The following is a 56150-nucleotide window of genomic DNA, read 5'->3' on the forward strand; positions in this document are numbered from 1 at the left end:
TTACGCAGAATAATTCGGTACTATTGAACATTAGGACTAGAGTTGTGAGTTTTGTGTGGTAACTCAACTGATGGCTCTAGTCCTCTTATTTTCAAGTTTATTTCTTATCCGCGATTCGGGTTAACTATATAATAGAATTAGCTTATCTTCCTTTGTAGCTTCAGTGAAAATAATATGCTGATCTATATTTATTATTTATGACTTGTCGTAAGTATTTGCTGTTTTGAAATAATTTGTAATTAGTTGGCTTGGTGAATTATGTAAAATAGATCTACTGTGTTTTAATTCAATAAATTTATGATTTATAATGTAATTAGTTAAATTTGGAATTTCATTGATTAGAATTGCATTGGAGCCGATACCATCTTGTCTTTCTGTGTGGTCTCTTAAAATAATTGTTGGATGTCCAAAAAATGCGAGTTCTTCTTGATTCGAACCGCCATCAGTAATAACGACATCACTATCTAATGCTAATGTTAGAAAGTTCTGATAAGTCATTCTTGGTAGTAGGTTGATTCTTTTATTGTGATCTAAGTCATTAAATAATTTAAATTTTTTCAATTTTTTTTCAGTTGCAGGATGTAGTACAAAATTTAAAATATACTTTTCTGAAAGTGTATTGAGCATTTTTGAAATTTCACTCAAGCGCTCTTTATTATAAATATTTTGAAATCGATGTATTGAAACAACAATGGATTCTTGTGATTCACTTGTATTAGATTTATTGATATTCAAAAGGTTTATGCTGTCGACTATCGTGTTGCCAAATGTATTTAATGCTGTGGTCTTGGGATAGTGTTTTTGTATATGATCAAAGTCTTTTCGTGTTGGGCAACAGGCGATATTGGTTGTTCTAAAAACAATTCTACGAATCATTTCTTCTGGGAAAGGGCTAAGAAGTTGTTTTGATGTTAGTCCGCTTTCTAGGTGAATGACTTTGTTGTTGGTGAGTTTTGCTGATACAGCGCTTGCTAAGGTTGTAAGAGTATCTCCATGAACGAACACATTTGCATTTTTGTATTTTCCTAGAAAATTAATAAGAAGCTTAAAAATTTTGGGTAACCAGCTTAGAAGAGCTAGTATGTTTGAATGTTCTTTGTTGTTGGGAATTAAATGTATTGGATGGGTTTGGATTTGAAATTCATCAATGAGATCCTGCATGGTATCTCTATGTTGCCCTGTCAGTATAAAAGTAACAGGAAGTTGCTCTTTTTCAAAAAAGTATATTACAGGAGCAACTTTTATTAATTGAGCTCTTGTGCCGACAATAAAAATATTGCTCATGATTGCTTTTCCTTTTTTATAAATGTTTAATTCTAATAAATTTATTTTCATTTTCAATAGATTTTCATAAATAAGAAATAATGCAATTTATTTGTGGATGGACGATAATTGACAAAAAATGTCATTTAATTCGTAATTTGATTGGTTTGTTATAAATAAATTAATAAAAAACAATATGTTATTTTTTGGCATACTTTTTGTATTGTCTAGTTGTAATTGTTTTTGGGGGAATTAAAATGCAAAAAGGCTTTACATTAATTGAGCTGATGATTGTCGTGGCAATTATTGGAATTCTGGCAGCTATTGCAATTCCTGCGTATCAAAACTATACAACCCGTTCTCAAGTGTCTGAGGCTTTGAGTATGGCGAGTGCTTATAAGAGTGATTTAATTACCGTTTATGGTGATACAGGTGCGTGCCCAGCATCTTTGGTGGAAATGGGTATTGCATCTACAGGACTTATTAATTCCAAGTACGTGCATGGCATAGGTCTTAATACAACATATCCTAGTGCTGTATGTACCTTTGAGTTTACCTTTAGTAGTTCAGGTATGAATGCTGGTGTTGCTGGTAAAAAGCTGATATTTGCTATGATGGATTATGCTGGCAATGGCTCTGCTCGCTGGGAATGCGCTTCTACGGAAATTAGACAATTATATTTACCCACAGCCTGTAAAGGAATTTGATTAAAAAACCCGCATTCGCGGGTTTTTTATTAAATCAGCTTTTACATCTGACTCTGAATATAATTCTCAATCCCAACAGCTTCAGTCAAATCAAGCTGAGTCGTTGCCCAATCCAGATATTCTTCTTCTTTCTCTAAAATTTCCTGTACCAAATCACGGGTCACATAGTCCAGTTGCGCTTCAGCGAGCGCTACTGCTTTTTGAATGGCTTCAATGTTCTCTTTGACTTTGCGTACATCACAGTTCAACACTTCAACTGTATGCTGGCCGATATAGAGCTTGCCGAGATGCTGCAGATTTGGCAGGCCTTCTAGAAACAGAATACGTTCAATAATTTTATCCGCATGCTTCATTTGGCGGATCGATTCTTTATATTCCGCAGAACCAAGCTGTTCGATTCCCCAATCGTTAAACATGCGGGAATGCAGGAAATATTGGTTGATTGCAGTTAAATGATGATAAAGCACCTGATTTAACTGATTAATTACATCACGATTGCCTTTCATTGCACTTGCTCCATCAAACAAACAGCCATCCAAACAGCAGGCTTAGAAATTATAGTCTATGCAACATCTTAAACAAGATACCGGCAGATGGCGAGTAATTTATTGAACAGCAAATGAAAATCGCAATCAAAAACTCTTCATGCAAATAAAAGGTGTATTTCGATAATAAAAAAAGCTTAGAGTCCAAGCGGGGAGGGGGGATGGCCGTTAAACCATTGGTTTTATCATTAGGATTATTGGTGCAGTTTTAAATATTTGCGCGCTATAGCAAAAAAGCGTACTAAGCTGCGATGGCGAGGCGCGCGGCAATTTGTGAAATTTCATCACTGATGATTGCGCGCGCTTCAGGAGCGCATCGGCCGCAACAGGTGCCTAGGTCAAGCATATCGCGGACTTCACGGTAGCTTTCAGCACCATTGGCAATGGCGTCTTTGATGTCTTGATCAGTAATACCGCGGCACAAGCAAACGTACATGGATTTACAGCCCAAGTGTTTAAATAGGATAAGTAATATTATTGATAATTGTTATCGTTTGTCAATAAAGATCATTTTGAAAAGCAATGATTGTGATTGGAATATTGAATAAAAAAACACCGCCTGAGCGGAAATTCAAGTATTGTTCGAATTTTCACTCAGGCGGTTGATAGTTTAGAGCTGAAAAATAAAGCTTAAAACTTTATTTTCTTATCTAACTTATTGATTAATAATGACGATACCGTCCATTTCAACCAGTGCGTCTTTTGGCAGGCTGGCAACGCCTAAGGCTGCCCGGGCAGGATAAGGCTGCGCAAAATACTCGCCCATAATCTGGTTGACGAGCTGGAAGTTAGATAAATCTGTCAGGAAGATATTGAGTTTTGCGATATCCGCCAATGTGCCGCCCGCCGCTTCACAAACTGCTTTTAAATTGTCAAAAACGCGGCGGATTTGAGCTTCAATGCCTTCAACCAATTCCATGCTGTATGGATCTAAGCCAATTTGGCCTGAAAGATACAGTGTGTCGCCCACCAGAATAGCTTGGGAATATGTGCCGATAGCAGCAGGGGCATTTTCAGTATGGATAACTTGGCGAGGCATTGATTTCTCCTTAATCTTATTTGGACATCATACCTGATCTAAACGCGTCAGGAATGTTTAATCGAAATAATTGGCTGGCGATAGGTTTTTTAACTGGCTATGGATGTTTCTGCCGTATTGACCGGCTGCGCCAAACGGGTAATTCGCGGAAATCCGAAATGCATGCGCAGATTCCGGATCACTTCTGCAATTTGCTTGCGGTTATGCACCACAATATTGACATAGGTTTTGCCGTCTAGATTGCGCACTGATTCGACCCCAACTTTTTCCTTGCGGCATTGATAAATCAGCTCAGAAATTTGCTCATCATTCAGGCTGAGATTCAAAGCGAGGAAGGCGTTGAAACTGATTTCTTCAGTGTCTTCCGTATTCCACTGCAAAGGCATGATATTTTCAGGGTGCTGATGCTGTTCATGCAGTAAATTATGGCAGCGTGAACGGTGAACGATCAGCCCGCGGCGTGACAAATGCCCTTGAATCGCATCGCCTAAAACAGGGTTGCAGCAGTGCGCATATTTGACATCAATGCCTTCTGTGCCTTGAATCAGCCGTTCAGATGCAATGATTTCATGCGCTGCGTCTTGAGCGAAGAGGTGGTTGGCCACCAGCTGCGGCAGCAAGTCGCCGACAGCGATCTGTTCGTATAGCTGATCCGGAGTGCTGACATGGCGCCATTCCAGCACATTTTCCCAATCGGCTTGGATAAGGTCTTTCACTGAGCGGTTAAACAGTTTCAAGGCGCGGTTTAAGGCTTGATGGCCGACTAAGCGCTGTTCATCAGTATCCTGTTCACGCAGAATATTTTGCAGGGCGCGGCGGGCTTTTTGCGTATTGATGAAACTGAGCCAGTCTGGATTCGGTGTAGCCAGCACATCCGTGATGATTTCAATCACTTGACCGCTTTGCAACGGCGTAGAAAGCGGTTTGGTTTCACCGTTGACTTTGGCGCCTACCGCATGGTTGCCGAGAAATAAGCTGGCGGAATAGGCAAAATCAACCGCTGTTGCGCCTTGCGGCAATTCATGCAAATGGCCGTGCGGGGTATAGACCCAGATTTTTTCTTGATGCAGATAATCCAGCAGTTCGTTGAACGTGGTTTTCGCGCATTCGCCATCAATCAGCACGTTCAAATTCTGCATAGAAGCTTGAATGGCCGAACGGCAGGCTTGCGGCGCATTTTCGCCTAAGACTACCCCAAAGCGCGCCGCTTTACGCATCAGCTCGGTCTGAATGGTCAGCGACAAGGTGGTTTTTTCGCCTTTTAGGCGCATCATCAGGGATTGGTTGCCGCCAGGCAGCGGTCGGCGGATGTGATCTTCATAATGCAGTACTTGAAAACTGCTGCGCAGAATGTCAGCAAGGCGGTCACAGTCGGCAATGCTTTGCAGAATGATTTCAAACGCATGGCTGTGCGTCAGCTCCTGCAGATCAATGTCATTTTTCACAAAGTGGCGAAGCAGTTCGATATTGTTGTTTTTCTTTTTAATGCGGCCGCTGATCTTGTTGTCTTGCAGCAGGGTGGTGAGGTTGTTTTCCCATCGGGTCTGATATTCACAGCGTTTGGGCTTGGTCTGCAGCAGAGCATCCTGAACATTGTTATACATATCTAAATCGAGATTTTGATAGCACAGATGTTCCAGATTGTCCGCCATTTCATTCATGCCGACCAGACGCGCCATGGGAACAAAAATTTCAAAGGTTTCTTGCGCAATGCGGGCGCGTTTGTCGGGACGCAGCGCGCCCAGTGTGGTCATGTTGTGATAGCGGTCGGCCAGCTTGATAATAATGACACGCGGGTCCTGCAAGGTGGCTTGCAGAATTTTCCGGAAGGATGCGGCTTTATTGTATTCTTTATCGCTGGAATGGCTGAGTTTGGTGACGCCATCGACCAGTTCGGCAACGGTCTTGCCAAATTTATCAGTAATATCTTCTTTGCTGAATTCAGTGTCTTCAATCACATCATGCAGCAAGGCCGCCATCAGCGTTTCTGGATCCAGACGCATATGCGCCAGAATGCTGCTGACTGCAATCGGATGCAGGATATAAGGTTCACCGCTTTTGCGGGTAATGCCGTCATGCGCCGCATCAGCATAGTCACAAGCATTAAGCACACGTTCGACGTCGCTTTCCGGAAGATAAGCGTCGATAATAATTTTGAGCTGCTGCTTGGCTTGACTGACCTCTGGGCCTGGCATAGAACACCTTTTACTGCTGGAATTACAAATTAAACAGGGAATCCTCTAATGAAAAGCATATTGCATGACTTGTCAATTTTTTCAGCTAAAAAAGTGAAAAAAATTAGAAAGAAACTCGAACATAGAATTACTTTATAACTGTTCTGGAGCAAATATAAAAGCAGGGGCAATAAAAAAGCCTAGTTTTAAACTAGGCTTTTTTATTGCGGAAGATCTTATTGGAAAGAAAAACCGTCTAAATTCAAATTGTTTGCAGAAAGTGCAAGGTCTAAGCTAGAAGCTTGATAGTCTTGATCACGCTGTTTCAAAATGTCTTTTGATACGTGGCCTTCAGCAATTTCACGAAGCGCAACAACAGTCGGCTTATCGTTATCCCATTCTACTGTTGGCTCAATGCCTTGACGTGCCAATTGACGCGCGCGTTTGCTTGCCACTAGTACAAGCTCAAAGCGGTTGTCTACATGGTCTAAACAATCTTCAACGGTTACGCGTGCCATAATAATTCTCGTTTGAATATTAAATTTTAACAGACTGTGCAGTATAAAAGGCTTTGCTTATAGACTCAAGTTTTAATCACAAAACATTGGTTGGTGTAATCAATTTTTGGATCAATTCCTGATGACGCTCTGACTGCTGTTTCAGGACTAAGCGGTTGGCGATAATGACTGCTTCAAGATCATGCAGGGCTTTATTGAAGTCGTCATTGATGATGACGAAATCAAAATTCACATACTGCTGCATGTCTTCAACGGCGCAGCTGAGACGGTGTTCAATGACTTCGACGCTGTCTGTGCCGCGGTTGGATAGGCGCTGGCGCAAATCAAACTGGCTGGGCGGCAAAATAAAAATCTGTTTGGATTCAGGAAAAAGCTTGCGCACTTGCTGGGCGCCTTGCCAGTCAATTTCCAGCAGCACATCGTGGCCTTTTGCCAGCTGCTCTTTCACTGTGCGCTGCGCGGTGCCGTAATAGTTGCCGAAAACCTCAGCGTATTCAATAAAACCGCCTTCTTGGACGAGCGCCAGAAAGTCTTCTTTAGGTGAAAAGTGGTAATGAACGCCGTCAAGTTCGCCAGGGCGCTGGCCGCGGGTCGTATGAGAAACAGAAACATGTAAATTGTTAACACGTTCAAGTAGGGCTTTAACAAGTGATGTTTTGCCTGTTCCTGATGCAGCAGAAACGACAAACAAGAGACCCGACATGATATTTTTCCTGATATGATAAAATATCTTCTCTATTTTAGAGCAGACGACCCGCAAACAAAATAGCCCCGCGGCTATTTGTCGCATTTATTTTAAACCGTCTGCTTCATTCCATGAACAATTGAGGGCGCTATGGAAATTGTATTGGCCAATCCACGTGGTTTTTGTGCAGGTGTAGACCGTGCAATTGCGATTGTTAATCGCGCTCTTGAGTGTTTTAACCCGCCGATTTATGTGCGCCATGAAGTGGTGCACAATAAATTTGTTGTTGATGACCTGCGCCAGCGCGGCGCGATCTTTGTTGATGAGCTGGATGAAGTACCAGACGATAATATTGTTATCTTCAGCGCGCACGGCGTATCTAAGGCGGTGCAGCAGGAAGCGGAACGCCGCGGCTTGAAAGTTTTTGATGCCACTTGCCCGCTGGTGACTAAAGTGCATATAGAGGTCACCAAATATGCCCGCGAAGGGGTTGAAGCGATTTTGATCGGGCATGAAGGCCACCCAGAAGTGGAAGGCACTATGGGGCAATATGACACCAAAAATGGCGGTTCAATTTATTTGGTAGAAGATGAGGACGATGTCGCAGGACTCACGGTCCGTCATCCTGAGCATTTAGCTTTCGTTACTCAGACCACGCTGTCTATTGATGATACGGCCAAAGTGATTGATGCGCTGCGTCAGAAATTTCCATTGATCCAAGGCCCGCGCAAAGACGATATTTGCTATGCAACGCAAAACCGCCAAGATGCGGTGCGCGATTTAGCCAATCAATGCGATGTGGTGCTGGTGGTGGGGTCGCCAAATTCTTCAAATTCGAACCGGCTGCGTGAATTGGCGGAGCGCATGGGCAAACACGCTTATTTGGTGGATAATGCGGATCAGCTGCAGCAGCAGTGGTTTGCAGAAAATACTAAAATTGGCGTGACTGCCGGCGCATCTGCACCGGAAATTTTAATTAAGCAGGTGATTCAGCGTTTGCAGGACTGGGGGGCAGCAGCGCCGCAAGAGCTGTCCGGCCGCGAAGAAAATATTACCTTTAGCTTGCCGAAAGAGTTACGTATTCCTGTAACGCAGGCATAAAGTGTCTAGTATTTAACATTCTGATATTTTTAATAATTTGACAGATCATTGTTTTTTGACAATGATCTGTTTTTTTATACCTTTTATCTCTATTTGTGTGGGTTTTGTAAAATTAATAGATATTATTTTAAATAGGGAAAGGTTTTGTTTTTTTGGGGGGCGCATGCGGAAAAATCATGGATTCACATTAATTGAGTTACTGGTAACGATTGCTGTCTTAGCAATTGTTGCAAGCTTTGCAGTGCCTTCATTTAAGTCTATTATCGAAAATCAAAAATTAACAAAAAGTACAAATTCGTTAGTGCAAGAAATAAAAGCGGCAAGAATAAAAGCAATTTTAGATAAAAAGGAAATAACGCTGAAACTGAATTCATCCGCTGCTGATGCTGGGTATATTTTCAATTGGAAGCCAGAAGGTGAGGTGAGTTTGAAAGTAGCTTCTGATAACGAGCTTAAATTTAATGGTAATGGGATTTTAACCAGTGCTTTTTCGGTTATTGAATTGTGCAAGGTTTCGGTTTTTACGCCTGCTAAGCCTACGAACTCTAAAAAAATAACATTAACTAAATTTGGCCAAGTTGAAAAAATTGAAGACGGGAGCTGCCCATGAGCAAAAAATCATTTCAGAAGGGTGTTGGCATGATCGAGGTTTTGGTTGCACTCGTTGTTTTGGCTATTGGTGTACTCGGCTACATTATGCTGCAAGTCCGTGCAATGGAGGCAACCGTTGAAGGAACGCAGCGAATACAGGCTATCAATATAGCGCGTGATTTAGCTGAGCGGGTAAGGGTCAATCGAGGTGGCTGGACATTTACAGCTACACCTAAATCCTATTTTACAGAATTTGCAACGACAGCGCTTCAGGCCAACACAGCGAAAGATTGTGCGGCGGCAGCGTGTACTGCTTCTGAGTTGGCTGATTATGATGTCAATGAGCTTTATAACTATTCATTGCAATATGGCATGAATTTGGGTATGGCTGAATGTCCAGGAAATACTGCAGCAAACAATAAGCGTTATTGCATATTTGTTGCTTGGGGAAATACGGTAGCTTCCAATAGCTCAACAAATGCAAATTCTTGTGTCGATGGTAATGTTTATAGAGCAAGCTCCACATGCGTAATGATGGAGGTTTACTGATATGAAAAAGCAAGCCGGATTTACACTTATCGAGCTGATGATTTCGATTGGCTTGGGTTTAATTATTGTGGCTGCGGCATTGCTTTTATTTTTAAGCGGCCAGCGGAATGCTGCGATGCAAAAAAGTACAGTAGATTTACAGGATGATCAAAATTTTGGTTTAGCTTATATCGCTAAAAATATCCGGCAGGCAAATTTAAATAGCCCAACAGCGAGTTTAAGTTCTGGGTCAAATCTAGCAGGCATTGTTTTTACGACAGCCAATATCAGCAATAAGATTACAGGGGTTGAGTCAAAATTTTTAACCATGACTCCAACAAGTGGTGATGCTGGAAAAAGCAATATGAATCTTAAAGGTGGTGCAACTTATTATAATGATCAGTTGGTGATTCAGTACCGGCCAACTGAAACTGGCGGCTATGACTGTGCAGGCAATTTGATTAATAGAACGGATATTTATATTTTAGAGCGTTATTTTGTCCGTACAGATAGTAATGGCGGCGGTACTGATGCAGCGCGCTCCGCCTTGGCTTGTGCATCTAGCCGATATTTGGCTAACTTAACGGCAGCAACAGATTTAGAGTCATCAACAACTGCTGGTTTGTATGGGAATGGTGAAATAATCATGAAGCGCGTTGATTTATTTCGTGTGCGTTTTTTGGTGCAAATTGGTGCAAATAAAAGATATGTAACGATTACTCAATATAAAGCGATTACACCTGCACCTAGGATTTTGGCAGTACAGCTGGGGATTATTGCACGTGCGCCAGACGGCACTACGGAGCGTTCTGTGTCTGCTTCTCAAGAGTTTTCAATTTTTAATCAGACAGTAACGCCAAAAACAGATTTCTCTGGCCGTTATATTAGAACGCCAATTATGCAGACAGTTGCCTTAAGAAATGCTTTGGGAGACCGTTCATGAGAAAAAGTCAAATTGGTCAGACTTTAATTATAGTTTTGCTTCTGCTTGTGGCGATTACATTGATAGGCAGCTTAGCAATTCGTTCGAGTGTGCTGTCTCTAAAAGTTTCAACTTTAAGCCAAGCGCAGCAATTGCTGTTGCAAAACTCGGATGCTGCGCTATTTAAGGTTGAAGATCCTGATCAGTTATTAAAAAATATGGCGCTCAATGGCATGTTTGGCTATATCAAAGGCGAAGATAACGTCGGTAAAGAATTGGTTTTTTGCTTTAAGTCAGGCAATGCTAATTTTTTTAGCCTTGCAAATGCGAGTTTGATTAGCTGGAATGGTTCAACGATTCAAAATGATGGGCTGGGCAATACCGGCTTTTGCAAAATGGAAAGCGGATTTTTTACTTCGGGACGTGGCGTTGTCATTACTCAAATTGCAGTAAAAGCAATGGATGCGAAGGATTCTGTAGCTTTTCAGCATATGCAGAAAGGTACGGATCCTGAATCTTCTAAAAAAGATCCAGCGCAAATGTATACCATTTATGCAACTTCAATTTTCCCTACCCTAAGCTCAAGTACATTAAGTGATAGCGATTTGAAAACTGCAGTAAATAAGTGCTTTAACTCACGGTTTAATAGCATTCCTACTGAAAAGCAGAGTGAGCTGGATGTCGATATTGCGGCACAAAATGGCAAAATTAATGACCCAACGACATCTGCAGGGGATAAGGCAGCTAGCGAAGAAACGAAAGCAAAATTGGAGCTGGCTAAAGTGACAGTTTCCGCATGTTTGTCGAACTTGGGTGTACCTGCGCATACTCAAGTTGCCAATTATGCTTTGACGCAGACATTAAGCAAGCCAACCCCTTAAGGAGATACAGAAATGAATACTAAAAAATATAAACAGGGTTTGGTAACTAGCTTAACAGCCCTCTCAACTGCAATGTTGTGTCAAACAGCAACAACGTATGCCAGTGATATTGAGATTTATAAAGCGCCGACGACGGGCGGTGCATCAATTATGTTTGTTCTGGATCTTTCTGGTTCTATGTCACAAGATCATTACGATGCAGTCAACCGCGATTTTTTTAATAATGCAAGTTGTGAGAAGGAGGGCTACTCTGTCTCTGCAAATTTAGGGACAGTTCCTTATAGCTTTAATGGTCAATACTGTTTTATAAAAGAAACTCAAACATCTAGAGTTCAAACAAGTACTACTACTGAATATAAATTGGTTCAAAGACGTGATGGTTGGGGAGGTTGGTATAATGAGTCATATCTTCCAACATCTACTCCTGCAACAACATCAACCGAAAATCTCTCACCAATCAACAATGCGCAGTTTAGTACACTTTCGAGTGCAAATCAGAATAAAATTAGAGCCTCATGTCTTATTGGCAGTGTAAATAATATTTCTGATAGTTCGCCAACTGAGACATTAAAAGAGAAGGGTTCGGTATTTGATGAAACGAGTACAGGTAGTGGATGGAATCAAATTCGTAGAAGATCTCAACTTTATACGGTTGTAACTTCTACAACTAGAAGCACTGAAGCTGGAAATAAATATAGTTGTCCAGACCGCGTTACAATGCTAAAGCGTAGCCTTTTTGACTTAATAGCAGGAAATTCAACTGTAGACGGGCAGACCGCAACAACACAGAGGTTAGCAGATACGGCATCTATAGGTCTTACAACGTTTTATAACTCATCCCCTTCTGTGATTACGAATCCTCTAGTTCTTAATGCTGCAAATAGGGCTACTCTGCTAAATTATATTAAACAATGGTCAGCTGTTGGCGGAACGCCAATTTCTTGGGCGTATGCGAAAGCCGCAGAAGGATTAATTAATCATATTGGAGGCGTTGGTGCATCTGAAAAAGCATGTGCAGGATATGGCTTATATTATTTAACTGATGGTGAGCCATCAGTCGATAAAATGACTTCAACGAGAACAATTATCAACGCTAAGTTGGTATCAGGATCACGTATTTCAGATACTCAGTGTGATGGAGACACGGGTGGTAATGGTGCGACTAATAACGAAAAAGTTTGGAGTTGTGTTAAGCCTATAGCTCAATTATTGCAAAATAAAAAAAGTACAAGTGGGGTTGAAATTAAAACCGCAATTGTAGGTTTTGGTAGTGATTTTAGTTTTAAAAATTCTTCTGGTGAGGCTGTTGTTTACAATAAAAACTTAACTGCAGATCAAGCAGCTGCATTATTTACGAGCGTATATCAAAAAGAGGCTGCTAGGACTGCTGTATTAGGTCAGGGGGGGTGGTTTAGTGCTGATAATACTAGTGATATTAGGGATAGTGTTACAAACTTTGTAGACTCAGTTAAGGTGCCTATTCCTGCGATTACCACAGGCACCTCTGCTATTCCACAAGATGTATTAAATACGTCAGTTATTCAGCCTTATGCCTATTTCCCACAATTTCAGCCAAAACCTTCTGAAGAATTTCGTGCTTGGACTGGCAACCTAAAAAAATACAATGTTGCTGATGGTTTATTGAAAGATAAAACTAACACTGCTTTGTTTAGTAGTGCAGGTGTTTTAAATACAGCCAATGAGGACTTATGGACACCAAACTATTCAGCTTCAACCACACTCACAGATGATCAACAGCGCATTAAGTTGTTGGGTGGACTGCTGAGTCGTTTAAATTTGAAAAAAACTGACGCAACTTTAAATCGCAAAGTTTTTACAAGTGATGGCACAACATTAACTGCTATTAATGAAGACTATATTAAAGCGGATCCAACTAACCGTGGCTATTATTTAGGTTTGCTTGGTTATGACATTACGGCTACTCAAGTACAAAGGTTAACTTCTAGCTTTGATTTAAGTCAACTGCCTCAAACAACGAGTGAACTACGTCAAATTGGTGCTGTAATGCATTCAACACCTGTATTACTCACTCAGGCTGGTAAAGTTTCTTATGTGGCAGCCCAAGCGGCTCAAGCAGCAACGACGACGACTGCTGCTGTGGCTGCACGAGATGCATATATGGATACAACCAATAGAGATGACTATATCTTATTTGGTACAACGCAGGGTGTGTTGCATGTTGTAAAAGCAGGAAAGTCAGATGAGATAACGACTGTTGGAAACACAGCAGGACAGGAAGTGTTTGCATTTGTGCCGCAAGAAATGCTAGCTGCACAAGGGAACGCATTTTTAGATCCGCCTCAAACCGTGAGTACAACAGAGACAAGTACTAATGGTATGAATAATTTGTACTATGGTGTTGATGGCGCTTGGACAGCACATACAGAATATGTTTATAACAGCACTGCAGATCAGTTCAAAGTCTATGACACCTCGTCTAAATACGGCAAGCAATGGGTGTATGGCGGTTTGCGTATGGGCGGGCGCAGTTATTATGCTTTAGATTTAACAAAAATGGCTGAGGCAACAGATAATCAGCCTAGAATTAAATTCCGTATTAACCCCGTAACAAGTAGTGTGGATGGTTTTGCAACTCCGTTGAGTACAGCTGAATCAGCACGTTATGCGAACTTAGCAAAAATGGGCCAAAGCTGGTCAAAACCTACCATTGCCAATGTTCAGTGGAAAGGAAAGCGCCGTTTAGTCATGCTTGTGGGTGGCGGTTATGACCCAGGCTATGAAACATTTAATTATGACCAGGATGCTGTTACGCAAAATACAGGTACTGGGCGCGGTCAGGGAATTGGTGCTGGTGTCTATATGTTTGATGCCAATACAGGGGAGCTGCTTTGGTCGACTTATGATGCTGTGGATTCTACCAAACCGTCTACAGCGCCATATATTGGTGATGGCAATGAATTAAAGTACAGTGTCGTGAGTCAAATTAAAGGTGTAGACCGTGATGGCGATGGTGATGTCGACCATCTATATTTTGGTGATCTAGGCGGCCAAGTATTCCGTATCGATTTGAACAGTGCGCATAATGCATCAACAGGTACAGCAGCCAATTATGCCAAACAAATTACTCGCATTTATAATGGTCATGTGGCTGGTGGTGTTAGCCCGCGATTCTATGAAATGCCAGCCTTTACTGTATATGCAGGCACGGGCGGCACATTTGCAGTGATCAGTATAGGTTCAGGAAACCGCAGTACACCTTTATTGGGTAAAAAAGTAAATACGGCTTATATTGTAAATGGTGAAACCGATGCATTAAATGCGACTTTTATAAATGACGGAATTTATAATATTTATGATAAGGGGGTTGTAGCAAGTACACCGCCAGAGCCAGGAACCAGCCCGACTATCGATGCTTTACACCAACTGACTGATACAAATCGTATATCGGCGGCAACATTGGCAACATGGAGAGAGGTAGCAACAGTAGTGGGAACAGGATCAACAGCTGTGAATCATGCTGCTAAAAGCGGTTGGTATTATCCATTTACTTCTAGTGAAAACGTAGGTGGCCGTAAAGCAGTTGAAAAGGTTCAAGGTGATTTGATTGCAATTGATAATGATTTATATGTCAGTACCTTTGATGCCGAAGGTGTTGGATCTACAGAAGCATGTGGCGCAGGGATCTATGGAAACAGCCGCGCGCACCGTTTCTGTATGCCATATGGTCAATGTGCCGGTACGGATACTGTTGCAAACAATACGCTGGTATTAGGCAAGGGGTTGCTGGGTATTACGATTGGGCCAGGCACATCGGGTGCTGACCGCCGTATTATTGCGCCACTAGGGAGTTTGACGAGCGGGAATAAAATTACTGATATAGTTTATGGCGCAACAAATAAGCTGATCCCGCAAAGCTGGTATGAGAAAAACTAAGGACGGAGTGTAGATGAACAGCAAAATGAAAGGCTTTACACTTCTTGAATTAATGGTTGTGATGATGGTGGTGGGCATTCTCACCGCTATCGCATTGCCGAGCTACCAAGCATATGTGCGTAAATCGATGGAAAATAGCGCTCAGCAAGAGATTCAGAAAATTGTGAAAGACTTGGAGCATCAGAAATCTAGGCAGTTTAACTATTTGGGCTATGCATTGTCTCCTGATCCTATGTATTTACCGTCTGGTGCAACAGCAACAACGGCAAAATATAAAATTGAAGTGATGGATGGCGATTCTCCAGATGCTGCTCCTATAAAGTTAGATGCAAGTCCTGCACCGCTTGGTCGGAATTGGGTAATTCGAGCCTTGTCTGCGGATGATAGAATGTACAGCTATTTGATCAATAGCAAGGGTACCAGCTGTAAGAACAAAACGTATGCCAATGTATTATTTACAACATGCGGTACAGGGAGTGAAGCATGGAAACTGCCATAAACAGAAAGGGTTTTACCTTGGTTGAACTGCTGGTTGTTATTGCCATTTTAGGGATTATTGCGGCGATCGCCTTTCCATCTTATAAAAGCTATGTGCAAAAAACCAAACGGACAGAAGTGCAAGCTGAAATGGCTGAAATTGCAAGTAAGTTACAACGCTTTAAGCTTGCAAATTTTCATTATGAGCAATCTAGAACTACTGCTATACCACCTGTGATTACAGCAATTAATTTAACACGAGTTGGTTACACGACAGGAACTCCAGTTTCGGAAAATGGTTTATATAACTATAGTTTGGCATTTAATCCAGCCGCAACAAGCTGGACTCTAACAGCATCACCAATTTCTTCCGGTATGCAAAAAGGAAATGGCGGCTTAACTTTGACTTCTGCTGGACAGCAATGCTGGTATAAAGGAAAAGATAGCTTTGATGCATCTGCTGATACATGTTTTGGCTGGAATGAAAAATAAATTCAAAACTGCGGATAAGTGAATATTAATCTTTCCCTTTGAGGGAATTTAACGTAAAATATTGCCCTCTATGAAAGGGGTTTGAAGTGTATCGATGGTCGGTACAGGGATAATCCGTAAAAACTATAAGGTTGTATCATGGTAGTTATTCGTCTAGCACGCGGTGGTGCTAAAAAACGTCCGTTCTATCAAATCATTGTGACTGATAGCCGCAATGCGCGTGACGGTCGTTTCATCGAACGTATTGGCTTCTTCAACCCAACAGCTCAAGGTAAAGCAGAAAAACTTCGTTTAGATGCTGACCGTTTTGCACACTGGGTTGCTCAAGGCGCTCAACCTTCAGAACGCGTTGCTTCTTTAGCTGCTGAAGCTAAAAAAGCTGCAGCTGCTGCATAATTTTTTAAATTAGATAGCAGGCAAGCCCATGACACCAACACAGAATGTGCCCGAAGATCGAATTCAGATTGGACAGCTGCGTTCAGCATATGGATTAAATGGGTGGCTCTGGGTCTATTCCAATACAGAACCCATGAGCAACATCTTTGACTACCTCCCTTGGTACATTGAGACCAAAGCAGGTTGGCAAACAGCAGATGTAAAACGCTGGAAACCGCATGGCAAAGGCTTGGTTGTCGCGCTGAAGGGAGTCCTTGACCGCACTGCAGCAGATCAATTGGTTGGCGCCAATGTATGGATATCAAAATCGCAGCTGCCTCAACCGGGCGTGGACGAGTATTACTGGACTGATTTGAAAGGCTTAACTGTGTTGGGCCTTGGCGATGAAGAACAGGAAGTCAATCTCGGTCAAATCCATGAACTGTTTGAAACAGGCGCCAACGACGTGATGGTGGTCCGCGCTACTGCTGATAGCGTCGATGGCGAAGAGCGCATGATTCCATGGCATAAAGATGTGGTGCAGCGAGTTGATCTGGAAGCTGGTCGTATCTACGTGAATTGGGGCGTAGACTACTAATCATTTTTGGAAATACGGGAGTCTGCGATGTTTTTTGCAGTCATTACGCTTTTTCCTGAAATGTTTGAAGCGATTACAGCCAACGGAATTAGCGGGCGCGCGGCAAAGCGTGATTTGATACAAGTGCATTGTATTAACCCACGCGAATTTGCTGAGGGCAACTACAAAAGAGTGGATGAACGTCCATTCGGTGGTGGCCCAGGCATGGTGATGATGGCAGAGCCTTTGGCAAAAGCCATCCACCGTGCCAAAGAACTTGCGCATGAAGCGGGTGCAGTTCATGTTCCTGTGGTGTATATGTCCCCGCAGGGAAAAACCTTAAATGAACCTGCAGTACAAGACTTCGTTGAATATGACGGATTGATTGTATTGTGTGGACGTTATGAAGGTGTCGATGAGCGTTTGATCCAGAAGTATGTTGATCAGGAATGGTCAATTGGGGATTACGTATTATCGGGCGGTGAACTTCCTGCGATGGTTTTATTAGACAGCATTATCCGGAGGCTTCCGGGTGCCATGTCTGATGAGCAATCCCATGTTCAAGATTCATTTGTGGATGGTCTGCTAGATTGCCCGCAATATACCAAGCCAGATCATTTTGAAGGTTTGGATGTGCCTGAGGTTTTAAAATCCGGGCATCATGCAAATATTGAAAAATGGCGGTTTTTGCAGCGATATCAGCGCACACTTGAGCGTCGGCCAGAATTGGTTGAACAAGTGGAATTGAGCAAGCAGCAAAAAAAATGGCTAAAAGATTCGCAAGTTCAGAAGTAGTCTCTATTTCTGAATGTGCAAAATCAGAAGCATTGCTTCAAACAGATACTTAGAAATGATTTTAAGTATTTTAATAGGCTCTTGATACATTGAAGTGGTCAAGTATCGAGAGAAAGTTAAACGGGTAACATGCGCCTTAGCCTCTATGCCCTGCGATGATCAGACCTCTTCTGACTCGCTTAATCGGAGATACCCCATGAGCGGTAAACATCCTTTAGTTCAAGCTGTTGAAAATGCACAGTTAAAACAAGATATCCCTGCTTTTGCACCAGGTGACACAGTAGTTGTTCAAGTAAAAGTAAAAGAAGGTGACCGCGAGCGTCTTCAAGCATTTGAAGGTGTTGTAATTGCGAAGAAAAACCGTGGCTTGAACTCTGCGTTCACAGTACGTAAAATTTCTAGCGGCATTGGTGTTGAGCGTGTTTTCCAAACTCACTCTCCAATCGTTGCTAAAATCGAAGTGAAACGTCGTGGTGACGTTCGCCGTGCTAAACTTTACTACCTGCGTGAATTGTCTGGTAAAGCTGCACGTATTCGTGAAAAATTGCCAGCTCGTAAACAAGGTTAATTTTGACTTTGCTTTACAGCTAAAAAATGCGCCAATCGGCGCATTTTTTTATGCCTGAATCACAGGATTGATGGTCCGGCTGCAGCAGGCTGTTATGATCTGAATGAAGCCTACATCGGCTGCATACAAACCGGCATCGGCTGCAAATATGCAGCGCTTATAACCCTTGCAGTTTCAAGCGGTTGGCATGTTGCCGAAACACTGCAACAGGATCTGGCGCCAGAAAGCCTTTCAAACCTAAAACTTGATTCACTTCATCAAAATGATTCCATTGATAATCATCGCGGATGGTTTGGCCTAATCTGCTGCTGCATTTGCTGACCAAACCATCATTCGGCTGTCCGCTGAAGGCAATTGGCCCCATTGCGGTAAAGATCGTATCTGGATCAAGCAAATTCGTGGTATTGGCGATGCCTGTCCACGAATAGAAGCTGATGCCTTGCGCTTGTTTAGGGCCATCGGCGCAGGCTGAAGCCGGCATGCCAAGAGGAAATTTGGCATTGAATTCCGAGACACCTTGTTTGGCCATGCTGTAGATAGAGGCTTTGAAATCAGATGGCAGGCTGGACTGCTGTGTAAAATTAATCACCGGCGTCATGACGGCATCCATCACCGTGGCTAAAACACCGCTCAACACCGGCGTATTCTGCACCAGATCGGCCACAGGAGAGCCGCCGTTGGTGCCGGCAACGGAACTGACCGATGCCACAAGATCAGGACGTACGCCTGCAATATAGCGCGCTGTCGGGCCGCCATGCGAATGGCCGATGAGATTGACTTTCGGTTTTCCGGTAATCGCCGCGACCGTTTCAACTTGATCCAGCAGCTGTTCACCGCGCACTTCAATGGATTCCAGCGGAGAAATTTGCGAAGCGAAAACTGTTGCTTTATGCCGCGCCAGGTCTGGCAGCACCTGATACCAGTAATCTAAGCCAAAGGCTGCGCTGCCTAAGCGGTTAAAGCCGAACATGCCATGCACAAAGACAATCGGATACTGAGTTTCGGCATAATGGTCTGCAATACTGGCTGAGGTGCCTTGCTGCAGCCCAGCAGCGGCCTGAGCTGTGCTGAAGAAGCCCATGCTGAGCAGCAGGGCGCCGCAGAGAGTTTTTTGATTCATACAACGGTCCTTGGTTGATTTTTTTGTTTTGATGCTTATGCCTTTGCCGGCGTTGCTGATTTGGATCGGAAGCCGGTGCAAAGACAGTTAAAATGACCATGAATCCGGTCATTTTATTGTGGAAAAATAAGCCGGCAATAGTGCTGGAGCTGATAACAAGCCAAAAGGGCAGCACTGGATTTCCAGTCCTGCACAAATACTTATAAGCCTTGAAGTTTTAAGCGGTTAACATGCTGGCGGTACACATCCACAGGATCCGGCGCAAACAAGGCTTTTAAGCCCAGCACCTGGTTGACTTCATCTAAATGGTTCCAGTTGTAGTCATCGCGGATGGTTTTGCCGAATCGAGCGCTGCATTTAGGCACCAGGCCGTCGTTGTCTTTGCCGCCATCAATCAGCAGGGCCGTGACTTTGAGTGCGGAGTCTACATCCAGCACATTGGTTATTTGGCTGATGCCGGTGAAAGAGTAGTTGTAAATGCCTTGTTCAAAGGTGTTGCCTTCACCGCAGGCGGTTGAGGGGATGCCCATTGGAAATTTGGCATTGAATTGCGCAGATCCCGCTGTGGTCAGGCTTTTCCCGCCAGCCAAGCCATCATGCGGATAGCGGTTTGGGTCTAAGCCCTGCACCCAGGTGATGGCTTTAGAGAGAAAATTCACCATGCCGACCAAAGGGCCTTCAATAGGGGTGCCTTCTGCTTTTAAGATCAGGTCGGCAACTGGCGAGCCTTTATTCGGGCCGCCGACACTGGTCAAAGAGGCCACAACATCGGGACGGACGCCGGCCACATAGCGGATGGTTGGCCCGCCATGCGAGTGGCCAATTAAGTTCACTTTGTCCGTGCCGGTCAAGGCGCGGATCTCTAAAACCTGCTGCAGCAATTGTTCGCCGCGCACTTCAGTCGAATTGAATGGTGAAACGCGGGTCGCCCAGACATTGGAACCGTTGCGGGCCAAATCCGGCAGGATTTGATACCAATAATCCAAGCCGAAAGAGTCTGTGCCTAAGCTAATAAAGCCGGCCATGCCGTGCGAGAAAACCACAGGATATTTGGTTTTGGCATAACTGGAGAGCGCGGTTTTTTTAACTTGCTCAGCTTGCGTGGCTGCGTGTACGGCAGTGAATGCGCAGCAGCTGATCAGTGATGCGATCAGAAGTCCGTATCTCATTGCGAGTCCTCAGTTTTTATCATTTATTTTTTTATTCTGACAATAAATATTGTCACCCTTATTATTGCTGAGAGGTCGGGGAATACAATGAATAATAGATTAGCGTTAAAGTGAGATGTAACGAAATTTATGATTGTAATGGAAGTGTAAAAGCATCCAAATGCAGGTGGAAAATGCCCATCAGCCGGAGCTGATGGGCGGGGCGCATCACAGTCCCTGCAGTTTCAATCGGTTCGCATGCTGGCGGTACAGCGCCACAGGATCCTGCGCGAATACGCCGGTTAGGCCAAACATCATATTGGCCAAGTCGGTATGATTCAGCTTGTAGTCGTCACGGATCACTTGGCCTATGTATGCGCTGCAGCGCGATACCATGCCGTCATTGTCTTTATTGCCATAGGATAATGGGCCCAATTGCATCAGGATGGTGTCGATATCCAGCAAGTTGGTGGTTTGCGCAACGCCTGTCCACGAATAATAGCGCAAGCCGTTGCGGTCGGCAGATTGCAGGTGCTTGCTGCAGTTTTCGGATGCGGCCAGCACGCCGTCAGCCACAGCGGATTGGGCGACAGTTGCATTGAAATCGGCAGAGCCCGTCTGCGTTAAGGATTTCATGGAGGCATCAAAATCGATGCCTAATTCAGGCTTCGCCTGCGCCAATGCAATCAGCGGGCCAATAATATAGTCGCCTAAAATATTGAAGGCGGTTTTGCTGAGTTTATTATTTTGAATATCATCCGCCACTTTTGAGCCGTGGTAGGTGCCTGCGACACCGGTAATGGACGCCAAATATTCAGGTTTCGTGGACGCGACATAAAGCACGGTTGGGCCGCCGTGCGAGTGGCCGATCAAGTTGACTTTGCTTTTGCCGGTAATCGCCATTACCTCTTCAACTTGGGCAATCAATTGCTCACCGCGGTATGCCGTGGTGTTGGCAGGTGAAAGCTGAGCGGCAAATACGCTGGAGCCATTGCGCGCCATATCCGGTAAAATCTGGTACCAGTAGTCCAGATTCAGGCTTTCATTGCCGATACGCGACCAGCCTAACCAGCCATGCACCATTAAAATCGGGTATTGGGTTTTGGCGTAATCGCTTTTAGCCGTTCCGGTGACGGGCAAAATGCTGGGCGCGGTGTAAGCGCTTGCCGATAATCCAATGGCTAAGCCTGCCATGATGCTGAACGCGGCTGTTTTAGCTGCGGTGCTTAAAGTACGCATATGCATTCCTTTTATTTGTTTTGTTTTTTTATTGCTGTTTTTTTGAGATGAAGCAAACGCTTGGATGCATCTGTGAGGGCATGTCAAAAGCGCCCTGATGAAGCTCCGGTTGGTTAGAGGAGAGCTTAAAAAATAAGCAGATGCGCAGCTATTTTTCCATGGATAGGGATTAATTCCATGGCATTTCAGGTCATAAATTGTTCAGAAAAGCCGGATGTTTTCAATACAGCTGTCTTTTAATTTTCATTTTTATCAAAGCTGCAGCAGGCTGGAAAATACCATTTTGCTGTATCTTTTTGATTCAGAATAAAATAAAAAAGCGCCTGAGCGCTTTCTATCATTCAGGTGATGGATTGAATTTTTAGCCGGTTGGGATCAAGGGTGAACCTGATCCGGATTATTCGCTAAAAGGCAATTTTCCGCCTTGATCGTGCACCGTTTCAAAAGTGCTGACCCGCAGCTGATCTTCTTTGCTTTTAAAATACTGGCTGCGCAGCTGGCCGGCGGCTTTTTGCTTGGCATCATCATTCATGCCGCTTTTCATGATGCTGTCCCTTTCGGATAAGTAGCCGCTGACCTTGTTTTTCCAGTCAGAGCGCTGCGCATCCAGTGTTTCTAAGCGCTGGGTGGCTTCAGGCCCGACCAGATGGGTGCGCATCTGATGAATTTCTTCGGCAGATCCGCCGCGCGCTTTAATGTCTGCGGTCAGCTTGCGCAAATCTTCCAGCTTATTGATCTGCTCTAAATTTTCTTTCCAGTCTTCTGGCAGCTCATCGAACAGCGCTTTCAGTTTTTGGGCTTTTTCATTTTCACTGAGCTTTTTGTCGTTCATCACATCGAAGCGTTTCAGGGTATAGACATGATAGGTATTTTCAGTGCCAAACAGCCCTTCAATTTCATAGTCAGAGAAAAACTGCTTGCGCAGATTTTGCGTGCTGTTGAAAATTGAACGGTAATACTGCGGATCATCCTGACTGAGATTGGGCGCCTGTAGGCTGCCCAAGCGCTCCCGGTAATCCATGTAGCGCGCCCATAAATCTAAAATTTGCGACCGCGCAGGCTCTGTATAGCTTTGGCCGATATAGGCGCTAAAATCCTTTTTGATTTGCTCAATGGATTTTTCGCCGTATTGGGTAATAAAATATTCAAAGCAGTTGCGGGTTTTTTCATTCACCACCAAGCGGTTGGCGCCGTCTAGATTCATTTGGCAGTTGATTTCGGTGTCTTGCTGGCTGCGGCTGCTGAATGCTGTTCCGCCTGCGCCCGGCGCTTCTGCCGATGCACCGGCGCTATTTTCGGCTGCCGTCTGCGGCGCTGCATTTTGCACTGCGTAGGCTTGGCCTTGATCCGGCGCCAGCCAGAACATCAATGCGCCAAGGGCTAAAAATAGGATGCCTGCCGCGATCCATAGTTTATTTTTCTGCATATCCTCATGCGCCTTTTTTGGTTTTATTTGTTTTATTCATGATGCAATGGGTCTGAATATGCCATAGCTGCAAGACAAAATCACAGAAAAGTTGTAAAGATTCAGTTACCATTGCGCAGTATTCTTTTGCCTATTTTTGCTATGAAACAATCTGCCCAAAAAATTCAGCGCCGTCCGATCAGCGGTGTTTTTTTATTAAATAAACCTCTCGGCATCAGCTCTAACGGCGCTTTGCAAAAAGTGCGCTGGCTGTTCCGCGCGCAAAAAGCAGGGCATACCGGCGCCTTGGACCCGCTGGCATCCGGCTTGCTGCCGATTTGCCTGGGTGAAGCGACCAAGTTCTCGCATTATTTGCTGGATTCGGTCAAGCGCTATGAAACCACGGTTTTTTTAGGGCACAGCACGACGACTGGAGATACCGAAGGTGAAGCGCTGCTGGAGCAGGCGGTTCCGGCGTTAACTGAAGAAGCAATCCTGCAGGCGCTGCAGCAGTTTACCGGCGATATTCAGCAAGTGCCGCCGATGTATTCGGCTTTGAAAAAAGAAGGCCGCCCGCTATATGAACTGGCGCGCAAAGGCATTGAGATTGAGCGAGAAGCGCGTCCGATTACCATTGAAGCCATTCAGCTGCTGTCCTTTACAGAAAACAGCATCACGCTGGATGTGACCTGCTCAAAAGGCACGTATATTCGGGTTTTAGGTGAAGATATTGCCAAAGCCTTGGGAACGTATGGCCATCTGACCTATTTGCACCGGATTCAAACCGGGCACTTCCAATTGATTCCCAGCTACACCATTGAATATTTGGAAAGCTTGACTGAGGTAGAACGTGAAGCGCTATTGCTGCCGGTCTATGCCCCGATTGATCATTTCCCGAAAGTGCAAGCGCCGGAAGGTCGCGCTGAATTTTTCAGCCGCGGTATGGAAAGCAATATTGAACATGAAGCCGCTGTGGAAGTGCTGGTTTTTGACGGCGAGAAATGTCTGGGCTTAGCGGAAATTACGGAGCGCAAGCGCCTGGTGCCGAAACGTGTTTTAAATCTTTAATGCTGGCCATTGAGAGACTTGCCGCCCTATTCTTAACTCACCCATCCATTTAAGGCCCGAATTGTGGAAATTGAAATTATCTTAAGCCTGCTGTTTTTTGCGTTTTTTGCTGGAGCGATTGATGCTGCAGTGGGCGGCGGCGGGCTGATTCAAATTCCTGCAATTATGAATGCCATGCCGCAGCTGCCGCCGGCGACAGTATTCGGCACCAACAAGCTGTCTTCAATTTTTGGCACGGCTTCTGCTTCCTATTCTTTTTTGCGCAAAGTGAAATTGCGCTGGAAGCTGCTGGCGGTGATCGCCAGCTGCGCCTTTGTCGCGTCTTTTGCCGGCGCCGCCTGCGTGTCGATGGTGCCTAAAGAAGTGCTGCGGCCTTTTGTACTGGTGATGCTGATTGTCATTGCAATTTATACCTTGATGAAAAAGCAGTTCGGGCAGGTGCATATCCGTCAGGAACTGACCCCGAAAATTCTGCTGCTGGCGGCGGCAGGCAGTTTGGCGATTGGCTTTTATGACGGCATTTTTGGGCCGGGCACAGGCAGTTTTTTCATTTTCTTTTTTATCCGCTATTTAAAAGCTGATTTCCTGCATGCGTCAGCATTGTCTAAGATTGCCAATCTCACCACAAATTTAGCCGCATTAAGCTTTTTTGCCCCGACCGGGCATGTGCTGTTTGCTGTGGGCGGCATGATGGCGGTGGCGAATATTTGCGGTTCAATTGTCGGGGTCAGGACAGCACTGAAATACGGCAGCGGCTTTATCCGCATTTTGTTTTTAATTTTGGTCAGTGTGCTGATTGTCCGTTTAGGCTATCAAACCTTTACTGGACAGGCCTGAACCGCATTTAACAGTATGCTGCAGCGCTATCATTGAATAGACGCAGAACGCAGCTTGGTTCATCCGGCAGGAAAAACTTTATTGATTATTTAATAGACGCGCGAGAGGCTGAACTGGTTCAGCCGTTTTAGCGGAATACCAAGAGCATAAGCCTCAGGGCCAAGACAGTTGAGCGGAAGAGCTTAAATCAGTGTTCTTCAGGATTGAATCAATAAAAAAGAGGCTCAAGCCTCTTTTTTATTGTCTATGCCAATACGGTGCAGCTTGAGTCTTAAGTGGCTCCGCTTGAGGCTTTGGATGATTTCAAGGTGACGCCGACAGAAGCGGCCATGACGCAGAGCAGCGCCAGCCATTGCAGCGCGCCAATTTTTTCACCTAAAAGCACAAGCCCTGTCAGCGCGGCCAAGGCTGGAGACAGGCTGGACAGTGTTCCATAACTGAGTTTATTCAGCTGTTTCAGCGCCTTGAGATCCAAAGCGTAGGGAATGGCGGTGGCTAGAATCGCGATGGCGAGAGCTTTGCCCCAATATTGGGTTTCCAACAAGGCAGGCGCATTTCGGTACAGGCCAATCGGCAGCAGGGTCAGCGCCGACAGCGTGATGGCAATGGTCAATGCATGCATGCCGATATTCTGATGCACAACCTTTTGCCCAAAATAAATATAAAAGGCCCAGCACAGTCCAGCCCCTAAAGCGCAGGCAGCGCCAAAGATGGAAAATTCAGCACTGGAAGCCTGTCCCCAAGGCACCATCAAGGCAATGCCGGCAATCGCCAGCAGCACCCAGATATAGTCGCTACGACGCTGAATGGACAGCAGCGCTAAACCCAAAGGCCCAATGAATTCCAGCCCCACCGCAATGCCTTGCGGCAGCTTGCCCAAAGACATATAGAACAAAACATTCATCAAGCAGAGGGCAGCGCTGTAGCACAGCAGGTCGCGCCATTTTAAATACGGCAGGCGCTTGAGCACGTTCCATGAGCGGAACATCAGGCAGACAATAATTGAGGCAAAGCTCAGGCGCAAAATGGTCACGCTTAGCGGATCCAGCACGGTAAACAGCTGTTTGGCGAAAGAGGCACTGATCTGATAAGACACCATGGAAAGCACCATATACAGCACAGCAAGAAATTGGGCATTTGGCATATGAATTCAGCGGAGGCTGGAAGTAGCGTGTAGGCGGATTATAGCAGCAATTGATGAAATAAAGCGTGGAGCAGCTGTGCGGGCCATACGGTTTATTTCATGTGAAAAAGATTAGGAATTTGAATGCAGTATAAATAAAATCAATAATATGCCGCTTTATAACAATATTGAATTATAGATAGAGACAACAGAATGAAATTAAAACAGCAATTCCATGCCGTGTTTGCGGCGTGTATTTTAACTGCGCCGCTGATTGGCTGCGGATCGGGCAGTGATTCGGGGGCGGAACCGGCTCAAAGTGAAGCGACGGTAGAGAAATCCGTTTCTGCATATATCCAATCAGCGCAAGGTACAGCTTTGGCCGATGCTGCAATTACTATTGCGGGGCAAACGTTTAAAACGGACAGTAATGGTTTGGCTGTATTTAAAGTCCGCATTCCATCTTCAGCAAGTTCTGTTCCAGTACGCTTCACGCGTGTGGGATTTATCAATCAGTCCGTTGTGGTCAATGTCAAAGACTTAGCGAATATTACAGCGAATATGCTGGATATTAAGCAAGTTGTGAATGTTGCGAAGATTGAAGATGCGCAAGTTATTGAATCTGCTTACAGCAATGCAAAAATCACTATTCCGGCAAATGCCTTTGTGCTGCCGAATGGCCAGCCTGCTGCAGGCGCAGTCATGGTCGAATTTAGCCCATGGGATATTCAAAGCAGTGATTTAAATGCGATGCCGGCAAATGGGGTTGCAATCACAGCCAATGGCCAAATCACCAATCTAATCAGCGCAGGCATGATCACAGCGACCTTTAAGAATGCGGCAGGTGAGCATTTGCAGCTTGCGAAAGGTAAAACTGCGGATCTCCAAATGGATTTGCCAGTTGATAGTATTAATAATCAGGTTTTAAGCGTTGGAACTAAAATTCCAATGTGGCATTTTGATGAAGCAAAAGGAATGTGGGTGGAAGAGGGGGAGGGGCAAGTGATTGCGTCTTTACGTTCTCCTGTCCTTCTTGCCGTGCACGCGACCGTATCGCATTTTTCGACGTGGAACTGGGATTTTAAATTTGAAAACCCTGGTTCTGTGAATGTGAAGTGTCAATCCGCCAATGTTTTTGTTCCCTGCAACATTACAGCTAAAGTGGTGCTGAAAGATGGATCGGGTTGGACTAAGACCAATTCCATTTCAGCGGAAGGTGTAGATATTATCAATATGCCTTCAGAAGGGCAGATTCAATGGACTGCAAAAGATACATCCGGCACGCTGATCGGCTCAAAAACATCGACGCTACCAAATGATAAAAATGTGGTCATTGATTTAGGCGCACCGACAACCAATAACTTTGTGAAATGCATGACTGCGGATAACAAAGCGGCAGCATGTTCAGGTCAATTTAATGGCGTGCCATTTTCTGTGCCTAAAGAAGGCGGCCGAATTATTTCGGGTTTGAAGAATGCTGCGCATTTAAACTGGGCCGCTGCTGGCGATCAATATGAGCAGGGCAATGCCGTGTATCAAGCTTCAGGAACCGCAACATCAGGCCTAACGGGGAATGTAACGATTAAGCTCAGTACAGTGCAAAAGCTGTTTGATCAGCACAAAATCAATTTGCGCTGTAATTCTTCAGAAGCTGTGCCGGCATATTGCATGGTGTATTTAAGAGGAAATTACACTCTTAAAAATAGCTCAGTTGAGCAGCCGACCTTCTATAAGCAATTCCGCTTGCCTTTAAACCAGACATTCAGCGTCTATCTGCCTATACCGCCACAGGCTGAAACGGAATGGGGCTGGGTGAGCGCAGATGGCGTACTGGAAAAAGGCAATTTGCAGAAGCCGATTTATTGGTCAACTGAAGATATCTATCAGGAAAGTGTGATTCAGTTTGATTTTGACGCGGTGAGCTGGTGTGATGCATCAATGAATGATTCAGCGGCAACCGATATTGTATCGTGCTGGATACCTCAATAAGTATTTAAAACAACCAGTATTTAAAAAAACCGCACAACTGTGCGGTTTTTTTAATCTTATTTTTATTTCTTCGCTTTCTGTGTGGTCACTGTACAGCCAATTGACGCGGCAATAATCACCGCCAAGGCCAGCCACTGTGTCCACAGCAGCTGTTCGCCTAAAAAGACAAAACCGGACAGCGCGGCAATGGCAGGCTCAACGCTCATCAGCGTGCCAAAACTGAGCGCAGATAAATTGCGCAAGGCAATCATCTCCAAAGAAAAAGGCAGTGCGCTGGCCAAGACCGCAAGCGCAATAAAGTAAATCAAATTGGAAGGCTCAAAGACCGAAGCCGGCATGCCAGTCAGCAAAGCGAAGGGCAGGAGGCAAAGCATGCCGACGAACATGCCGAGGCAAACGGTATGATTGCCTGATACGCCAGACGGTTTTTGGCCCGCGACAATATACAGCGCCCAGCAGGCGCCTGCACCTAAGGCAAAAGCAATGCCTAGAGGGTCTAAGCGCTGTGCGGCCTGATCAAATGGAAACAGCAGCACCAAGCCCAAAATGGCTAGGCCGACCCAAATAAAATCAAATTTTTGCCGCGCATAAAAGAGCGCCACACTGAGCGGGCCAATAAATTCAAAGGATACCGCAATGCCCAGCGGCAGCCGGTCAATGGATAAATAAAACAGCGCATTCATGCCGGCTAAGGCCATGCCGTAAGTAATGATGGCTTTCCAGCGGATGTGCTTGAAACTGACCTGCCAGATTCTGAAAATCAGCGCCAAAATGAGTGAACCCAGCAGCAGGCGCAGACTGGAAACGGTCAAAATGGGAAATTGATTGAACAGCACTTTGGCCAGAGAGCCGCTGCTTTGCATGCTGATCATCGCGATCAGCAGCAGAAACAAGGCCTGCACATGCGGCGTATTTTTTAAATTCGTCATGTGCTTAATATACTAAATTTGTGACTAAATTTGACTAAGCGTCTGAGCGGACGGGAGAAAAAAGCAGGATAAAGCAATAAAAAAACCACAGGCCGAAGCCTGTGGCTTTTCAGAAAAACTGAGCTTAGAACAATACGCGAACGCGGATTGTGCCTTCAACTTCGTGAAGTGTATCTAATGCTTCTTTAGATGCAGTCGCATCTACGTCCATGACTAAGTAACCCACATCACCTTTGGTCATTAAGGATTGACCAGAGATGTTGATGCCGTGTTCAGCAAACAAGTTGTTGATTTTTGATAGAACACCCGGCACGTTTTTGTGGATGTGAAGTAAACGGTGTTTGCCTTCAGTCAACGGCAACGCGATTTCTGGGAAGTTCACAGCAGATAAAGTCATGCCTTTATCAGAATAAGCTACGAATTTTTCAGCAACTTCTAGACCGATGTTCGCTTGCGCTTCCATCGTTGAACCACCCACGTGAGGCGTTAGAATCACGTTGTCTAGGCCACGTAGTGGAGAAACGAATTCTTCGCCGTTTGCTTTCGGTTCTTTCGGGAATACGTCAACCGCAGCGCCTGCAATGTGACCCGATTTGATCGCATCTGCAAGATCTTCAATCAGTACACATGTACCACGTGCAGCATTGATGAAGATTGAACCTTCTTTCATTTGAGCAAATTGCTCTTTACCGAAGAAGTTACGTGTAGATGGAACGTCAGGAACATGCAGAGAAACTACATCTGCATTGGCAAGAAGTTCACCCATAGAACCGACTTGACGCGCATTACCCATTGGAAGTTTAGTGACTGCATCGTAGTAAATAACGTGCATACCTAAGCTTTCAGCAAGTACAGAAAGTTGCGAGCCAATCGAACCGTAACCAACAATACCTAAAGTTTTACCACGAGTTTCAAATGAACCGACTGCAGATTTGTTCCAGCCACCGCGGTGAGTTGAAGCAGATTTTGCAGGTACACCACGAAGCAATAAAATCGCTTCAGCAAGTACAAGTTCAGCGACTGAACGTGTATTTGAGTATGGTGCGTTAAATACAGGAATACCGCGGATCATGGCAGCATTTAAGTTCACTTGGTTGGTACCGATACAGAAACAACCCACAGCGATGAGTTTGTTCGCCGCTTCAAAAACTTCTTCAGTTAATTGAGTACGCGAACGAATACCAACGAAGTGTGCATCTTTAATCGCTTCTTTCAACGCTTCACCCTCAAGCGCAGTTTTACGATAATCGATGTTGGTGTATCCAGCAGCATTTAAAGTGTCGATTGCGTTTTGGTGAACGCCTTCTAACAACAAGAAACGAATTTTATCTTTAGGCAGTGAAAGATGTTGGCTCATTACGGCTCCGCTACAAAGGCCAAATTTAGTGGCGATATAATAGCATAGGACTGCAGCCGATATACATTTCCTTTATGGCTGCTGTGTGAGGTATTTTGACAAAATATGTGTCAGAACTTGTCGCGGATAGTCTAATTAAGCCTGTAATTTCAAAGGTGACATTGGAAAAACCGCTTTTTCTGCGGGTTTTGCCTAAAAATACTTTATAATATGTGCACGTGAAAAATAGATGCAGTTCCTGGATCTTTTTCAATCACGCCTGCCTAGTCAAAAATCAGTGTCACTCTGCACACAACTGAATGATTAATAGGCTATTTACCACCTGTTTTACTTCTTGCAAGGTCTGAAAACGATGAATGCTCCAGTCGCTTTAACCCCAGAGTTATTAACCCAATTGACCGCGATCGTTGGTGAAAACCGCATTAAAACTGATGCGGACAGCCTCGAAAATTGGGGACGTGACCATACCAAGCACTTCGATCCGAACCCGTCGGTCATCGTTTTCCCATCTTCAACAGAGCAAGTGCAAGCCATTGTAAAGCTGGCGAACCAATTTAATGTTGCCATCACGCCTTCTGGCGGCCGTACCGGCTTATCTGCCGGCGCTGTAGCGTCAAACGGTGAAATTGTGGTCAGCATGGACAAGATGAACCAAATTTTAGAGTTCTTCCCGGCAGACCGCATGGTGCGCGTGCAAGCGGGCGTGGTGACTGAACAGCTGCAAAATTATGCTGAAGAGCAGGGCATGTATTATCCGGTTGATTTTGCCTCTTCAGGCTCATCACAAATTGGCGGCAACATCGGCACCAATGCCGGCGGCATTAAAGTGATTAAATACGGCATGACCCGCAACTGGGTGCTGGGCCTGACTGTTGTAACCGGTAAAGGTGACATCCTGCGCTTGAATAAAGGCATGATTAAAAACGCGACTGGCTATGCGCTGCAGCACTTGTTTATTGGCGGTGAAGGCACTTTAGGTCTTGTGACTGAAGCTGAAATTAAGCTGGAGCGCCAGCCGCATGACCTGCAGGTCTTGGTTCTTGGCGTGCCTGATTTTGATGCGATCATGCCAGTATTGCATGCGTTCCAAAAGAAAATTGACCTAACTGCATTTGAGTTCTTTGGTGAACTTGCGATGCAAAAAGTCTTGGACAATGGCCATGTGCAGCGTCCATTTGAAACACCATGTCCATTCTATGTCTTGCTTGAGTTTGAAGCGCCGTTTGAACCGATTATGGATGCGGCGATGGAAATCTTTGAACACTGCATGGAACAAGGCTGGGTGCTGGATGGCGTGATGAGCCAAAGCCTAGACCAAGTACATAGCTTATGGCGTTTACGTGAAGACATTTCAGAGTCGATTGCACCATTTACCCCGTACAAAAATGACATTTCAGTGCTGATTACGCATGTACCTGCATTTATTAAAGAAATCGATGCAATCGTGGCAGAGAATTATCCAGATTTTGAAATCTGCTGGTTCGGCCACATTGGCGACGGCAACCTGCATTTAAATATTTTGAAACCTGCGGATTTAAGCAAAGATGAATTCTTTGCCAAATGCCAAGTGGTGAATAAATATGTATTTGAAACCGTTAAAAAATATGACGGTTCAATTTCTGCAGAGCATGGCGTGGGCATGACCAAAAAACCATATTTGGATTACACCCGTTCTGCGGAAGAGATTGAATACATGAAAGCTTTGAAAAAAGTGTTCGATCCAAATGCGATTATGAACCCTGGCAAGTTATTTGATCTTTAATGTTCAGCATCTGCTGTTAAAGCATTAAAGCTAAAAAAGCGCATTCAATGATGCGCTTTTTTCATGCCTGCATGATGGGAAAAGCTGAGCGCAAAGTACATCAGCTTACATTTGCTAAATAGTGTAAAACACCGAAAAACGGCATGATGTGCGGAGCAATTTTGAATTTGGGGTAAGTATTATGTTGCGAGTATGGGCAGCAGCGGTGATTTGCGCAGGTGTTTTATCTGGCTGTGCAACTACACAGAAAATGGTGCAAAAGCATAAGACTGGAACAGCAAATACACCATTAGCGCAGGTGTTAAAGGAACGTCCTGATTTGCGCAAGGAATTGGCAACGGTAGAAATCCGTCAGTATTTCAACAGTATAGAGTCTCCTACAGCTGCGGAAGTAAAAGTAACAGAAACCGGCTTGATGGATGATTCAGTTCGTTCAATCCGTACGGTTTACCGTTTTAAACGTATGGATGGGGACTGGGAGCGCACCAGCACGCAAAAGGAATATCAGTGCCAGCGCGGTAAAAATACCAAGACTTTCCAGACAGCGAAGTGTCCTTAATCAATCTTTGATTTATGGTTGAAATTTAGGCAGTTATGCCTCATAAAAGCGTATCGGTTGATGCGCTTTTTTGCGTTTGGGGAAATTATAAAAATGAGTCAAAATGTCGATGATGAACTAAGTATTTATTTAGATCGTATAAGTGAAGAATTACACAATTTGCCAGATAATGTACTTTCTTCCCCAATGTGGAAAGAACTTTATTATTTAATTACAGGTGAATATATAATCGATGGTGAAATATATGTGCTGAACAGAAGATTATTTCATGAGTTTTTGGATATTTTAAAAAGCTATAATCACTCGGGTCATGAAATTGAAATATTAGAATCTTTGCAAGATATTGCATCAAATATTTTAAAATTATTAAGAATTTATAATTCTGATTTGGATAGTATCGTTACGAAAAAAAATAAGGAAAATAAAGTATTAGAAAATAGGATCAGTAGTTTAAAAGAAGATTTATCAATACTTGAAAATCAACAGAAAAAAATTGCTAAACAAAATGAATTAGTTGTTGCTAGTCAAAATGAAGCAAACAGAATTATTACTGAATTAAAAGACAAAAATGATGCATATAGCCAACTTATTGATGAAGATAGCAATGCTCGAGTATTGAAGCTTTATAATGAAATTTATGATCGTGAAATATCTATTGCAGATCAATACCGCAACTGGGCATTGGGAATATTTGCAGTGATTGGTTTGCTTCTTGTATTTGGTTTCATGAATATCTCTATCCAAAATTGGAATCATTTAAGGGATAGTAGTTATATTCATATTCCATTAGGTTTCGAAAGTTTAATTAAAGCTTTGATGTTATTCAGTTTAACTACACCTGCTTGGTACTTAACACGTGAATCATCAAAACATCGAAAAGTAGCCTATAAAGCGCAAATGCTAGGCACTGAACTTGCATCTTTTCCACTTTATGTACGTGAATTTAAAGATGAAGATCGTTTAGAACTTCGTAAACAATTAGCAGACCGCTTCTTTGGGCAAGAGCTTTTGAATGATGCAAAAAGTGTATCTAATACAGATAATTCACTAGAACAAATTAAATTGTTAACTGAAGCAAATAAAGTATTAGCAGAAGCTTTGAAAGCTAAAAAATCAATTGAGCCAAATTAGAAGCATCCTAAAACTGCAACACTGTAATCTGCTGCTGTGCTCGAAGCAGCAGCAGTGTTCAGCTAAGCTAAATCATCCAAAAATAAAGCCGAAAAAAATGAAAACCCTCGCTTTTATCCACGTCAATGACTCAGGCGTGTCTGTTGGTGATTTTGCTCCTGTCACTTCAGTCTTTTCCCATTATGAATTGGGCAATACCGTGTCACCTTTTTTATTGCTCGATCATTTAGGGCCTGGCATGCTCAAGCCAAGCAAACTGAAAAAAGGCGTGCTCGAACACCCACACCGCGGTTTTGAAACCGTGACCATGGTCTTTAAAGGAGAATTGGAACATCGTGACAGTACGGGCGGCGGCGGGGTGATTAGCGAGGGCGATGTGCAGTGGATGACAGCAGCATCGGGTATTCAACATGAGGAAGTTTTTAGCGCGGCATTTGCTGAAAAAGGCGGACCGTTTGAAATGCTGCAATTATGGGTGAATTTGCCAGCCAAAGATAAAATGAACCCAGCACGCTATCAAAGCCTGCCTAAAGCCAGCATTCCTATGGTGAATTTAGCGCAGGAGGCAGGTTATGTCCGCGTCATTGCGGGTGAATATGCACAAGTAAAAGGCGCTGCAGAAATCCATACGCCGATGAATGTCTTTGATGCCTGCCTTAAAGCAGGGCAGCGCATTATCTTGTCTGCCGCTGATGGGGATACTGCATTATTGTATTTACGTTCAGGCCGCGTGCAATTTACCGTAGCGGATGAACGCTTGACGTCACAGCATATGGCAGTGATGTCGAGCCGAGGTGAAAATGTCGAATTTACCGCAGTGGAAGACAGCCATTTGTTATATTTATCGGCACAGCCGTTAAATGAGCCGATGTATGGCCGCGGCTATTTTGTCATGAACAGCTATGCAGAAATATTGCAGGCCTATGAAGACCTGAAAAATGGCGCATTTATACAGGCCATGCCTTCAAGTGATGATCTGCCATCAAGATGATCAAAACCCAGCATACAATTTAAACAAAGGCTGTTAAAATATTTGAACTTAGATCTCAAGCCGTCAGCTTTCAGTTTTTCTGATTTACGCCATATTTAATTTCTTTTTATAAGCGCCTTGTGAATGCGGCGCAGCACAGCAGATTTCCCGCAATTTTTAAATTTTAATGAATTACAGTGCTTGTCATTGGGCTGACCTGTCTCTCCCTCAAATAGATGTGGCCCAATGGAGATTGCGCTCATAGATGTAGATCACAATGCAAAACGCACATACTGCAAAGTTAAGCCGCGCCACGTTAATGTTTCCATTGGCGCTGGTTTTATTTGAATTTTCAGTCTATATCGGCAACGATTTAGTCCAGCCGGCCATGCTTGCGATTACCAAAGATTTTGGCGTCAGCAGCGCTTGGGCGCCGTCTTCAATGTCCTATTATTTATTGGGCGGCGCCTGCGTGGCGGCGATATTAGGTCCGCTGTCAGACCGATTAGGCCGCAAAAAAGTCCTGCTGGCCGGCGTGGTATTTTTTACCCTATGCTGCCTCGCTATTTTATTCACACATCATATTGAAAGCTTTTTAGCGCTGCGCTTTATGCAGGGCTTTGGCCTGTCGGTCATTTCTGCAGTGGGCTATGCGGCCATTCAGGAAACCTTTGAAGAACGCGATGCGATTAAAGTCATGGCGCTGATGGCAAATATTTCTTTATTGGCGCCGCTGCTCGGCCCCGTACTGGGCGCTTTCTTAATTGATCATGTCTCGTGGCATTGGGGCTTTATCGGCATCGCCTTTCTGTCTTTTCTCAGCTGGTTCGGGCTGCAGGCCAAAATGCCGCATCAGCAGCGCAGCATGCCTAAACAGCCGATCGGCTATATCTGGGATGATTTTAAGCAGGTTTTTAAAAATCAGCGCTTTTTAGGGCTGACGCTGGGCCTGCCGATGGTTGCCATGCCGCTGATGCTGTGGATTGCGCTGTCGCCAGTCTTGCTGATTGAAGAACTGGGGCTGAGCAGCATGCAATATGGCATGGCGCAGTTTCCAGTGCTGGGCGGCCTGATTCTCGGCAATATCGTGCTGATTAAAATCATTGATCAATGGCCTTTGGGCAAAACAGTGCTGATCGGCTTGCCGTTAATGCTGGCTGGTACATCGCTGGTGGTGCTGGGCACGCTGTTTCAAAGCTATTACTTGCTGTGCTTGATTGCCGGCATGACTTTGGTCAGTTTCGGTGAAGGCATCAGTTTTTCGGTGCTGTACCGTTTTGCGCTGATGTCTTCTGACGTATCGAAAGGCACGGTCGCGGCATCGGTATCGGTGCTGATGATGTTCTGCTTTTTCGGCGTGATTGAACTGGTGCGCATTCTATATGAAAGTTTCCATCTTTGGGCTTTTGCGCTGTCAGGCCTGGCATTGATTGCGCTGTGGTTCAGTTTTCCGCGCAGCATCCTGCTGCGGATTTTAGCTGAGCGCAAAGCGGCAGGAGAGTTTTAGATTATTTCCGTGATGATTTAAGCGGCAGGTTCATTCAGATGCATGCCGCTGTGCCGATCAAAAAATCCCGCATGCACAGCGGGATTTTTTATGGCTTGGCTTTTAATATAAAGATCTTCAAGGCGAGCCGTCAGCATCTGGCTTTTAAGGCACAGATTTTACAGCTTTAGCCTTCAGTTTGCGGCTCGGCTGCGGGCTGTTGAAATTTCTTTAATTTCGCATCAAAGACAAAAGGCCCGAACGGCAGGATCGATGCAATTAAGCCAAGCAGAAAGACGCTTAAAGACCATTTTTGCTTTTCGCAAACAACGAATAGCACGGCTAAAAAGGCAATAAATAAAACCCCGTGGCCCATGCCGATATATTTCACCAAGACTGGGTTGCCCAGCATATATTTCATTGGCATGGCGATGCCGAGCAAAAGCAGGAAAGAGATGCCTTCAAGTGCGCCAACAATGCGTAAAGTCTGAATATTCATGGTCACTTTTTCAATGAGAATGACACCTGAGTGTAATCAATTTATCCGCTTTAAGAAACTTTAATTTTCACTTTATTGTGAGTGTTTTTTGATAAAAATCAAAGATTAAAACCAAGTTTGCAGCTTGGTTTTAATGCCCGCGCTTATTTGAATGCTGGCAGCTGATTCAGCTTGAATGGCTATTGAATGTCTGGCTCCAGCAAGGCCGTGCGCAGCGCCTGCTGATGCTGCAGGACATTCAGCAAGGTCTCTTTGCACCACAGCATCAAGTCCAGCACCTGCGTATCCAGCATTCCGGCTATGAATTTGCGGCCATCACCGAATGCCCAGCCGCCGCTATGGACCAGAATGTTGGCATGCAGCCACGGACATGCGGTCTGCGGCTGCATGCGCTCTTTCACAAATTGCATTTAAGTGGATGATTGCTTTTAAGGGGGGCTGTGAATAACAGTCAAGTTATCCACAGCTGAGCGGCTTATCCACATAACTGGCACCGTGTGATGGAACCGAAGCATGGCATTCAATGATCAAAGCACAGGGTTATTCAATGACGCCGCAGGCAATGCGGTCACCGCCGCCGCCTAAAGGTTTCGGCGAGTCAGAATAGTTGTCGCCGCCGGCATGCACCATAATGGCGAGGCCTTGTACATCAGCGGCTTTCACGCGCGGCGCGATCAGGGTGACTTTGGCTGTGCCGTCTGCCGCGGCATTCAGCAAGGGTAAATCACCAAGATGGCCGGTCAATGGCGTACCGTGGTGTTCAGCATGATTGGGGTTATAGTGGCTGCCTGCAGCAAGCGCTGCGCCCATTTTCCCGTCTTTTTCGGCAGGGCTGCATGAGCCTTTTTCATGAATATGGAAACCGTGCGGGCCGGGCGGCAATTGGCGGAGGTCAGTGCGAATCATCAGGCCGGCAGGGCTGTCACGCAAGGCGACTGTGCCGATTGGCGCGCCAATGCCTTGCGCATTCACCGCATTGAGTGTGACGATTTGTTCTGTACTGTTTGATGGCAGCGTGGCTGTGGTCGAGCAGCCGGCCGCCATGAGCGCAGCCAATGCGCAGGCTGCGCTGAGCTTGAGTTTCAGCAAAGGGGTGGTCATGTTGAATGCATCCTATCTGTTTTTATCTCAACCAGTGAAGCAGGTTGGAAATAGGATTGCCATGCCATTTACGTCAAGGCTTTGTAACCTGCGCTGCGGCGGCGTATTCAGCGCCGCTGCGCGGCATCAGCAGGCTCAGGCTTATTTCTTGGGCGCAGTTGAATCATCCTGAGATGCGTTCAGATTCTGATCGGTGTCCTGATCCAAATCATGCACCATGCTGGCTTTAGGCATCATTACCGGTTCGATATTGGTTTCGTGCAGCCATTCGCGCCAAATCGCCAGCAGCACCGCTAAAATGACCGGGCCGACAAATAAGCCGACCATGCCAAAGCTTGCCAGCCCGCCCAATACGCCAAACATGATCAGCAGGAAGGGAATTTGCGTTGCGCCGGAAATCACCAGCGGGCGGATCACATTGTCGGCGGTGCTGACAATGCAGACTCCCCATGCCATGACGCCAATGGCTTCAAGGGTTTGCCCTTGAGAGAACAGCCACAGCGAGACGGAGGTATAGGCGACCGGCGGGCCAAATGGAATCAGCGCGAAGATAAAGGTCACAATGGTCAGCAGCATCGGGTTCGGCACGCCCGCCACAAAATAGCTGAGGCCCGCGAGGACAGCCTGCGCCACAGCAGTCAGGCCGACGCCATAAACCACGGCGCGGGTGGTGTCGGAAATGGTCGCCAAATAGTGATGTATGCGCGGGCCGATGACCTTTTCCAAGGCTCTGCTGACTTGGCTTAAAATGGTTTGGCCGTCACGGTAAAAGAAGAACAGCGACATCACTGCAAAACACAGTTTGAAGATGTTTTTGCTGACTTCATTCAGCAAAATTTTACCGTAATTGAGATGGCCCTGAATCCACAGCTGGAAGGACTGAATAATGCTGTTCGGGTCATTGTTCAGTTCACGCAGCGTCCGTGACACTTCCTTGCCGATAAACGGCAGCTGGCGGATAAAGTCAGGCACATTGACGTGTCCTGAAAATACCTGCTTTTGCAGTTCATAATATAAATTGCGGCCTTCGTGCTGCAGCAGGAAAATCGAAAAAATTACCGGCAGGCCGACAACCAGCATCACCAGAAGGATCATCAAGGTCGCGCTGAGCGTCGGGCGGTGCTTGCATAGACGCAAAACCCGCTGATACAGCGGCCAGGTCATATAGGCAATAATCGCAGCCCATACGACCGGGACAATAAAATATTTCAGGACACTGAAGCTGAGGAAAATCAGGACAAAAAACAGTCCGAACAATAAGATTTTCTGCAAGGTGGGCGCGTACTGTTGCACTGAATTCATGATCACTGACGAGGGCGGTAAGCCATATTAACTGAAAAAAAAGCGCTCGAACATGAGTGCTTGGTAAGTATTGGATGAATTATTCAGTTCAAGGGCGGTGGTTTTAATCTGCATTAAAACCAATTGCTTGGATCGTCAATAATAGCATTTAAAAGCGGCTGCCACTGCGTCTGCATGCTTAAATAATTTTTTTGCGTTTTATCAAAGATGCTTAAGCCCTGCATGGCCAGCTGGCCATAGGCGGTGCGCTCAGAAATCCAGACCGCAGGCTGCTGTTCAATTTTATTGAAAAATTCCTGAATGTCTTTAGCGCTGGCGGAGTTTGGCTTGACGCGGTTCGCCATCAGCAAAATCTGAACTTTGCCTTTGCGGATGCGTTTAATATCCTGCAAATGCTTCAAAAAGCGCTTGGTGGAGTCAATATCAAAAAAAGACGGCTGCAGCGGAGTGATGATGGCATGCGCTTCGCTGATCAGCTGCTCGGCATGCTCGCCAGACAAGGCGCCTGGCGCATCAATAATAAGGTATTCGGTATTTTTAGGGGCATCGCCAATCGATTTTTCATGGCGCCAGTCCAGGCTTTGAATCGGCGCTGCTGTTTGCGGACGCTGCTTGAGCCATTGCAGCGCGGATTTTTGGTTGTCGGCATCCGCCAAAGCCACTTTATAGCCTTTTTGCGCCAGCGCCGACGCCAGATTGATGGCTGTAACTGTTTTTCCGCATCCGCCTTTTTGATTGGCAACTAAAATTGTTTTCATGACCCTAAATGATTTTATTCTGCTCAGCGCTAGCATATCATTCTTTTCTGCGCTGGACAGGGCGGATGACCAAAGTCGCAGTGCAATTCATGCAATTTCAACAAGCGCGATTTTTAATTTAGGAAGACTCAATGTCCGTATGGATGGCAATGCTGATCGGCGCCTGCATAGGCGTGGTGCTGACGACCATGATTTTAAGCAATACCCGCAATGGCCGCGTGCGCGCAGAGTATGAAAAGTATATTGCGGAATTGGAGCTGGAGCATCAGCAGGCTTTGGCTGCCGCGCAAAAGCGCAGCGTGAATACCAGCCGCGCCGTGCTGAAAGGCAAAATGGCTGAACAGCTGGCGCCGATTATGCCGGAATTTCAATATTTGCCGAGCGATGCCAAATTTCTGGGGGATCCCATCGATTATATTGTCTTTGACGGCTATACCGACTACCGTGACGGCGATGGCTTGGCGGAAGATATAGAAGTGGTGCTGATCGACATTAAAAGCGGCGGGGCGCGCTTGACCAAAGGCCAGCAGGCGATTGCGCAAGCGATTGCCGAAGGCCGGCTGCGTTTTGAAACCATCCGCATTGATTTTGATGATGCTTAATTGCTGAATGCGGAGCCTGCTGGAATGAAACCGTTACTGTGGACTTTTGCAGCTTTAGCGCTGCTGATTTGGGGCTGGAAAGAATATTTCAGAGAAATTCCTCATCTAGAGCAGGCGGGCGTGCTGAAGAATTTTAAGGTCGAGCCGCGCCGTGAATTTTCAGGGCGCTTTACGGTAATCGGACAGCGTTTTTATGCGCCGCAAAGCCGCATGCTGTTCCGAACATCGGCATGGGTCGGCGAGTTTAATGATCTGGCATATCTCAGCAATGTTGATGTTCTGCTGGCGCAAGGGGCGCTGGCGGATCCTTCACGCTTGAAACAGGCCGATTTTGATCAGCACAGCCGCTGCTATGAGTTTAAGCTGCAGCCCAATGCCAGCCTAAGCGCAGATGAAATCCGCGCAGGCAGTTTGAATATCAGCGCCATCGCTTCGAATGAACACATTGCAAAACAGTTGCGCCGTTTAAAAGCCGGACAGCACGTGCAGCTTCAGGGGCAATATGCCGAGGTCATGCAGCTGAAAACGCAGAAGCATTTTGTTACGGGCATGAGCATCCCGCGTCCCAGACCGCAATGCGCAATAGTGAAAATCACTTTTATACAGGTTTTAATCTAGGTCATTGTTTGCCACTTGATGCTGCCCATCTGCGCATTAGCGTTTCACAGCCCGCGCCAGCAGCATGCGCTGGCCAATGGCTGGAATGCCAGCAGCATCAAAATACCGGCATTCCTCCAGTTCTAATCCGGCATTTATTATGGCTCGCTCAATATTGCGGTTGAGATGGCAGCCATCCGCCGCCCGCTTTTGAATGGGCGTCAGCAGGTTTTGCAGGCGCTGAATCGTGCGGTTGTCGTTATGCAAAACATGCTCGACCAGATGCAAGGTGCCGCCCGCTTTCAGGACGCGGTAGACTTCATTCAGCGCCAGCTCTAAATTGGCGATACTGCAGAGCGTCCATGTGCTGACAATATGGTCCAGGCTCTGGTCGGCAAAAGGCAGTTTTTCTGCACGGGCTTGGATATGCTGCACCTCAAACGGGGTTTCATGTACGCGCTGCGCCGCCAGATGGTAAATATCCGGATTCGGTTCCAAGGCGTATAAGGTATTCACCTGCTGATAAAAGGGCAGGTTCAGCCCAGTGCCAAAGCCAATTTCCAGCACCTCGCCGGAAACAGGCAGCAGCAGCTCGCGGCGCTTGTCCATTAAGCTGGGGGTTTGCATCACTTGATTCAGCAAATGCGGAAAAATATGCTGCCGATAAAATGTATAAATCATTTATTCACTATTTTTATTTCTGCAGGCTACAGCTTAGCTGAACTTTATACAGAGTTTAAGCGTTCTGGCTTCAGAACTTTGCGCATTGTTACCAAGACGCTAAAGTTTCTTCTAATTTCTTGCGTAATATAGAGTTACAAGTATCTAACCGCGCTGTGAAATTGCGGCTGATTTAAGCTGTTTTTAATTTCAGCCTTGTTAAGTAGATGCGGATAGGCAGCGCTGCAAGCGGCTTTTCGCAGGCAGGCGGCATGCTGGCCAGCCGCAGCGTAAAGACATCAATAGACCACAGCCAGATAAAGAGGTAAGCCGATGATCAAACGTATTTTATTCAGTGCTGCAGCGGTGATGATGCTGCTGAATGCGGGCGTGCATGCATCGGCAGATTACAATATTGCCAAAGGCTTGGCGCCCACCGCAAAAGACCAGTCCATTTCCGTGCTGAAGCCTTTTTATGGCGATTTCCGTATTTTAGGCTCCAAAGAATACCGCGATGATGAACAGGCCAAGTTTTCGCCGATTGATTATGCCGTGAGCTGGGGCCTGTTTGCCGAGCCGGAAATTGCCCGCCATATTACCGTGAATCAGTATGATCGTTATTTAAACTGGAAAATGGACAAAGTTCCTGTACCGGAAAAACAGGCGATGATGATGGTATCGAATATGCACATCATTCCATCCAATCCGGAAATTGCCAAACAGATTAAAAAAGTGAAACGCGGCGATTTGGTGCGCTTAAAAGGCGATTTAGTGGAAATTAAAGATAAAAACTTGGTGTGGACATCTTCTCTCACCCCGACAGATACCGGCGACGGCGCCTGTGAAGTCTTCCGTGTTGATTCCATTCAGTGGATTGAACGGGTAAAAAGCTAAGCAGGATCGAATTTTAAAAATGGCCTGCATGCAAAGAAACTGCGGGTCATTTGTCGTAAAAAAGCACAGTTAAACATGCAGTGATGAATCAATACAAAGGTTAAGGTTATGAATTTAAAAGCGCTAGGTCTGGCGGCAATGCTGGGCCTAGGTTTGGCGGGATGCAGCAGCATGAGTTCCACGGTCGATGGTGAAACCCATATTTTTACTGGACAGCAGTCCTGTCCTACGCTTTTGGAAATGGACCGCGGTCAAACGCTGGAAGTGATTTTGGATGAAAACCCAAGCACAGGCTACGTTTGGACGGTCGATAAAAATCCGGAACTGTTTAAGACTGAAGAAATTTACGAGGCTGATCAGTCTAAATCTGAAGTGCCAACCGTGGGTAAAGGCGGTCAGAAAATTTACCGTTTTACGGCAACACAGCCCGGTGAAGAATTGCTGCATTTAAAACATGTGCGGGCATGGGAAAATGCGCCGGTGGATGAATGGACATGCCGAGTTCGAATTTCTTAATGTAGCTTTCTGAAGAAGCGCATTGAATTTTGCAATAGGTATTTGAGATGAGTGGGCCGGCAGGACGCCGGCCTTTTCCTGTGATGCAGGGACGCATCATCAGGAAACAAGTGGTTTTGTTTACTTTTGCCCAGTCAAAAGTAAACAATCGCCTGCGCAAAGGCATTGAACTGATCAAGCCTCTTGAGGCCGTGCCAATCTCCGCATGTTATGGACGATATTGCAGTTTCAGCACCGAAGGCATTTAATGAATTGAAATGCCTTTAAATAATTATTTGGCTGTCAGCGCTTGGCCTTCAAATTGAATGCCGTCCCAGCCATGTTGCATAAACTGGCGGATATTCTGATGATCTGCGCTTTCTGGAGCCGCCAAAACAGAAGCATAATGCTCTGCAAATAAGCTTAAAGTTTGCGCTGGGTCGAGGCCATTGAGCTGCGCAAAAGCAAACACTTTTGCACTGCCTTGGTTTTCATTGGCGCCGTTGGCTTGCTGGCCATTTTTGAATGCTGTTGCAACATGCGTATAGCGTGCTTCAATAAATGCAAGCACATCTGCAAATTTCGCTTCGCCAGTGTGAAGCTGGTTTAATAATTCTTGAGCCATGAGTTTCTCAATCCATAGAAAAATAAATGAAAACGCGGGCAATATAGCAAGTTTCAGCGCTGAGATTCATTAGAAATATGATGATTTTTTGCGTTATAGTGAGGCCTTGCCTGCACGCTGGGCGCATTTATTGATGAATGATTTGGACTATACATGAATTGGCTATTGGTTGCCCTCGGCGGCGCAATTGGGGCATGTTTTCGCTACAGCGCAAGCGTTTGGCTGATGAAGCCGAACGGACTGTTTCCGTGGACCACCTGGTGGGTGAATGCGCTGGGCTGTTTTCTGGCCGGCGTATTTTTTGCGTTTACGCAGAAATATCCGGTACTGCAGCAGGAAGCCCGATTATTTTTAATGGTGGGGATTTTGGGCGGGTTTACCACCTTTTCCAGTTTTGGCCTGGAAACTTTCCAATTGCTGCGGCAGGGGCAAAACGGCTTGGCGCTGAGCTATGCCTTTTCCAGCCTGATGGTGGGCGTCATTGTTTTAAGCTTGGGCTTCTATTTATTTCAGGCCCTACTAAAGAATTAAAAAGCCATATTCCGTTTCAGCATGGCGGCTGTAAATGGCTGGGAAAATAAAAAAATAAGGCATAAAAAAAGAAGCCTAAGCTGGAGGAGGGGGTCTTAGGCTTCTCAATAGTTTTACTTTAAAAGCAAAACCTTAACTGAATATGAACTTATTGTGAGCGTTTGAAACGCGCAAAGCGTTTATTGAAGCTGGCGACACGGCCTTCGTTGCTGGTCTGACGCTGTTCGCCGGTATAAAACGGATGAGATGCGCTGGAAATATCCAAAGTCACATAAGGATAGGTTTTGCCCTCATGCTCACGGGTCTGCGCCGTTTCCAAGGTGCTGCCGATTACAAAAAAGGCGTTGGCATTGGTGTCATGAAACAGCACGTCACGATAGTTCGGATGGATGTTTGCACGCATGGGGATTCTCCTGATGATTCTGCACAAATGAAATGTTATAACATAACATCTAAAAATGCAAATTATGCCCAGTACATTTTCTGTAACTGGGCATCGGCTTTGAGTCTTATCTTTGAATCGGCGGGTTTTGAGCTGAGCTGAAACTGCAAAAAAACTTATGAACGCGGCGGCACCAGCTCTTCAAACAGATCGGACAGGTTGTCCTGCATTTTTAAATGGATCATATTCCAGTAATGGCCGGATACTGTGCGGTTGACCATCAGGGTATCCGGTGAGGGCTTGAATACATCCCAGTATTTCAGTGAGGATTTCACCAGTTCAACGCCGTCATGGTGCGCTGAGTTTTCTGCAAAATCATACTGCGTGGTCAATGGGCGCATCAGCACTTCCAGCCAAGCCTCATACAGTTCTGCAGGGAATTTGCCTTTCTCGGACAGGGAATGCAGCGCATCCAGCTGATTTTCTATTTCTGCAATATCGCTGGCCCGGGCCGCCTGAATCAGTTCTTTAAAATGATGCACAATTTCATTGGATAGAATTTTCACGCCGCCAAAATCGTAAATAATCACCGTGCCGTCTTCCCGAAAGGCAAAATTGCCGGGATGCGGGTCGCAGTGGAAACGCTTGAGGAAGAAAATTTCCTGCCCAATGGCGCGGAACAGGCGGCGGCCTAAGGCATTGCGGGTTTCCAGCGGCCAAGCGCTGGCGGTTTCAATGCTTTCACCTTCTTCTAAACTGAGCGTGAGCACATGGCGCGAGGAGTAATCATTAAAGACTTTGGGAATAATCACTTTGCTGTCGAGCTTTTCATGAAAGACCCGGGCCACCTCTAAGTTTTGCGCTTCAATCTGATAATTCAGCTCATTGTCCAGACTGTCCTGAATTTCGTTAAATAAACGGTCTTGCAGCTTGCGGTCGACTTTTAGCACCCCCATCAGGCGCAGCGCCAGCCGCACTTGCTTGAGATCGCTTTCACAGGCTTCATCGACGCCGGGATACTGCACTTTTACGACCACCTGCTGGCCATCGGGCAGAACCGCTTTATGCACTTGGCCAATAGACGCTGCGGCAAAAGGGGTTTCATCAAAACTTTTAAAGATCTTCAGCAGCGGCTTGCCCAGTTCTTTTTCGACCTGAGCTTTAATTTCTGCAAAAGGCATCGGCGGCGCCTGGCGCTGCAGTTTGCCGATCGCTTTTGCCACTTCGGGCGGGAAAATATCTTTGTACTGTGAGGCAATTTGGCCGACTTTCATGGCTGCGCCTTTCATTTCCCCTAAGGTATCGGCAATTTGCAGGCCGATATCCTGAAAGAGTTTGCTGCGCGAGGCATTTTTCTGCTCTTCATCGGCAGTTAAGTTTTTTATGGAGTTGGTAACAGTTTTGCTTGCAATACTTGCTGTCATGCTGGCAAGTTTCATAAAGCGGCGGCCGGGTGTACTTGCCGTTTTTGCCATGGGTGATGCCTCAAGTTTGAATTTTTAATATGGTTCTGATCATAGGCGCTTATTATTCAGCTGCCTACTTTAAAATGTTAAATCTTTGTTTCTCTTTGATTCTTTATCATGAATCGATGCTTTTTCGAAAGATTTGCGGCCAGTGCGATATGACCATCTTGCCGGATTTAGCTTAGAATAGCCTGAAGTGAAATGCTGAGATGAAGCCTGCGTGAAAATTTATAGATACCTGACCGGCAAAGATGATGTGGCCTTCTGCGCGCGCGTGACCAAAGCGCTGAATGAAGGCTATGAGCTGTATGGCGCACCAACCATGACCTTTAATGGCACGGATGTGATTGTGGGACAGGTGATTACCAAAGAGGCAGCCGATGAGTCTGAATTGTCTGAAAAATTTAAAGCGGCTTATCAGCTGCAATTGAAGTGAATTGGATGCATTCGGCGCTATTGTTGATCTTCAGCTGCGCCTGCTCTGATATGGTGGAATGAATAAAATAATGGATAAAAATAGAAGAGCGCATGATTGTGCATGCATGGATAAAATTTTTAGGCTTTCCGATTATTGATGAAATGGGCGCTTTGCCTGCAGATTGCGAAAGGGGTTTAAACTGCAAAATTAGCGCCTGCCAATACACTGATTCATGCAATGACTTATAACGGTGTCTGGGCATTTATGGATGTTTTGACATTGCATTTGCTGTTGGATGCTGGCGCAAACCTGCAATTTCATTTCATCCTATTATTTTTCTGCTTGAGTTTGGGATTGCTGATTTATTGCTCAGAGCATCAGGATGCGTTTAATTTAAGCTGTTTGAATGCATCATGCTGTATTCAAACAGCATGATTCATTCAATTTTATCTATTGAATCGTTAACTCAGGTTGATCTTCTGATTATTCATATACAAACGCGTCAGCAGCAGCACGCAAGCCACCGTCAGCCCAACGATCAGACCGACCCATACGCCGGCTGCGCCCATATCGGTATAGCGCGATAAATAAACTCCTACAGGCAAGGCAATGACCCAATAGGCAATCATGGTGATCCACATCGGCCCTTTGGTGTCCTGCATGCCGCGCAGGCAGCCGGCCGCGCTGACCTGCCAGGCATCCATCAGCTGATAGCCAATGGCAAACAGCACCAAATAGACTGCAACCACCGCCACGTCATAATCACTGGTATATAAAGAGACAATATCAAAACGCAGCAGCCAGAGCAGGGTCATCGTGGCCAGCGCCAGCACCGTCGCGGTGAGCAGTCCTAAATACTGGACTTTGCGCATGGCGGGCCAGTTTTGTTCGCCATAATAGGTGCCGACGCGGATAGTCAGGGCAATGGCCAAGGACATGGGAATCATAAACAGCTGCGAGGTGATGGAGATTGCGATTTGATGCGCGGCCACGGTAATTTCGCCCAGCGGGCTGAGAATAATGGCAGCCGTGCTGAAAACGCTGACTTCAAAGAAAATGGCGAGGCCAATCGGCAGGCCCAGTTTTAGGATGCGCTTCACCCAGATGCGATTGATCGGCTCAAAGGTTTTGAACGGCTGTGTCGCGGCATAGGCGGGACTTTTTAAAATATAGGCAGCCAAAGCAAAGAACATCAGCCATTGCAGTATTGCCGTGGCGAAGCCGCAGCCTGCAGAGCCCAATTCCGGAATCGGCCCTAAGCCATACATAAAAATAAAGTTCAGCGGAATCAGCACCAGCAGCGCAATTAAGCTGATGGCGGTGACTGGGCGCGGATAGCCCAAGGCTTCAGAATAGCCGCGCAGCGCAGCATACATAGTCACAGCCGGCATGCCGAAACCAATGGCATGCAGGAACAGGCTGGCTTTGGGCAGCAAGGCTTCAGGCACGCCTAAAATTGGCAGCAAAAAAGGCGCAATCTGCAATATCAGGCAGGCAATAATGCCGAGAATGAGCGCGACCCAGAGTGACTGGCGGGCAATCACCGCAATCTTTTCCGGCGTGCGCGCGCCATTGGCTTCGGCCACCAGCGGCGTAGTGGCAATCATGATGCCGCTGAACAGCAGCATGACAGGAATCCACAGCCCGACACCGACAGCAATGGCGGCCAAATCGTTGGCGGAGAGGTGTCCAGCCATGAGGGTGTCAATCAGTCCAAAACCGGCTTGGGCAAACTGTGTGACCAAAATAGGCACCATCAAGTGAAACATTTTTTTTAATTCATAAGAATTGCTTGTTGCAGATGCAGCATTTGACACAAAATTACTCATTTCAATAGAGGATCGAGGTGTTGAAGCGGCGCTTGGTTTAGGCAGTTCAGCGCTGCAACGTCAGAAGCACACCAACAAAAATCACGGCGCCGCCCAAAAGCCGCTGCCAGTTCACCGGTGTTTTTTCTGTGCCGAGCAAGCCGTATTGGTCAACGATCATCGACATGACGATTTGACCGAAAATAATCAGGCCTGATAGGCTTAAAAAGCCCAGCTTCGGCGCGGTATAAATGCTGAAGCTGATGGCATAGACGCCCAAAAAACCGCCCAGCCATAAAAACCACGGAATCTGCTTCAGCGCATCAAGGCTGGGTTTCTCCGCAGGCTGAACCAGCACCAGGACAGCCAGCGCTATTGTACCAACCAAAAAGGATAAAAGGGCAGCTTGCAGCGGTGAATATAGATATTCACGCAGCTGGCTGTTGATTGCTGTTTGAAAGGTAATGGCGATGCCTACGCCCATGGCCAAGGGAATCAGCATCAACAGTTGAGCGCTTATTTTCATTCTCTGCCGCCATATTTTTATTGGATTTTACTGAGTTTAGCGGATTGGGCTGCAGAATGCATAAGCGAGTTGAGCGACTCATGTTAAAATGCAGTTCAATTTTGAATTTCTCATTTGAGCGCTGTCCTTGTCTGAATTAAATCCCGCACTGGTTCCATTGTCTTTATATATTCACATGCCGTGGTGCGTGCGCAAATGCCCGTATTGCGACTTCAATTCGCATGCTGTGCCGGATGGAAAGCTGTCATTGGATTTGGAGCAGGAGTATCTGCAGGCGCTGGTCGAGGACTTTAAAACCCAGCTCGATTTTGCGCAAGGCCGCGTAATTCACAGCGTCTTTATCGGCGGCGGCACGCCATCGCTGATTTCCGCCCAAGGCTATCAATGGCTGTTCGCCCAGCTTCAAGCACTGCTGCCGTTTGAACAGGGCTGTGAAATTACACTGGAAGCCAATCCGGGCACCGTGGAGCATGATCCCTTTGCCGGCTATTTAGCCGCAGGCATCAACCGCCTGTCCATCGGCGTGCAGAGCTTCAATGCCGATCAGCTGAAAAAGCTGGGCCGCATTCATTCCAATGACGATGCGATTGCTGCGATTCAGCATGCGCGTGAAGCGGGCTTTGAACGGGTGAATGTTGACCTGATGCATGGCCTGCCGGAACAGACGCTGGCTCAGGCGCTGCTGGATTTGAAACTGGCGGTGGAAAATGGCGCGACGCATGTGTCTTGGTATCAGCTGACGATTGAACCGAATACGGTTTTTTTCCGCACTCAGCCGGTCTTGCCTGCAGAGGATGTGCTGGAAGAGATTCAGGAACAGGGCGAGGCTTATTTAAAAGCGCAGGGCTTTGTCAATTATGAAGTGTCGGCATGGCGAAAAGAACGGCCTTCGGCGCATAATCTGAATTACTGGCAATTTGGCGACTATCTGGCCATTGGCGCCGGAGCGCACGGCAAAGTGACGCAGCCGGACGGCGTGTACCGCTTTCAAAAAACCCGCTTGCCGAAAGACTATTTAGCCAAAGTGCCGGCTGAGCATTTGCAGTTTAAAAAAATCGAAGCGGAAGATATGCCGTTTGAGTTCATGATGAATGCGCTGCGTTTAAATGACGGAGTGGCGGCCAATCGCTATGCAGAACGGACGGGGGAAGGTTTAGAGCCGATTGCTGAGCTGTTGGCTTCACTGCGTGAACGCCGGTTAATGGTCAATGATCCTGAACGCTTGGCCTGTACCGAGCAGGGGCATATCTTTTTAAACTCAGTGCTGGAAGAGTTTCTTTAGAAGGGCAGATTCTGCCTGCGGAAAATGATGAAAGAATTCGTGTGAAATCTGAACAATCATCAAAAGCTCACTAAGCGATATGTGAGCTTATTTTTTTAAGATTTAGCGTTTGTGAATATTCAACATAAAAAAAAGCCCAGACAGGGATGTTTGGGCCAGAAAAGAGAAACTACAGCATCATTTCTAAAAAGAAGTATATTTCACCCTAGGTTGGAATTAGGTAGGTTTAGCCAATAAAAAAACCGCCGAAGCGGTCTTTTTATTTAAATGAATAATTTAGTAATCAAAGCTGAAGTGCTCAGGCGCTAAAGACGTCATGGTTTTCGATGGGTTTACCATGGCTTCCGCATGGCCTTGCGTGCGCGGCAGCATGCGTTCAAAGTAGAAATCAGCCACTTTGATTTTCGCTTTGTAGAATTCAGGGGTTTCCTGACCTTCGCCGGCAGCGAGTTTGGCAGAAGCAACAGCCGCTTGCTGTGCCCAGAAGTACGCCATCATCACATAACCGGAGAACATTAAGAAATCCACAGACGCAGAAGACACGATGTCACGGTCTTTGCGCGCCGCCAGCATAATGCGGACGGTTAAAGCATTCCATTGTGCGCAAAGTTTGGTTAAATCCCATGCAAAACGGCGCATGTATTTGTTGCGCGCGTGCTGGCCGCAGAATTTCAAAATTTCTGCTGTGTAGTCGCGGATCACTTTGCCTTTCGAGCTCAGCAGCACTTTACGGCCAATCAAGTCCAGCGCCTGAACGCCCGTTGTGCCTTCGTAAAGCATGGAGATGCGTGAGTCGCGCACGATCTGTTCCATGCCCCATTCTTTGATGTAGCCGTGGCCGCCGTAAACCTGCATGCCGTGGTTGGCGGCTTCGTAGCCCAATTCAGTCAGGAAGCCTTTAAGAATCGGAGTATAGAAACCTAAATGGTCATCATGCGCTTCAAAGGCCGCGGTATCGCCGCGGGTTAAGGCATCCGCCATTTTGTCGGCAATTTGCGCTGCATAATAAATCATTGAACGGCCGCCTTCAGCGATCGCTTTTTGCGTCAACAGCATGCGGCGCACGTCTGCATGGTGAATGATGGCATCCGCCACTTTATCCGGATCTTTTTTGCCAGACAGCGCGCGCATAGACATGCGGTCTTTGGCATATGGCAATGCGCCTTGGAAAGCCAATTCAGCATGCGCGATCCCTTGAATCGCTGTGCCGATACGCGCGGTGTTCATGAAAGTGAACATCGCGTGCAGGCCTTTGTTCGGCTCGCCGATCAGGAAGCCTTTGGCATTGTCAAAGTTCAATACCGCTGTTGCCGATGCGCGGATCCCCATCTTGTGTTCGATCGAACCGCAAGTCACTGGGTTGCGTTCGCCGATTGAACCGTCAGCATTGACATTGAACTTCGGCACGATGAACAGGGAAATGCCTTTGGTGCCGGCAGGGGCATCTGGAAGGCGTGCAAGGACAATATGTACAATATTGTCAGTTAAGTCGTGCTCGCCGGCAGAGATGAAAATTTTGGTGCCGCTGATAGAATAAGTGCCGTCAGCGTTGAGTTCCGCTTTTGACTTGACCTGGCCTAAGTCAGTGCCGCATTGAGGCTCAGTTAAGCACATGGTGCCTGACCAGGTGCCGGCAACTAGATTTGGTAAATATAGGTTTTTTTGTTCATCTGTGCCAAACTGCATAATAGTGTTGATGCAGCCAACGCTGAGGCCTGGATACATTTGGAATGACCAGTTTGCTGTACCCATCATTTCTGACTTGATTAAGTTCAGCGATTGCGGCAGGTTTTGACCGCCAAATTCTTCTGGGAAAGACAGGCCTTGCCAGCCGCCTTGCACGAACTGGTCATAGGCTTCTTTAAAGCCTTTCGGTGTTTTGACATCGCCGTTTTCAAAGTGGCAGCCTTCAGCATCGCCAGATTGATTGAGCGGAGACAGAATATTTTCACAAAAATCTGCAGCGCCTTCGAGAATCATGTCAACGGTATCGGCGTCCGCAGCGTCACCGTTCGATAAAGTCGCGTAATGCGCAGGGTAATCAAGCACTTCATTCATTAAGAAGCGAATGTCGTGTAAAGGGGCTTTATATGCAGGCATAGTGTTAATCCTAATTTAAAAATAGTTTTGGATTATCCGGGTCGATGATTTGATTATTCACAATAATGATCAAATTGCATTGATATCATCGCCTGAGAAAAATGTCAGAAATGCGAATTTGGAAGTTAACGCAATCTGATTTTCCGTCAATATCTGTTAGATTTGATCTGGATCTCTTGGTCAATTTTTACAATTAAAGTATAAGTAAACTGGGTGTTAAAAGAAATTATGCGTCTGAAATATTTGACTCTCTGCTTGCTCGGCTTGAGCTTAAGCGCCTGTACACAGCATGTCATAAAGTCCACTCCTGCCAGCAGTGAGCAGCTGGGAGCATCTGCTGCCCAAGGCATGAATGCGCTGCTGGAGGCTTCCAGTTATGAGGTGACAGGTCAATTTTCCCTGCAAACCGCACTGAATTCGAAAGGCAAGGCTGATGCGCCGGCCGAGAAAAACGCCTCTAAAGGCTTAAGCGCCGAACAGAAAAAACAGATGGATCAGGCGCTGAAAGTGAACAAAGTTCAGCTGAGCCAGAAAGAAAAAAATCAGCTGTATGATGCCGCCGCCATGGAGCTGGACCCTTATGGCTATTTGCTGGGCGGGCGCGGCAGTTCAGGTTCCAGCGCGGCTGAAGGCATTTTTAATATGCTGAATGACGTGCAGTTCAGCTATGACGCTTCAGTGCATTACCGTCAAAAACTGGCTGCGGTGAATTTTAATTTGAAGTATATGAAACCGACGCTGCAAGTGCAGGCGCAGCTGCCGCTGATTGTCGATTTTAATGCATTGAAGCTGTACACCAATTATTTTGCGTTCATGCCGTTTATGGTGAACCGCGACAGCCAGTCTTCGTATGCCTATATTGATTTGTCTAAATATAAAGATGAATTTAACCGGATCAACTTTAAAAATTTGGCGGCCTATTTAAAGCAAATGAATGCCGTGCCGTATGCCTTGGCTGATGCCGATCAGCTGAGCGCATTGCCGCTGACGGCGCAAGATCAGCAGCAGGGGCTGGCGCGTAAAATCCGCTATCAGGGCACCTTGCAGGCTCTCGCCTTGCAGCTGGGGCTATTTGAGCTGGTGAATGCGCCGTATTACGCTGAACAAGTGAAAGGCCAGACATTTGCAGCGCAGGATGCCGCTGCGGCTCAGGCGGAAACGGCCGGAGATGCTGAAGCGCCGGCGGGTGCTGAGGATGCTGCTTCCGGTGCAGACGCTGCTGCGGAACAGCTGGAAATTGCCGCTTATCATTCTGCCGAGCGGGTGGGCGAGCTGGCGCAGAACAAAGCGCATGCAATGACGCATCATGATGAAACGCATGCGGCAGAAGCGGAAGAGGCTGAAGACGTGGAAGATGCGGATATGGAATATACCGCAGAAATGGCGAATGCTGCGGCAGCTGCGGCGTGCGCCGCGGATGATTGCAGCGCTGATCGTGAGGCTTATGCGGCTGCGGATGAGCCGGAGCAGGAGGGATTGTCCGAAGAGGCTTGTGAGGCCTTGGTCAACGCGGCTAAAGTGCCGGCGGGCTACTTTAACCTTTGCCGTGAATGGTACGGCATCAATGTATTTGAAAAACCGGCATCTGCTGAAAGCAGTGAATCCGGCGCAGCTGCAGCCCAGACTGCCGCTGAAAAACAGTCGGCCTTTGAACGCTTGCAGCCATTATTCCTGGCTGATCAGTCTGCACAGTTGACCGATGCGCAGAGCTTTAAGCTGCTGTGGCAGAAGCATCAAGCGGAAATTCAGCAGGCGCTGAACAATGATCAGGCAGATGCAGTTCCTTTAACTATGGATGTTGGTTTGGATCAGGCTGGGCGTTTGCTGACGATTGATTATGGGCTGGTGAAGCAGGATGAAAAGTATGGTGAATTCCGTTTCAGCAGCACCAACCAAATCAGCAATTATGGCCATGCCAAACCGATTGACCGCCAGCTGATGAAGAATGCCAAATCGATTGAAGAGGTGTCAAAAGGTTCATTGGTGGAGCGTTTTTCTAAAAATATTTTAGGCGCCTTCGGCGCTGATGCCGCCGCCGATACTGAGCAGAACATGCAAGAGCAGAAATCCGCAGATGAGCTGTTGAAGCAAATTGCGCTGGAGAACTATAAAAAGTCCAATTCATGGCTGAAAACCTATCAAAGCGTGTTCGGCTTATATGCAATGATGCAGCAGTCAGAATTAAGCCAGCACTATACTGCGGCGGAGCTGAATGAAATTGCAGAATTGTCGGCTTATCATTTTAATGATGAACTGCCGCAGCCGAAGGGCGCGGCCTTGGCGCGCCTGAATCAGCTGGCTGAAAAGCATCAGCTGAAAAATCTTCACAGTTTTGATTCGATGGGCTATTCAGTGAAGCGGATGGTCAATGACGCCATTGAGCCATATCAGGCAGAGCGCGCTTGGGTGAAACGCATCAAACAGCATAAAACCCGCCAGGCGGTTTTTGCCGTTTATTATGCTGAGCTGTTGCCTCAGGAATATGGACTCAGTGATCAGCAGGCGCAGCAGCTGCCAAAAGCTGCGCAAGCAATTGCGCAAGCCTTTGCAGATGATTTGAATAATACCTTGTCAGAGCAGTCGCTGCGCAATTTGCGTGCAGAGGATGCGGATTTATTTGATGAAACGATTTATCAGATTGCTTATCGGGATGTGCTGATGCAGATGCCGAAATAATCAGGCGATTATTCTGGGCTGAGCTATGAAAAAATTAAGTGCCTCACATTGAATCAGACAAAAAAGAACCTCAATCGAGGTTCTTTTTTTATTTGAGCTTTTGCTGAGTCTGCAGCGTGCGCTTAAAGAAAATCTTTTAAATTGGGCTGGACGCCATTCCAGATGCGGAAGGACTCAATGGCTTGGCCGACCAGCATGCCAAAGCCTTCTGAAGTCGGCACGCCGCGCGCTTTGGCTTGATCCAGAAAGCTCGATGGCTTGCCATAGGCCATTTCATAGGCCTGTTTAAACTGCAGGGCGGCAGGCAGTTCCAGCACATCCCCGATCAGGCTGGCAGAGGTTGCATTGATGACAAGATCAAAGTCTCCCTGCAGCGCATCTAGGCCGATGGCAGACAATGCCGTTTTCGGCACAGCGTCTTTTAAATCTGCAATCAGCTGTTCAGCGCGGGAAAGCGTGCGGTTGGCAATGACAATTTTTTTCGCGCCGGCCTGCACCAGCGGGTAAATCACCCCGCGGGTGGCGCCGCCAGCACCAATAATCAGGATCTCGCTTTGGCTGAGATTCCAGCCCAGCGCTTGAATGGCATTCACCAGTCCTTGGCCGTCGGTATTGTCGCCGTGCAGCTGCCCGTCCTGCATCCATAAGGTATTCACGGCTTTGGCAATTTTGGCCCGTTCAGTCAGTACGGCGCAGGCTGCAAAGGCTTGTTCCTTAAAGGGGACAGTGACATTCATGCCCGCGCCGCCTTGGGCAAAAAACTCCTGCATGCTGGCCTCAAAACCATCCATGGGCGCTAAGCGTTTGCTGTAGTTCAAATCAATGCCGGTTTTGGCTGCAAAGGCCTGGTGCAGTTCTGGAGAGCGGGACTGTTCAATCGGGTTGCCGATAACGGCGAATTGCTTGCTCATCGCACAAAATCCGTGTGGAGAAATGTGCATCAATATACGGCAAATTGCAGGCGCTCTAAAGCGCTAATCTGAAATTAGGCCGGGAACTGGTGCTGCGCGGCACCCTCTTAGGGATTGCACACCGCCAATACGGCGTCCACCATTAATAAAGCCGTGCTGATGAGGATGCCGGTCAAGGCCAGCGCCATCATGCTGAAGGCGAAATTGTCATGGAATGCGCTTTCTGAAAAAACAGCCGTGC

Annotated in this window: 57 protein-coding genes (1 of these 57 running past the window's edge); 29 read left to right on the forward strand and 28 right to left on the reverse strand. The window is 46.2% G+C overall.

Annotated elements, in window-relative coordinates; translation table 11 throughout:
* Positions 1–195: 195 nt before the first annotated feature.
* Complete coding sequence (locus tag ACE3T3_RS09465) at positions 196–1284, reverse strand: UDP-N-acetylglucosamine 2-epimerase (protein ID WP_374666283.1); 1089 nt, start codon at positions 1282–1284, stop codon at positions 196–198.
* A 236-nt stretch (positions 1285–1520) separates the two neighbouring features.
* Here ACE3T3_RS09465 and ACE3T3_RS09470 point away from each other — a divergent pair, with 236 nt between their 5' ends.
* Positions 1521–1970: a pilin gene (locus ACE3T3_RS09470; protein WP_374666285.1), complete on the forward strand. Its 450-nt coding sequence runs from the start codon at positions 1521–1523 to the stop codon at positions 1968–1970.
* Positions 1971–2011: 41 nt separating this feature from the next.
* Here ACE3T3_RS09470 and bfr read toward each other — a convergent pair whose 3' ends face one another.
* From bfr to gmk, 6 genes are all read right to left on the reverse strand, one after another.
* Positions 2012–2476, reverse strand: coding sequence for a bacterioferritin (gene bfr / locus ACE3T3_RS09475; protein WP_374666287.1), 465 nt, complete (start codon positions 2474–2476; stop codon positions 2012–2014).
* 280 nt (positions 2477–2756) lie between these two features.
* Positions 2757–2951, reverse strand: a complete 195-nt coding sequence (locus tag ACE3T3_RS09480; protein WP_374666289.1) for a bacterioferritin-associated ferredoxin — start codon at positions 2949–2951, stop codon at positions 2757–2759.
* A gap of 219 nt (positions 2952–3170) precedes the next feature.
* Positions 3171–3554 carry a RidA family protein gene (locus ACE3T3_RS09485; protein WP_374666290.1) on the reverse strand — a complete coding sequence of 128 codons (384 nt, stop codon included), beginning with the start codon at positions 3552–3554 and terminating at the stop codon, positions 3171–3173.
* 89 nt (positions 3555–3643) lie between these two features.
* Positions 3644–5749 (reverse strand): bifunctional (p)ppGpp synthetase/guanosine-3',5'-bis(diphosphate) 3'-pyrophosphohydrolase, encoded by a 2106-nt coding sequence (locus tag ACE3T3_RS09490; protein ID WP_374666292.1) that lies wholly within the window; start codon positions 5747–5749, stop codon positions 3644–3646.
* 215 nt (positions 5750–5964) lie between these two features.
* Positions 5965–6246 carry a DNA-directed RNA polymerase subunit omega gene (rpoZ, locus tag ACE3T3_RS09495; RefSeq protein ID WP_005013174.1) on the reverse strand — a complete coding sequence of 94 codons (282 nt, stop codon included), beginning with the start codon at positions 6244–6246 and terminating at the stop codon, positions 5965–5967.
* 76 nt (positions 6247–6322) lie between these two features.
* A complete protein-coding gene (gene gmk, locus ACE3T3_RS09500; RefSeq protein ID WP_374666294.1) occupies positions 6323–6949 on the reverse strand; it encodes a guanylate kinase in 627 nt (208 codons plus the stop codon).
* 132 nt (positions 6950–7081) lie between these two features.
* Here gmk and ispH point away from each other — a divergent pair, with 132 nt between their 5' ends.
* The 12 genes from ispH (at position 7082) to rplS (ending at position 18153) form a co-directional block, all read left to right on the forward strand.
* Entirely contained in the window at positions 7082–8032 is a 951-nt protein-coding gene (ispH, locus tag ACE3T3_RS09505) for a 4-hydroxy-3-methylbut-2-enyl diphosphate reductase (RefSeq protein ID WP_374666296.1), read from the forward strand.
* A gap of 163 nt (positions 8033–8195) precedes the next feature.
* Entirely contained in the window at positions 8196–8642 is a 447-nt protein-coding gene (locus tag ACE3T3_RS09510; protein ID WP_374666298.1) for a Tfp pilus assembly protein FimT/FimU, read from the forward strand.
* Positions 8639–9172, forward strand: a complete 534-nt coding sequence (gene pilV, locus ACE3T3_RS09515) for a type IV pilus modification protein PilV (RefSeq protein WP_374666300.1) — start codon at positions 8639–8641, stop codon at positions 9170–9172. The genes ACE3T3_RS09510 and pilV overlap by 4 nt, the downstream gene beginning before the upstream one ends.
* A 1-nt stretch (position 9173) precedes the next feature.
* A complete protein-coding gene (locus ACE3T3_RS09520) occupies positions 9174–10094 on the forward strand; it encodes a PilW family protein (RefSeq protein WP_374666302.1) in 921 nt (306 codons plus the stop codon).
* Positions 10091–10954: a pilus assembly protein PilX gene (locus ACE3T3_RS09525; RefSeq protein WP_374666304.1), complete on the forward strand. Its 864-nt coding sequence runs from the start codon at positions 10091–10093 to the stop codon at positions 10952–10954. Before ACE3T3_RS09520 ends, ACE3T3_RS09525 begins: the two co-directional genes overlap by 4 nt.
* 12 nt (positions 10955–10966) lie before the next feature.
* Positions 10967–14869 carry a hypothetical protein gene (locus ACE3T3_RS09530; protein WP_374666306.1) on the forward strand — a complete coding sequence of 1301 codons (3903 nt, stop codon included), beginning with the start codon at positions 10967–10969 and terminating at the stop codon, positions 14867–14869.
* A 13-nt stretch (positions 14870–14882) separates the two neighbouring features.
* Positions 14883–15368, forward strand: a complete 486-nt coding sequence (locus ACE3T3_RS09535; protein WP_374666308.1) for a type IV pilin protein — start codon at positions 14883–14885, stop codon at positions 15366–15368.
* On the forward strand, positions 15353–15838 hold the full coding sequence (locus ACE3T3_RS09540) for a type IV pilin protein (RefSeq protein WP_374666310.1): 486 nt from the start codon (positions 15353–15355) through the stop codon (positions 15836–15838). Before ACE3T3_RS09535 ends, ACE3T3_RS09540 begins: the two co-directional genes overlap by 16 nt.
* Positions 15839–15976: 138 nt before the next feature.
* Positions 15977–16234: a 30S ribosomal protein S16 gene (gene rpsP, locus ACE3T3_RS09545; RefSeq protein ID WP_287907943.1), complete on the forward strand. Its 258-nt coding sequence runs from the start codon at positions 15977–15979 to the stop codon at positions 16232–16234.
* Between the two features lie 28 nt (positions 16235–16262).
* On the forward strand, positions 16263–16811 hold the full coding sequence (rimM, locus tag ACE3T3_RS09550) for a ribosome maturation factor RimM (protein WP_374666312.1): 549 nt from the start codon (positions 16263–16265) through the stop codon (positions 16809–16811).
* A gap of 27 nt (positions 16812–16838) precedes the next feature.
* Entirely contained in the window at positions 16839–17585 is a 747-nt protein-coding gene (trmD, locus tag ACE3T3_RS09555; protein ID WP_374666314.1) for a tRNA (guanosine(37)-N1)-methyltransferase TrmD, read from the forward strand.
* A 196-nt stretch (positions 17586–17781) separates the two neighbouring features.
* A complete protein-coding gene (gene rplS / locus ACE3T3_RS09560) occupies positions 17782–18153 on the forward strand; it encodes a 50S ribosomal protein L19 (protein WP_374666316.1) in 372 nt (123 codons plus the stop codon).
* Between the two features lie 157 nt (positions 18154–18310).
* On the opposite strand, the gene ACE3T3_RS09565 is transcribed toward rplS, so the two are convergent.
* The 4 genes from ACE3T3_RS09565 to ACE3T3_RS09580 all read right to left on the reverse strand — a co-directional run bounded on the left by ACE3T3_RS09565 (position 18311) and on the right by ACE3T3_RS09580 (position 23086).
* Entirely contained in the window at positions 18311–19273 is a 963-nt protein-coding gene (locus ACE3T3_RS09565; protein ID WP_374666318.1) for a lipase family alpha/beta hydrolase, read from the reverse strand.
* 200 nt (positions 19274–19473) lie between these two features.
* The gene (locus ACE3T3_RS09570) at positions 19474–20442 is read right to left on the reverse strand and encodes an esterase/lipase family protein (RefSeq protein WP_374666320.1); all 969 of its coding nucleotides are present in this window, start codon (positions 20440–20442) and stop codon (positions 19474–19476) included.
* A gap of 207 nt (positions 20443–20649) precedes the next feature.
* Complete coding sequence (locus ACE3T3_RS09575; RefSeq protein ID WP_374666322.1) at positions 20650–21660, reverse strand: esterase/lipase family protein; 1011 nt, start codon at positions 21658–21660, stop codon at positions 20650–20652.
* Between the two features lie 397 nt (positions 21661–22057).
* A complete protein-coding gene (locus ACE3T3_RS09580; protein WP_374666324.1) occupies positions 22058–23086 on the reverse strand; it encodes a lipase secretion chaperone in 1029 nt (342 codons plus the stop codon).
* Between the two features lie 141 nt (positions 23087–23227).
* On the opposite strand from ACE3T3_RS09580, the gene truB reads away from it, so the two are divergent.
* Positions 23228–24133 (forward strand): tRNA pseudouridine(55) synthase TruB, encoded by a 906-nt coding sequence (gene truB / locus ACE3T3_RS09585; protein ID WP_374666326.1) that lies wholly within the window; start codon positions 23228–23230, stop codon positions 24131–24133.
* Positions 24134–24196: 63 nt separating this feature from the next.
* Entirely contained in the window at positions 24197–24970 is a 774-nt protein-coding gene (locus tag ACE3T3_RS09590; protein ID WP_374666328.1) for a sulfite exporter TauE/SafE family protein, read from the forward strand.
* 271 nt (positions 24971–25241) lie between these two features.
* Here ACE3T3_RS09590 and ACE3T3_RS09595 read toward each other — a convergent pair whose 3' ends face one another.
* Complete coding sequence (locus tag ACE3T3_RS09595) at positions 25242–26114, reverse strand: DMT family transporter (protein WP_374666330.1); 873 nt, start codon at positions 26112–26114, stop codon at positions 25242–25244.
* 192 nt (positions 26115–26306) lie between these two features.
* Here ACE3T3_RS09595 and ACE3T3_RS09600 point away from each other — a divergent pair, with 192 nt between their 5' ends.
* The gene (locus ACE3T3_RS09600; protein WP_374666332.1) at positions 26307–28082 is read left to right on the forward strand and encodes a hypothetical protein; all 1776 of its coding nucleotides are present in this window, start codon (positions 26307–26309) and stop codon (positions 28080–28082) included.
* A gap of 62 nt (positions 28083–28144) precedes the next feature.
* Here the strand turns inward: ACE3T3_RS09600 and ACE3T3_RS09605 are convergent, their stop codons facing one another.
* On the reverse strand, positions 28145–29011 hold the full coding sequence (locus ACE3T3_RS09605) for an EamA family transporter (protein WP_374666334.1): 867 nt from the start codon (positions 29009–29011) through the stop codon (positions 28145–28147).
* Positions 29012–29135: 124 nt separating this feature from the next.
* Positions 29136–30368: a phosphoglycerate dehydrogenase gene (gene serA, locus ACE3T3_RS09610; RefSeq protein WP_374666336.1), complete on the reverse strand. Its 1233-nt coding sequence runs from the start codon at positions 30366–30368 to the stop codon at positions 29136–29138.
* A 352-nt stretch (positions 30369–30720) separates the two neighbouring features.
* Between serA and ACE3T3_RS09615 the strand changes: the two genes are divergently transcribed.
* The 5 genes from ACE3T3_RS09615 to ACE3T3_RS09635 all read left to right on the forward strand — a co-directional run bounded on the left by ACE3T3_RS09615 (position 30721) and on the right by ACE3T3_RS09635 (position 36297).
* Positions 30721–32130 carry an FAD-binding oxidoreductase gene (locus tag ACE3T3_RS09615; protein ID WP_374666338.1) on the forward strand — a complete coding sequence of 470 codons (1410 nt, stop codon included), beginning with the start codon at positions 30721–30723 and terminating at the stop codon, positions 32128–32130.
* A gap of 181 nt (positions 32131–32311) precedes the next feature.
* Entirely contained in the window at positions 32312–32689 is a 378-nt protein-coding gene (locus ACE3T3_RS09620) for a hypothetical protein (RefSeq protein WP_374666340.1), read from the forward strand.
* A gap of 93 nt (positions 32690–32782) precedes the next feature.
* Positions 32783–33820, forward strand: coding sequence for a hypothetical protein (locus tag ACE3T3_RS09625; RefSeq protein ID WP_374666342.1), 1038 nt, complete (start codon positions 32783–32785; stop codon positions 33818–33820).
* A gap of 97 nt (positions 33821–33917) precedes the next feature.
* On the forward strand, positions 33918–34811 hold the full coding sequence (locus tag ACE3T3_RS09630; RefSeq protein WP_374666344.1) for a pirin family protein: 894 nt from the start codon (positions 33918–33920) through the stop codon (positions 34809–34811).
* 256 nt (positions 34812–35067) lie between these two features.
* A complete protein-coding gene (locus ACE3T3_RS09635; protein WP_374666346.1) occupies positions 35068–36297 on the forward strand; it encodes an MFS transporter in 1230 nt (409 codons plus the stop codon).
* Between the two features lie 166 nt (positions 36298–36463).
* Here the strand turns inward: ACE3T3_RS09635 and ACE3T3_RS09640 are convergent, their stop codons facing one another.
* From ACE3T3_RS09640 to ACE3T3_RS09660, 5 genes are all read right to left on the reverse strand, one after another.
* Positions 36464–36775: a DUF3817 domain-containing protein gene (locus ACE3T3_RS09640; protein WP_374666348.1), complete on the reverse strand. Its 312-nt coding sequence runs from the start codon at positions 36773–36775 to the stop codon at positions 36464–36466.
* Between the two features lie 179 nt (positions 36776–36954).
* Positions 36955–37185, reverse strand: coding sequence for a hypothetical protein (locus ACE3T3_RS09645; protein ID WP_374666350.1), 231 nt, complete (start codon positions 37183–37185; stop codon positions 36955–36957).
* A 130-nt stretch (positions 37186–37315) separates the two neighbouring features.
* Positions 37316–37876, reverse strand: a complete 561-nt coding sequence (gene sodC, locus ACE3T3_RS09650; RefSeq protein ID WP_374666352.1) for a superoxide dismutase [Cu-Zn] SodC — start codon at positions 37874–37876, stop codon at positions 37316–37318.
* Between the two features lie 141 nt (positions 37877–38017).
* Entirely contained in the window at positions 38018–39178 is a 1161-nt protein-coding gene (locus ACE3T3_RS09655) for an AI-2E family transporter (RefSeq protein WP_374666354.1), read from the reverse strand.
* Positions 39179–39291: 113 nt separating this feature from the next.
* Entirely contained in the window at positions 39292–39936 is a 645-nt protein-coding gene (locus tag ACE3T3_RS09660; protein ID WP_374666356.1) for a ParA family protein, read from the reverse strand.
* A gap of 131 nt (positions 39937–40067) precedes the next feature.
* Here ACE3T3_RS09660 and ACE3T3_RS09665 point away from each other — a divergent pair, with 131 nt between their 5' ends.
* Both ACE3T3_RS09665 and ACE3T3_RS09670 read left to right on the forward strand, forming a co-directional pair.
* Entirely contained in the window at positions 40068–40538 is a 471-nt protein-coding gene (locus ACE3T3_RS09665; RefSeq protein WP_374666358.1) for a Holliday junction resolvase-like protein, read from the forward strand.
* A gap of 24 nt (positions 40539–40562) precedes the next feature.
* On the forward strand, positions 40563–41156 hold the full coding sequence (locus tag ACE3T3_RS09670) for a hypothetical protein (RefSeq protein WP_374666360.1): 594 nt from the start codon (positions 40563–40565) through the stop codon (positions 41154–41156).
* A gap of 36 nt (positions 41157–41192) precedes the next feature.
* Here the strand turns inward: ACE3T3_RS09670 and ACE3T3_RS09675 are convergent, their stop codons facing one another.
* Positions 41193–41816 (reverse strand): class I SAM-dependent methyltransferase, encoded by a 624-nt coding sequence (locus ACE3T3_RS09675; protein ID WP_374666362.1) that lies wholly within the window; start codon positions 41814–41816, stop codon positions 41193–41195.
* 348 nt (positions 41817–42164) lie between these two features.
* Here ACE3T3_RS09675 and ACE3T3_RS09680 point away from each other — a divergent pair, with 348 nt between their 5' ends.
* Together ACE3T3_RS09680 and ACE3T3_RS09685 are read left to right on the forward strand one after the other, a co-directional pair.
* Positions 42165–42689 carry a hypothetical protein gene (locus ACE3T3_RS09680; RefSeq protein ID WP_374666452.1) on the forward strand — a complete coding sequence of 175 codons (525 nt, stop codon included), beginning with the start codon at positions 42165–42167 and terminating at the stop codon, positions 42687–42689.
* A 108-nt stretch (positions 42690–42797) separates the two neighbouring features.
* Positions 42798–43205: a protease inhibitor I42 family protein gene (locus ACE3T3_RS09685; RefSeq protein WP_374666364.1), complete on the forward strand. Its 408-nt coding sequence runs from the start codon at positions 42798–42800 to the stop codon at positions 43203–43205.
* A gap of 271 nt (positions 43206–43476) precedes the next feature.
* Here the strand turns inward: ACE3T3_RS09685 and ACE3T3_RS09690 are convergent, their stop codons facing one another.
* Positions 43477–43809, reverse strand: coding sequence for a HopJ type III effector protein (locus ACE3T3_RS09690; protein ID WP_374666366.1), 333 nt, complete (start codon positions 43807–43809; stop codon positions 43477–43479).
* Between the two features lie 153 nt (positions 43810–43962).
* On the opposite strand from ACE3T3_RS09690, the gene crcB reads away from it, so the two are divergent.
* Complete coding sequence (gene crcB / locus ACE3T3_RS09695; RefSeq protein WP_374666368.1) at positions 43963–44340, forward strand: fluoride efflux transporter CrcB; 378 nt, start codon at positions 43963–43965, stop codon at positions 44338–44340.
* 148 nt (positions 44341–44488) lie between these two features.
* On the opposite strand, the gene ACE3T3_RS09700 is transcribed toward crcB, so the two are convergent.
* The gene (locus ACE3T3_RS09700) at positions 44489–44743 is read right to left on the reverse strand and encodes a type B 50S ribosomal protein L31 (protein ID WP_374666370.1); all 255 of its coding nucleotides are present in this window, start codon (positions 44741–44743) and stop codon (positions 44489–44491) included.
* 155 nt (positions 44744–44898) lie between these two features.
* The gene (locus tag ACE3T3_RS09705) at positions 44899–46197 is read right to left on the reverse strand and encodes an ABC1 kinase family protein (protein WP_374666372.1); all 1299 of its coding nucleotides are present in this window, start codon (positions 46195–46197) and stop codon (positions 44899–44901) included.
* Positions 46198–46408: 211 nt separating this feature from the next.
* Between ACE3T3_RS09705 and ACE3T3_RS09710 the strand changes: the two genes are divergently transcribed.
* Positions 46409–46624 carry a DUF1737 domain-containing protein gene (locus tag ACE3T3_RS09710; RefSeq protein WP_374666374.1) on the forward strand — a complete coding sequence of 72 codons (216 nt, stop codon included), beginning with the start codon at positions 46409–46411 and terminating at the stop codon, positions 46622–46624.
* 443 nt (positions 46625–47067) lie between these two features.
* Here the strand turns inward: ACE3T3_RS09710 and ACE3T3_RS09715 are convergent, their stop codons facing one another.
* Together ACE3T3_RS09715 and ACE3T3_RS09720 are read right to left on the reverse strand one after the other, a co-directional pair.
* Entirely contained in the window at positions 47068–48435 is a 1368-nt protein-coding gene (locus ACE3T3_RS09715) for an MATE family efflux transporter (protein WP_374666376.1), read from the reverse strand.
* A 46-nt stretch (positions 48436–48481) separates the two neighbouring features.
* Entirely contained in the window at positions 48482–48940 is a 459-nt protein-coding gene (locus ACE3T3_RS09720; RefSeq protein WP_374666378.1) for a DMT family transporter, read from the reverse strand.
* A gap of 127 nt (positions 48941–49067) precedes the next feature.
* Between ACE3T3_RS09720 and hemW the strand changes: the two genes are divergently transcribed.
* Complete coding sequence (gene hemW / locus ACE3T3_RS09725) at positions 49068–50222, forward strand: radical SAM family heme chaperone HemW (protein ID WP_374666380.1); 1155 nt, start codon at positions 49068–49070, stop codon at positions 50220–50222.
* A 276-nt stretch (positions 50223–50498) separates the two neighbouring features.
* On the opposite strand, the gene ACE3T3_RS09730 is transcribed toward hemW, so the two are convergent.
* Entirely contained in the window at positions 50499–52322 is a 1824-nt protein-coding gene (locus ACE3T3_RS09730) for an acyl-CoA dehydrogenase C-terminal domain-containing protein (protein WP_374666382.1), read from the reverse strand.
* Positions 52323–52550: 228 nt separating this feature from the next.
* Between ACE3T3_RS09730 and ACE3T3_RS09735 the strand changes: the two genes are divergently transcribed.
* Positions 52551–54998: a hypothetical protein gene (locus ACE3T3_RS09735; RefSeq protein WP_374666384.1), complete on the forward strand. Its 2448-nt coding sequence runs from the start codon at positions 52551–52553 to the stop codon at positions 54996–54998.
* Between the two features lie 122 nt (positions 54999–55120).
* On the opposite strand, the gene aroE is transcribed toward ACE3T3_RS09735, so the two are convergent.
* Positions 55121–55909, reverse strand: a complete 789-nt coding sequence (gene aroE, locus ACE3T3_RS09740) for a shikimate dehydrogenase (RefSeq protein WP_374666386.1) — start codon at positions 55907–55909, stop codon at positions 55121–55123.
* A 107-nt stretch (positions 55910–56016) separates the two neighbouring features.
* A protein-coding gene (locus ACE3T3_RS09745; protein ID WP_374666388.1) for a hypothetical protein crosses the window boundary here: on the reverse strand, positions 56017–56150 show its 3' portion. Its footprint extends 73 nt past the window's final position; the window shows 134 of its 207 coding nt (coding positions 74–207); the start codon falls outside the window, past its right edge — the gene reads right to left on this strand; its stop codon occupies positions 56017–56019.

It is taken from the genome of Acinetobacter sp. (genome assembly GCF_041919735.1).
In the GTDB taxonomy this organism is placed as follows: Bacteria; Pseudomonadota; Gammaproteobacteria; order Pseudomonadales; family Moraxellaceae; genus Acinetobacter.

Excerpts from the sequence above, each read along its gene's own strand:
- ACE3T3_RS09465 (WP_374666283.1), bottom strand. The coding sequence starts at position 1,284 with ATGAGCAATATTTTTATTGTCGGCACAAGAGCTCAATTAATAAAAGTT.
- ACE3T3_RS09470 (WP_374666285.1), top strand. The coding sequence starts at position 1,521 with ATGCAAAAAGGCTTTACATTAATTGAGCTGATGATTGTCGTGGCAATT.
- bfr (WP_374666287.1), bottom strand. The coding sequence starts at position 2,476 with ATGAAAGGCAATCGTGATGTAATTAATCAGTTAAATCAGGTGCTTTAT.
- ACE3T3_RS09480 (WP_374666289.1), bottom strand. The coding sequence starts at position 2,951 with ATGTACGTTTGCTTGTGCCGCGGTATTACTGATCAAGACATCAAAGAC.
- ACE3T3_RS09485 (WP_374666290.1), bottom strand. The coding sequence starts at position 3,554 with ATGCCTCGCCAAGTTATCCATACTGAAAATGCCCCTGCTGCTATCGGC.
- ACE3T3_RS09490 (WP_374666292.1), bottom strand. The coding sequence starts at position 5,749 with ATGCCAGGCCCAGAGGTCAGTCAAGCCAAGCAGCAGCTCAAAATTATT.
- rpoZ (WP_005013174.1), bottom strand. The coding sequence starts at position 6,246 with ATGGCACGCGTAACCGTTGAAGATTGTTTAGACCATGTAGACAACCGC.
- gmk (WP_374666294.1), bottom strand. The coding sequence starts at position 6,949 with ATGTCGGGTCTCTTGTTTGTCGTTTCTGCTGCATCAGGAACAGGCAAA.
- ispH (WP_374666296.1), top strand. The coding sequence starts at position 7,082 with ATGGAAATTGTATTGGCCAATCCACGTGGTTTTTGTGCAGGTGTAGAC.
- ACE3T3_RS09510 (WP_374666298.1), top strand. The coding sequence starts at position 8,196 with ATGCGGAAAAATCATGGATTCACATTAATTGAGTTACTGGTAACGATT.
- pilV (WP_374666300.1), top strand. The coding sequence starts at position 8,639 with ATGAGCAAAAAATCATTTCAGAAGGGTGTTGGCATGATCGAGGTTTTG.
- ACE3T3_RS09520 (WP_374666302.1), top strand. The coding sequence starts at position 9,174 with ATGAAAAAGCAAGCCGGATTTACACTTATCGAGCTGATGATTTCGATT.
- ACE3T3_RS09525 (WP_374666304.1), top strand. The coding sequence starts at position 10,091 with ATGAGAAAAAGTCAAATTGGTCAGACTTTAATTATAGTTTTGCTTCTG.
- ACE3T3_RS09530 (WP_374666306.1), top strand. The coding sequence starts at position 10,967 with ATGAATACTAAAAAATATAAACAGGGTTTGGTAACTAGCTTAACAGCC.
- ACE3T3_RS09535 (WP_374666308.1), top strand. The coding sequence starts at position 14,883 with ATGAACAGCAAAATGAAAGGCTTTACACTTCTTGAATTAATGGTTGTG.
- ACE3T3_RS09540 (WP_374666310.1), top strand. The coding sequence starts at position 15,353 with ATGGAAACTGCCATAAACAGAAAGGGTTTTACCTTGGTTGAACTGCTG.
- rpsP (WP_287907943.1), top strand. The coding sequence starts at position 15,977 with ATGGTAGTTATTCGTCTAGCACGCGGTGGTGCTAAAAAACGTCCGTTC.
- rimM (WP_374666312.1), top strand. The coding sequence starts at position 16,263 with ATGACACCAACACAGAATGTGCCCGAAGATCGAATTCAGATTGGACAG.
- trmD (WP_374666314.1), top strand. The coding sequence starts at position 16,839 with ATGTTTTTTGCAGTCATTACGCTTTTTCCTGAAATGTTTGAAGCGATT.
- rplS (WP_374666316.1), top strand. The coding sequence starts at position 17,782 with ATGAGCGGTAAACATCCTTTAGTTCAAGCTGTTGAAAATGCACAGTTA.
- ACE3T3_RS09565 (WP_374666318.1), bottom strand. The coding sequence starts at position 19,273 with ATGAATCAAAAAACTCTCTGCGGCGCCCTGCTGCTCAGCATGGGCTTC.
- ACE3T3_RS09570 (WP_374666320.1), bottom strand. The coding sequence starts at position 20,442 with ATGAGATACGGACTTCTGATCGCATCACTGATCAGCTGCTGCGCATTC.
- ACE3T3_RS09575 (WP_374666322.1), bottom strand. The coding sequence starts at position 21,660 with ATGCGTACTTTAAGCACCGCAGCTAAAACAGCCGCGTTCAGCATCATG.
- ACE3T3_RS09580 (WP_374666324.1), bottom strand. The coding sequence starts at position 23,086 with ATGCAGAAAAATAAACTATGGATCGCGGCAGGCATCCTATTTTTAGCC.
- truB (WP_374666326.1), top strand. The coding sequence starts at position 23,228 with ATGAAACAATCTGCCCAAAAAATTCAGCGCCGTCCGATCAGCGGTGTT.
- ACE3T3_RS09595 (WP_374666330.1), bottom strand. The coding sequence starts at position 26,114 with ATGCCAAATGCCCAATTTCTTGCTGTGCTGTATATGGTGCTTTCCATG.
- ACE3T3_RS09600 (WP_374666332.1), top strand. The coding sequence starts at position 26,307 with ATGAAATTAAAACAGCAATTCCATGCCGTGTTTGCGGCGTGTATTTTA.
- ACE3T3_RS09605 (WP_374666334.1), bottom strand. The coding sequence starts at position 29,011 with ATGACGAATTTAAAAAATACGCCGCATGTGCAGGCCTTGTTTCTGCTG.
- serA (WP_374666336.1), bottom strand. The coding sequence starts at position 30,368 with ATGAGCCAACATCTTTCACTGCCTAAAGATAAAATTCGTTTCTTGTTG.
- ACE3T3_RS09615 (WP_374666338.1), top strand. The coding sequence starts at position 30,721 with ATGAATGCTCCAGTCGCTTTAACCCCAGAGTTATTAACCCAATTGACC.
- ACE3T3_RS09620 (WP_374666340.1), top strand. The coding sequence starts at position 32,312 with ATGTTGCGAGTATGGGCAGCAGCGGTGATTTGCGCAGGTGTTTTATCT.
- ACE3T3_RS09625 (WP_374666342.1), top strand. The coding sequence starts at position 32,783 with ATGAGTCAAAATGTCGATGATGAACTAAGTATTTATTTAGATCGTATA.
- ACE3T3_RS09630 (WP_374666344.1), top strand. The coding sequence starts at position 33,918 with ATGAAAACCCTCGCTTTTATCCACGTCAATGACTCAGGCGTGTCTGTT.
- ACE3T3_RS09635 (WP_374666346.1), top strand. The coding sequence starts at position 35,068 with ATGCAAAACGCACATACTGCAAAGTTAAGCCGCGCCACGTTAATGTTT.
- ACE3T3_RS09640 (WP_374666348.1), bottom strand. The coding sequence starts at position 36,775 with ATGAATATTCAGACTTTACGCATTGTTGGCGCACTTGAAGGCATCTCT.
- ACE3T3_RS09645 (WP_374666350.1), bottom strand. The coding sequence starts at position 37,185 with ATGCAATTTGTGAAAGAGCGCATGCAGCCGCAGACCGCATGTCCGTGG.
- sodC (WP_374666352.1), bottom strand. The coding sequence starts at position 37,876 with ATGACCACCCCTTTGCTGAAACTCAAGCTCAGCGCAGCCTGCGCATTG.
- ACE3T3_RS09655 (WP_374666354.1), bottom strand. The coding sequence starts at position 39,178 with ATGAATTCAGTGCAACAGTACGCGCCCACCTTGCAGAAAATCTTATTG.
- ACE3T3_RS09660 (WP_374666356.1), bottom strand. The coding sequence starts at position 39,936 with ATGAAAACAATTTTAGTTGCCAATCAAAAAGGCGGATGCGGAAAAACA.
- ACE3T3_RS09665 (WP_374666358.1), top strand. The coding sequence starts at position 40,068 with ATGTCCGTATGGATGGCAATGCTGATCGGCGCCTGCATAGGCGTGGTG.
- ACE3T3_RS09670 (WP_374666360.1), top strand. The coding sequence starts at position 40,563 with ATGAAACCGTTACTGTGGACTTTTGCAGCTTTAGCGCTGCTGATTTGG.
- ACE3T3_RS09675 (WP_374666362.1), bottom strand. The coding sequence starts at position 41,816 with ATGATTTATACATTTTATCGGCAGCATATTTTTCCGCATTTGCTGAAT.
- ACE3T3_RS09680 (WP_374666452.1), top strand. The coding sequence starts at position 42,165 with ATGATGCTGCTGAATGCGGGCGTGCATGCATCGGCAGATTACAATATT.
- ACE3T3_RS09685 (WP_374666364.1), top strand. The coding sequence starts at position 42,798 with ATGAATTTAAAAGCGCTAGGTCTGGCGGCAATGCTGGGCCTAGGTTTG.
- ACE3T3_RS09690 (WP_374666366.1), bottom strand. The coding sequence starts at position 43,809 with ATGGCTCAAGAATTATTAAACCAGCTTCACACTGGCGAAGCGAAATTT.
- crcB (WP_374666368.1), top strand. The coding sequence starts at position 43,963 with ATGAATTGGCTATTGGTTGCCCTCGGCGGCGCAATTGGGGCATGTTTT.
- ACE3T3_RS09700 (WP_374666370.1), bottom strand. The coding sequence starts at position 44,743 with ATGCGTGCAAACATCCATCCGAACTATCGTGACGTGCTGTTTCATGAC.
- ACE3T3_RS09705 (WP_374666372.1), bottom strand. The coding sequence starts at position 46,197 with ATGGCAAAAACGGCAAGTACACCCGGCCGCCGCTTTATGAAACTTGCC.
- ACE3T3_RS09715 (WP_374666376.1), bottom strand. The coding sequence starts at position 48,435 with ATGAGTAATTTTGTGTCAAATGCTGCATCTGCAACAAGCAATTCTTAT.
- ACE3T3_RS09720 (WP_374666378.1), bottom strand. The coding sequence starts at position 48,940 with ATGAAAATAAGCGCTCAACTGTTGATGCTGATTCCCTTGGCCATGGGC.
- ACE3T3_RS09730 (WP_374666382.1), bottom strand. The coding sequence starts at position 52,322 with ATGCCTGCATATAAAGCCCCTTTACACGACATTCGCTTCTTAATGAAT.
- ACE3T3_RS09735 (WP_374666384.1), top strand. The coding sequence starts at position 52,551 with ATGCGTCTGAAATATTTGACTCTCTGCTTGCTCGGCTTGAGCTTAAGC.
- aroE (WP_374666386.1), bottom strand. The coding sequence starts at position 55,909 with ATGAGCAAGCAATTCGCCGTTATCGGCAACCCGATTGAACAGTCCCGC.